Source organism: Pigmentiphaga kullae (assembly GCF_004216695.1).
GTDB lineage: Bacteria > Pseudomonadota > Gammaproteobacteria > Burkholderiales > Burkholderiaceae_B > Pigmentiphaga > Pigmentiphaga kullae.
Genome location: NZ_SGXC01000002.1, coordinates 1,457,162 through 1,513,613, shown reverse-complemented (window position 1 = coordinate 1,513,613; position 56,452 = coordinate 1,457,162). Strand labels below are relative to the sequence as shown.

Annotated in this window: 52 protein-coding genes, 1 tRNA gene and 1 riboswitch (2 of these 54 cut by a window edge); of the genes, 31 read left to right on the top strand and 22 right to left on the bottom strand. The window is 67.2% G+C overall.

Annotation, left to right across the window (positions count from 1 at the left end):
* Together treY and EV675_RS21510 are read left to right on the top strand one after the other, a co-directional pair.
* Positions 1-1,038 carry the end of a malto-oligosyltrehalose synthase gene (gene treY, locus EV675_RS21515; protein ID WP_130359614.1) on the top strand. It extends 1,641 nt beyond the left edge of the window, so the window shows 1,038 of its 2,679 coding nt (coding positions 1,642-2,679); its start codon lies beyond the left edge, outside the window; it ends in the stop codon at positions 1,036-1,038.
* Between the two features lie 99 nt (positions 1,039-1,137).
* Positions 1,138-2,436, top strand: a complete 1,299-nt coding sequence (locus EV675_RS21510) for a solute carrier family 23 protein (protein WP_130359612.1) — start codon at positions 1,138-1,140, stop codon at positions 2,434-2,436.
* A 70-nt stretch (positions 2,437-2,506) separates the two neighbouring features.
* Here the strand turns inward: EV675_RS21510 and EV675_RS21505 are convergent, their stop codons facing one another.
* On the bottom strand, positions 2,507-2,920 hold the full coding sequence (locus tag EV675_RS21505) for a hypothetical protein (protein ID WP_130359610.1): 414 nt from the start codon (positions 2,918-2,920) through the stop codon (positions 2,507-2,509).
* A 111-nt stretch (positions 2,921-3,031) separates the two neighbouring features.
* Positions 3,032-4,600, bottom strand: a complete 1,569-nt coding sequence (locus EV675_RS21500) for a gamma-glutamyltransferase family protein (protein ID WP_130360294.1) — start codon at positions 4,598-4,600, stop codon at positions 3,032-3,034.
* A 319-nt stretch (positions 4,601-4,919) separates the two neighbouring features.
* On the opposite strand from EV675_RS21500, the gene gshA reads away from it, so the two are divergent.
* Both gshA and EV675_RS21490 read left to right on the top strand, forming a co-directional pair.
* Complete coding sequence (gshA, locus tag EV675_RS21495; protein ID WP_130359608.1) at positions 4,920-6,503, top strand: glutamate--cysteine ligase; 1,584 nt, start codon at positions 4,920-4,922, stop codon at positions 6,501-6,503.
* A 73-nt stretch (positions 6,504-6,576) separates the two neighbouring features.
* Positions 6,577-8,241, top strand: a complete 1,665-nt coding sequence (locus EV675_RS21490) for a Na+/H+ antiporter (RefSeq protein WP_130359606.1) — start codon at positions 6,577-6,579, stop codon at positions 8,239-8,241.
* A gap of 13 nt (positions 8,242-8,254) precedes the next feature.
* Here the strand turns inward: EV675_RS21490 and cls are convergent, their stop codons facing one another.
* The 4 genes from cls to EV675_RS21470 all read right to left on the bottom strand — a co-directional run bounded on the left by cls (position 8,255) and on the right by EV675_RS21470 (position 12,102).
* Complete coding sequence (cls, locus tag EV675_RS21485; protein WP_130359604.1) at positions 8,255-9,694, bottom strand: cardiolipin synthase; 1,440 nt, start codon at positions 9,692-9,694, stop codon at positions 8,255-8,257.
* A gap of 10 nt (positions 9,695-9,704) precedes the next feature.
* Positions 9,705-10,292, bottom strand: a complete 588-nt coding sequence (locus tag EV675_RS21480) for a GTP cyclohydrolase II (protein WP_087839283.1) — start codon at positions 10,290-10,292, stop codon at positions 9,705-9,707.
* Positions 10,293-10,334: 42 nt separating this feature from the next.
* Positions 10,335-11,147 carry an undecaprenyl-diphosphate phosphatase gene (locus EV675_RS21475; RefSeq protein ID WP_130359602.1) on the bottom strand — a complete coding sequence of 271 codons (813 nt, stop codon included), beginning with the start codon at positions 11,145-11,147 and terminating at the stop codon, positions 10,335-10,337.
* A 139-nt stretch (positions 11,148-11,286) separates the two neighbouring features.
* A complete protein-coding gene (locus tag EV675_RS21470) occupies positions 11,287-12,102 on the bottom strand; it encodes an inositol monophosphatase family protein (protein ID WP_130359600.1) in 816 nt (271 codons plus the stop codon).
* A gap of 54 nt (positions 12,103-12,156) precedes the next feature.
* Between EV675_RS21470 and EV675_RS21465 the strand changes: the two genes are divergently transcribed.
* Positions 12,157-12,927 (top strand): RNA methyltransferase, encoded by a 771-nt coding sequence (locus EV675_RS21465; protein ID WP_130359598.1) that lies wholly within the window; start codon positions 12,157-12,159, stop codon positions 12,925-12,927.
* The gene (locus EV675_RS21460; RefSeq protein WP_130359596.1) at positions 12,914-14,062 is read left to right on the top strand and encodes a PrpF domain-containing protein; all 1,149 of its coding nucleotides are present in this window, start codon (positions 12,914-12,916) and stop codon (positions 14,060-14,062) included. Before EV675_RS21465 ends, EV675_RS21460 begins: the two co-directional genes overlap by 14 nt.
* A gap of 27 nt (positions 14,063-14,089) precedes the next feature.
* Here EV675_RS21460 and EV675_RS21455 read toward each other — a convergent pair whose 3' ends face one another.
* The 4 genes from EV675_RS21455 to EV675_RS21440 all read right to left on the bottom strand — a co-directional run bounded on the left by EV675_RS21455 (position 14,090) and on the right by EV675_RS21440 (position 16,776).
* Entirely contained in the window at positions 14,090-14,854 is a 765-nt protein-coding gene (locus tag EV675_RS21455) for a UDP-2,3-diacylglucosamine diphosphatase (protein ID WP_278044776.1), read from the bottom strand.
* Positions 14,855-14,978: 124 nt separating this feature from the next.
* On the bottom strand, positions 14,979-15,482 hold the full coding sequence (locus EV675_RS21450; RefSeq protein WP_130359594.1) for a peptidylprolyl isomerase: 504 nt from the start codon (positions 15,480-15,482) through the stop codon (positions 14,979-14,981).
* Entirely contained in the window at positions 15,479-16,045 is a 567-nt protein-coding gene (locus tag EV675_RS21445) for a peptidylprolyl isomerase (protein ID WP_130359592.1), read from the bottom strand. Before EV675_RS21445 ends, EV675_RS21450 begins: the two co-directional genes overlap by 4 nt.
* Entirely contained in the window at positions 16,042-16,776 is a 735-nt protein-coding gene (locus EV675_RS21440) for a tetratricopeptide repeat protein (RefSeq protein ID WP_165404697.1), read from the bottom strand. The genes EV675_RS21445 and EV675_RS21440 overlap by 4 nt, the downstream gene beginning before the upstream one ends.
* 196 nt (positions 16,777-16,972) lie before the next feature.
* Here EV675_RS21440 and cysS point away from each other — a divergent pair, with 196 nt between their 5' ends.
* From cysS to EV675_RS21410, 6 genes are all read left to right on the top strand, one after another.
* Positions 16,973-18,355 carry a cysteine--tRNA ligase gene (gene cysS / locus EV675_RS21435; RefSeq protein ID WP_130359588.1) on the top strand — a complete coding sequence of 461 codons (1,383 nt, stop codon included), beginning with the start codon at positions 16,973-16,975 and terminating at the stop codon, positions 18,353-18,355.
* 33 nt (positions 18,356-18,388) lie between these two features.
* Entirely contained in the window at positions 18,389-19,057 is a 669-nt protein-coding gene (locus tag EV675_RS21430) for a DNA-3-methyladenine glycosylase family protein (protein WP_130359586.1), read from the top strand.
* Between the two features lie 211 nt (positions 19,058-19,268).
* A complete protein-coding gene (locus EV675_RS21425) occupies positions 19,269-20,237 on the top strand; it encodes an acetyl-CoA carboxylase carboxyltransferase subunit alpha (protein WP_130359584.1) in 969 nt (322 codons plus the stop codon).
* Positions 20,206-21,642, top strand: coding sequence for a tRNA lysidine(34) synthetase TilS (gene tilS, locus EV675_RS21420; RefSeq protein ID WP_130359582.1), 1,437 nt, complete (start codon positions 20,206-20,208; stop codon positions 21,640-21,642). The genes EV675_RS21425 and tilS overlap by 32 nt, the downstream gene beginning before the upstream one ends.
* A 168-nt stretch (positions 21,643-21,810) precedes the next feature.
* Positions 21,811-23,070 (top strand): aspartate kinase, encoded by a 1,260-nt coding sequence (locus EV675_RS21415; protein ID WP_130359580.1) that lies wholly within the window; start codon positions 21,811-21,813, stop codon positions 23,068-23,070.
* A gap of 105 nt (positions 23,071-23,175) precedes the next feature.
* Positions 23,176-23,267 (top strand) — tRNA-Ser (locus EV675_RS21410).
* Between the two features lie 67 nt (positions 23,268-23,334).
* Here the strand turns inward: EV675_RS21410 and EV675_RS21405 are convergent.
* Complete coding sequence (locus EV675_RS21405; protein WP_130359578.1) at positions 23,335-23,958, bottom strand: isochorismatase family protein; 624 nt, start codon at positions 23,956-23,958, stop codon at positions 23,335-23,337.
* Positions 23,959-23,987: 29 nt separating this feature from the next.
* Here EV675_RS21405 and EV675_RS21400 point away from each other — a divergent pair, with 29 nt between their 5' ends.
* The gene (locus EV675_RS21400; RefSeq protein WP_130359576.1) at positions 23,988-24,884 is read left to right on the top strand and encodes a LysR substrate-binding domain-containing protein; all 897 of its coding nucleotides are present in this window, start codon (positions 23,988-23,990) and stop codon (positions 24,882-24,884) included.
* Positions 24,885-24,932: 48 nt separating this feature from the next.
* On the opposite strand, the gene EV675_RS21395 is transcribed toward EV675_RS21400, so the two are convergent.
* Complete coding sequence (locus EV675_RS21395; protein WP_130359574.1) at positions 24,933-25,685, bottom strand: maleate cis-trans isomerase family protein; 753 nt, start codon at positions 25,683-25,685, stop codon at positions 24,933-24,935.
* Between the two features lie 313 nt (positions 25,686-25,998).
* Here EV675_RS21395 and EV675_RS21390 point away from each other — a divergent pair, with 313 nt between their 5' ends.
* Positions 25,999-27,687: a tannase/feruloyl esterase family alpha/beta hydrolase gene (locus EV675_RS21390; RefSeq protein WP_165404696.1), complete on the top strand. Its 1,689-nt coding sequence runs from the start codon at positions 25,999-26,001 to the stop codon at positions 27,685-27,687.
* Between the two features lie 18 nt (positions 27,688-27,705).
* Here the strand turns inward: EV675_RS21390 and EV675_RS21385 are convergent, their stop codons facing one another.
* From EV675_RS21385 to EV675_RS21360, 6 genes are read right to left on the bottom strand one after another with little or no spacing between them, the layout of a single operon-like run.
* Positions 27,706-28,125, bottom strand: a complete 420-nt coding sequence (locus tag EV675_RS21385) for a carboxymuconolactone decarboxylase family protein (protein WP_130359570.1) — start codon at positions 28,123-28,125, stop codon at positions 27,706-27,708.
* A gap of 42 nt (positions 28,126-28,167) precedes the next feature.
* Positions 28,168-29,871, bottom strand: coding sequence for a CocE/NonD family hydrolase (locus tag EV675_RS21380; protein WP_242621531.1), 1,704 nt, complete (start codon positions 29,869-29,871; stop codon positions 28,168-28,170).
* A 16-nt stretch (positions 29,872-29,887) separates the two neighbouring features.
* A complete protein-coding gene (locus tag EV675_RS21375) occupies positions 29,888-30,868 on the bottom strand; it encodes a tripartite tricarboxylate transporter substrate binding protein (protein WP_130359568.1) in 981 nt (326 codons plus the stop codon).
* 14 nt (positions 30,869-30,882) lie between these two features.
* Positions 30,883-31,854 (bottom strand): tripartite tricarboxylate transporter substrate binding protein, encoded by a 972-nt coding sequence (locus tag EV675_RS21370; protein WP_130359566.1) that lies wholly within the window; start codon positions 31,852-31,854, stop codon positions 30,883-30,885.
* A gap of 28 nt (positions 31,855-31,882) precedes the next feature.
* On the bottom strand, positions 31,883-32,758 hold the full coding sequence (locus EV675_RS21365; protein WP_165404695.1) for a polysaccharide deacetylase family protein: 876 nt from the start codon (positions 32,756-32,758) through the stop codon (positions 31,883-31,885).
* Positions 32,755-33,630: a fumarylacetoacetate hydrolase family protein gene (locus EV675_RS21360; RefSeq protein WP_242621530.1), complete on the bottom strand. Its 876-nt coding sequence runs from the start codon at positions 33,628-33,630 to the stop codon at positions 32,755-32,757. Before EV675_RS21360 ends, EV675_RS21365 begins: the two co-directional genes overlap by 4 nt.
* Positions 33,631-33,715: 85 nt before the next feature.
* Here EV675_RS21360 and EV675_RS21355 point away from each other — a divergent pair, with 85 nt between their 5' ends.
* Positions 33,716-34,381: a GntR family transcriptional regulator gene (locus tag EV675_RS21355; RefSeq protein ID WP_242621529.1), complete on the top strand. Its 666-nt coding sequence runs from the start codon at positions 33,716-33,718 to the stop codon at positions 34,379-34,381.
* 25 nt (positions 34,382-34,406) lie between these two features.
* On the opposite strand, the gene ribB is transcribed toward EV675_RS21355, so the two are convergent.
* Positions 34,407-35,072, bottom strand: a complete 666-nt coding sequence (gene ribB / locus EV675_RS21350; RefSeq protein WP_130359562.1) for a 3,4-dihydroxy-2-butanone-4-phosphate synthase — start codon at positions 35,070-35,072, stop codon at positions 34,407-34,409.
* 112 nt (positions 35,073-35,184) lie between these two features.
* A riboswitch (FMN riboswitch) is annotated at positions 35,185-35,335 on the bottom strand.
* A 109-nt stretch (positions 35,336-35,444) separates the two neighbouring features.
* On the opposite strand from ribB, the gene EV675_RS21345 reads away from it, so the two are divergent.
* A complete protein-coding gene (locus tag EV675_RS21345; RefSeq protein ID WP_130359560.1) occupies positions 35,445-36,683 on the top strand; it encodes an MFS transporter in 1,239 nt (412 codons plus the stop codon).
* Between the two features lie 59 nt (positions 36,684-36,742).
* Here EV675_RS21345 and EV675_RS21340 read toward each other — a convergent pair whose 3' ends face one another.
* The 3 genes from EV675_RS21340 to EV675_RS21330 all read right to left on the bottom strand — a co-directional run bounded on the left by EV675_RS21340 (position 36,743) and on the right by EV675_RS21330 (position 41,378).
* Positions 36,743-37,321: a MarR family winged helix-turn-helix transcriptional regulator gene (locus EV675_RS21340; protein ID WP_242621528.1), complete on the bottom strand. Its 579-nt coding sequence runs from the start codon at positions 37,319-37,321 to the stop codon at positions 36,743-36,745.
* Positions 37,322-37,353: 32 nt separating this feature from the next.
* On the bottom strand, positions 37,354-39,528 hold the full coding sequence (locus tag EV675_RS29860; protein ID WP_242621527.1) for a collagen-like triple helix repeat-containing protein: 2,175 nt from the start codon (positions 39,526-39,528) through the stop codon (positions 37,354-37,356).
* Between the two features lie 386 nt (positions 39,529-39,914).
* A complete protein-coding gene (locus tag EV675_RS21330; RefSeq protein ID WP_165404694.1) occupies positions 39,915-41,378 on the bottom strand; it encodes a ShlB/FhaC/HecB family hemolysin secretion/activation protein in 1,464 nt (487 codons plus the stop codon).
* A gap of 595 nt (positions 41,379-41,973) precedes the next feature.
* Here EV675_RS21330 and EV675_RS21325 point away from each other — a divergent pair.
* The 15 genes from EV675_RS21325 to EV675_RS21255 all read left to right on the top strand — a co-directional run.
* Positions 41,974-42,771 (top strand): MHYT domain-containing protein, encoded by a 798-nt coding sequence (locus tag EV675_RS21325; protein ID WP_130359554.1) that lies wholly within the window; start codon positions 41,974-41,976, stop codon positions 42,769-42,771.
* A 136-nt stretch (positions 42,772-42,907) separates the two neighbouring features.
* Complete coding sequence (locus EV675_RS21320; protein ID WP_130360284.1) at positions 42,908-43,087, top strand: Flp family type IVb pilin; 180 nt, start codon at positions 42,908-42,910, stop codon at positions 43,085-43,087.
* Positions 43,088-43,144: 57 nt separating this feature from the next.
* Positions 43,145-43,690: an A24 family peptidase gene (locus EV675_RS21315; RefSeq protein ID WP_165404693.1), complete on the top strand. Its 546-nt coding sequence runs from the start codon at positions 43,145-43,147 to the stop codon at positions 43,688-43,690.
* On the top strand, positions 43,691-44,341 hold the full coding sequence (locus EV675_RS21310) for a TadE/TadG family type IV pilus assembly protein (protein WP_130359550.1): 651 nt from the start codon (positions 43,691-43,693) through the stop codon (positions 44,339-44,341).
* Positions 44,338-44,868, top strand: a complete 531-nt coding sequence (locus EV675_RS21305) for a TadE/TadG family type IV pilus assembly protein (RefSeq protein WP_130359548.1) — start codon at positions 44,338-44,340, stop codon at positions 44,866-44,868. Before EV675_RS21310 ends, EV675_RS21305 begins: the two co-directional genes overlap by 4 nt.
* A 46-nt stretch (positions 44,869-44,914) precedes the next feature.
* Positions 44,915-45,877, top strand: coding sequence for a Flp pilus assembly protein CpaB (cpaB, locus tag EV675_RS21300; RefSeq protein ID WP_130359546.1), 963 nt, complete (start codon positions 44,915-44,917; stop codon positions 45,875-45,877).
* A gap of 14 nt (positions 45,878-45,891) precedes the next feature.
* Positions 45,892-47,211: a type II and III secretion system protein family protein gene (locus EV675_RS21295; protein WP_130359544.1), complete on the top strand. Its 1,320-nt coding sequence runs from the start codon at positions 45,892-45,894 to the stop codon at positions 47,209-47,211.
* A gap of 33 nt (positions 47,212-47,244) precedes the next feature.
* Positions 47,245-48,528: a CpaE/TadZ family protein gene (locus tag EV675_RS21290; protein ID WP_130359542.1), complete on the top strand. Its 1,284-nt coding sequence runs from the start codon at positions 47,245-47,247 to the stop codon at positions 48,526-48,528.
* A 49-nt stretch (positions 48,529-48,577) separates the two neighbouring features.
* Positions 48,578-49,927 (top strand): TadA family conjugal transfer-associated ATPase, encoded by a 1,350-nt coding sequence (locus EV675_RS21285; protein WP_130359540.1) that lies wholly within the window; start codon positions 48,578-48,580, stop codon positions 49,925-49,927.
* Positions 49,924-50,865: a type II secretion system F family protein gene (locus EV675_RS21280; protein ID WP_130359538.1), complete on the top strand. Its 942-nt coding sequence runs from the start codon at positions 49,924-49,926 to the stop codon at positions 50,863-50,865. The genes EV675_RS21285 and EV675_RS21280 overlap by 4 nt, the downstream gene beginning before the upstream one ends.
* Before the next feature lie 4 nt (positions 50,866-50,869).
* The gene (locus EV675_RS21275) at positions 50,870-51,838 is read left to right on the top strand and encodes a type II secretion system F family protein (RefSeq protein ID WP_130359536.1); all 969 of its coding nucleotides are present in this window, start codon (positions 50,870-50,872) and stop codon (positions 51,836-51,838) included.
* A gap of 1 nt (position 51,839) precedes the next feature.
* Positions 51,840-52,862 carry a tetratricopeptide repeat protein gene (locus EV675_RS21270; protein ID WP_130359534.1) on the top strand — a complete coding sequence of 341 codons (1,023 nt, stop codon included), beginning with the start codon at positions 51,840-51,842 and terminating at the stop codon, positions 52,860-52,862.
* 66 nt (positions 52,863-52,928) lie between these two features.
* Positions 52,929-53,696, top strand: a complete 768-nt coding sequence (locus tag EV675_RS21265) for a DUF3613 domain-containing protein (RefSeq protein WP_165404691.1) — start codon at positions 52,929-52,931, stop codon at positions 53,694-53,696.
* A 10-nt stretch (positions 53,697-53,706) separates the two neighbouring features.
* Positions 53,707-55,854, top strand: coding sequence for a TadG family pilus assembly protein (locus EV675_RS21260; protein WP_130359530.1), 2,148 nt, complete (start codon positions 53,707-53,709; stop codon positions 55,852-55,854).
* A gap of 38 nt (positions 55,855-55,892) precedes the next feature.
* Positions 55,893-56,452, top strand: the start of a protein-coding gene (locus EV675_RS21255; protein ID WP_130359528.1) for a sigma 54-interacting transcriptional regulator. The gene runs 799 nt beyond the window's last position; the window shows 560 of its 1,359 coding nt (coding positions 1-560); it begins with the start codon at positions 55,893-55,895; its stop codon lies off the right edge, out of view.

Below are 56,452 nucleotides of genomic sequence, written 5' to 3'. Positions count from 1 at the left end.
CGGGCCGCCCGTTTCCCCGACGCGATGCTGGCCACCGCCACCCATGATCACAAGCGCGGCGAGGATGCCCGGGCGCGCCTGGCCGTACTGAGCGAGTTGGGCGACGAGTGGCTGCGGCTGGTGGACGCCTGGATGCGTCGCCACGAGGACGTCAAGGCGCGCGAAGGGCCGCGTCCCGCGCGGGCGGACGAATACATGCTGTATCAGACGTTGTTCGGCGCCTGGCCCCTGGATCTGGCCGTCGTGGACGAGGCGGGCATCGCCGCGCTGGCGGACCGGGTGGGGGAGTGGCAGACGAAGTCCCTGCGCGAGGCCAAGCTGCGTTCCAGCTGGGTGGCGCCCGCCGATGCCTACGAACAGGCCTGCGACGCCTTCCTGCGCGCCGTGCTCGATCCCCGCCGCAACGGCCGCAGCCTGCTGGAACTGTCGGCCTTCGTGGCGCGCGCCGGCGCGGCGGGCGCGCTGAACAGCCTGGCCCAGACCTTGTTGCGGCTCACCACGCCGGGCGTGCCCGATCTCTACCAGGGCACGGAGTTCTGGGATTTCAGCCTGGTCGATCCGGACAACCGCCGGCCGGTGGACTACGGCCGCCGCCGCGCCGCGCTCAAGGACGATGCCGACGCCGCCGCGGCGGTGGCGGGGTGGCGCGACGGCCATATCAAATTCCGGCTGATCCGGCGCGCCCTGGCGCTGCGCCAGCGGGATCCGGACCTGTTCCGGCGCGGCGACTACCTGCCGCTGGCGGCCCACGGCGACGCGCAGGATGCCGTGCTGGCCTTTGCCCGCCGGCACGACGGCCGCTACGCCGTGGTCGTCGTGCCGCTGCATGCCTCGGCACTGGTGCTGGCCTCCGGTCCCTCGCCGGTTCCCCACGTGCCGTCCCGGGCCTGGGGCGACACGTTCATCGACCTGTCCGGCCTTGCCCGCGACGGCTCCCTGCGCAACGCCCTGGACGGCCGTTCCTGCGCCGTGGCCGACGGAACGGTACGCGTGGCCGACGCACTGGCCGTCTTCCCCGTCGCCCTGATGCACGCCTGATCCAGCGTTGGCCGCCGACCACCCGCCAGGCCGGGGGAACCTCTACACTTGCGCTGCTCCATGTGGGCAAAAACCAAAATAAAGCGAGGGAGTGTATCTATGGCGGGTTCTTACTTTCCGGCCTGGCGCGAACAGCCAGGCAGCCTGGAGGCGGGGCGCGTCATCGCGCCCGACGAGCGTCTGCCCTGGCCGCAGATGCTGGCCATGGGCGTGCAGCACGTGGTCGCGATGTTCGGCTCCACGGTGCTCGCGCCGCTCTTGATGGGCTTCGATCCCAACCTGGCGATCTTCATGTCGGGCATCGGCACGCTGCTGTTCTTCCTGGTGGTCGGGGGCAGGGTGCCCAGCTACCTGGGATCCAGCTTCGCCTTCATCGGGTTGGTGATCGCGGTGACCGGGTACGGGGGTTCCGGGCTGAATGGCAACATCGCCGTGGCGCTGGGCGGCATCATCGCCTGCGGCGTCGTCTACGCGCTGATCGGGCTGGTGGTGATGGCCTCCGGTTCGGGCTGGATCGAGCGCTTCATGCCGCCGGTGGTCACGGGCGCGGTGGTGGCCGTCATCGGCCTGAACCTGGCGCCGATCGCGGTCAAGGGCGTCACCGCCAATACCTTCGACGCCTGGATGGCGTTGGCCACGGTGCTGTGCGTGGGCGTCGTCGCGGTCTTCACGCGCGGCATGCTGCAGCGCCTGCTGATCCTGGCCGGCCTGCTGCTCGCCTACGTGCTCTACGCGTTGCTGACCAACGGCATGGGGCTGGGCAAGCCCATCGATTTCACGCCGGTCGCGCAGGCCGCGTGGTTCGGGCTGCCCAACTTCACGGCGCCGGTGTTCAAGCTGGACGCCATGATCCTGATCGCGCCGGTGGCGGTGATCCTGGTGGCCGAGAACCTGGGCCACCTGAAGGCGGTCAGCGCCATGACGGGCTACAACATGGACCGCTACGTGGGCCGCGCCTTCGTCGGCGACGGCGTGGCGACCATGCTCTCGGGCAGCGTGGGGGGCACCGGCCTGACCACCTATGCCGAGAACATCGGCGTCATGGCGGTCACCCGCATCTACTCGACGCTGGTGTTCGTAATCGCCGCGCTGATCGCCGTCCTGCTGGGATTCTCGCCCAAGTTCGGCGCGGTCATCCAGACCATTCCCGGGCCGGTGCTGGGTGGCGTCTCCATCGTGGTGTTCGGCCTGATCGCCGTCGCCGGCGCGCGGATCTGGGTCGAGAACCGGGTCGACTTCTCCGACAACCGCAACCTCATCGTGGCCGCGGTCACGCTGGTGCTGGGCACGGGCGATTTCACCCTGCATTTCGGCGGCTTCGCGCTGGGGGGCATCGGCACCGCCACTTTCGGCGCCATCCTGCTCAACGCCTTGCTGGCGGGGACGCGCAAGCGCTGAACGCCAACGCGGCCGGCACGCGCAAGGCGTGCCGGCCGCGCCGGTTCCCATCGGGCAATGGCAGGCGCCGTCACGAGGCCGGAAGGCGTGCCTCCCAGCGGCCGCCCTGCTGGTAGAACTCGTAGCGATGGGTGCCTTCGCGGCGATTGCCCTTGACGTCGGCGCTGGTCGTGACGTCGCAGGTCACGCTCTGGGCGCTCGACGCGCTGCAATTGTCCAGGGCCTTGACCTCCAGCGAGCGCGTCATGCTGGTCGCCGAGGGGCCGTCAAAGCCCTGCTGGTTGTTCATGGACTGGATTTCCCTTTGCATGGCGTTCTGCAAGGCCTGGGTGGCCTGGTCCCGCGTCGGGGCCTGCTGGGCGTAGGCCGCGGCGCAGCAGCCGGCCAGCCCGATGGCCAGGACGAAGTGTTTCACCCCGGGGCGGCCCCGGGAAGAAATGCGGCCCCCGTGGAGGGGCTGCACCGCGTAATCGGTAGGCTTCATCGCGTGCTCCTCGTAGATCGAAAACACCACGCCTTTCAATCTAGTCGGCTTCGCGGCCACGCTGTGTAAGGTTTTACGTGGAATCTTGTCCGTTGGTAATCGGCCCCGCCTCTACCATGACGCCACGGAGCCGTCGCTGCGCGGGTCGGCGCCGCCCTCCAGCGTGCCGTCGGCATGCCGCAGGATGGCGCCGGCATGGCCCATGGTCTCGTCGTAGGGTCGCAGCATCTCGACCTCGTGCCCGCGCGCCCGCAGGGCTTCGGCGGTGGCGGCGTCGAAGCGCGATTCCAGCTTCAGCGTGTCCGACGACTGGCCCCAGGTACGGCCGAGCAGCCAGCGGGGCGCGTCCACCGCAGCCTGGGGATTCATGCCGAAGTGCACGATGCGGGTGAAGACGGCGCTTTGCGACTGCGGCTGGCCGTCGCCGCCCATGTTGCCGTAGACCAGCGTGCGGCCGTCGGCCAGGTGGGCCATGGCCGGGTTCAGCGTATGGAAGGGCTTGCGGCCGGGCATCAGCGGATTGCGCGCACGCGGGTCGAGCGAGAAGCTGCAGCCCCGGTTCTGCCAGTTGATGCCCGATCCGGACAGCACGACGCCGCTGCCGAACTCGTGGTAGATGCTCTGGATGAAGCTGACCGCGACGCCCTGGGCATCGACCGCGCCCATCCATATCGTGTCGGCCGGCCCCTTGCCCTTGCCCCAGGGGGCGGCCCGCTGCGTGGAGATCCGGGCGGCCATGGCGTCCAGCTCCCCGGGAGCCAGCAGCGACTGGGGATCGACGTCCATGTGCGCCGGATCGGTGATGTGGGCGTCGCGTACGCCGAAGGCCAGCTTGGTCGCCTCGACGCAGAGGTGGACGTAGTCCGCGCCGGCGGGGTCCAGTTCACGGGGCAGGCGGCGGTCAAGCTGGCCCAGGATCAGCAGCGACACCAGGCCCTGGGTGGGCGGCGGCACGTTGTAGACCTTGCCCAGGCTGTGTTCCAGTACCAGCGCCGTCTTCCAGACGGGCTGGTGCGCGGCCAGGTCGGCCGCGGCCAGCGGGCTGCCCACGGCGGCCAGGTCGCGGGCGATGGTCTCGGCCAGCGCGCCCCGGTAGAAATCGTCCAGGCCGCTGCGCGCCAGGTGTTCCAGGGTATCGGCCAGCCGGGGCTGGCGGAACGGCGAGCCCGTGGCCGGGGCCAGCCCGCCGGGAAGAAAGGTATCGGCGAATCCGGGTATGGACGACAGCTCCTCGCGCTTGGCGTGGGTGCAGGCGGCCTGGCTGGCGGTGACCGGCATGCCGTGGCGGGCGTAGTCGACGGCATCGGCCAGGAGGCGCGACAACGGCAGGCGGCCGCCGAGTTCGCGGCGCGACCATTCGTAGGCGGCGTTCCAGCCCGACACCGTGCCGGCCACGGTATTGGCCGCCAGCCCGCCGCGGAACGGGATCGCATCCAGGCCGCGGTCGCGGTACGAGGCGATGTCCGCGGCGGCGGCGGCCGCGCCGCAGGCTTCCAGCGCCAGCGGCGGCTGGCCCGGGCGGCTGATCAGCCAGAATCCGTCTCCGCCGATGCTGTTCATGTGCGGATACACCACCGCGATGGTGGCGGCCGCGGCGATCATGGCCTCGACGGCATTGCCGCCCTCGCGCATGACGGCCAGCGCGCTTTGCGAGGCCAGCGCGTGGGGGGCGACGGCCATGGCGCGGCTGCCGCGCACGGGATTGGGGCTGAACGAGAGCGGCATCGACGCATTCCGTAGGCTGTGGAAAGCGTGATTGTGGCCCAGACCGCGGGCGCGCGGGGCATTTTTCCCGGCCCGGCGGGCGGATTGCCGCCGGAGTATGCTTGGCTGGGACGAGTCCAGAAAAGAACGCAAGCCCGTAAGGGAATTCCAGGAGCATCCGGCCCGACACCTATAATGTGCCGCCCTGCCGCGCAGGCGCGTGGGCGGCAATTGGGATATAAACACGCCCATGCCGGCCACGGCCCCGCGAGGCCGCACGAATTCAAGGACATCCGTGAGTGATCTGCTAGACCGCCGCCTGGCGTTGCTGGACCAGCCCGCGCATCGCGCCGTGCTGGCCCGCAGGCTTCATGGCATAGAACGAGAAAGCCTGCGGGTCGATCCCCAGGGACACCTGGCGATGACCCCGCATCCGGCCGCCCTGGGCGCGGCGCTGACGCACCCCAGCATCACCACGGATTATTCGGAAGCCCTGATCGAGCTGATCACGGGCACCCATGCCAGCCACGAGTCGCTGCTGGGAGAACTGCACGACATCCACCGTTTCGTCTACGGCCAACTGGACGGCGAACTGCTGTGGAGCCAGTCCATGCCGTGCGGGCTGCCGCCCGAGAAGGACATTCCCATCGCGTGGTTCGGGACGTCCAACATCGGCATGCTCAAGCACGTGTACCGGCGCGGCCTGGCCTATCGCTACGGCAAGGCCATGCAGTGCATCGCCGGCATTCACTTCAATTTCTCGTTCTCCGAGGAGCTCTGGCCGCTGCTGGCCGAGGCCGGCGAGCCCGCCGGCATCTCGGACAAGGACCGCCAGTCGGCCCGCTACGTCGGGCTGATACGCAACTTCAACCGCTATAGCTGGCTGCTGATGTACCTGTTCGGCGCCTCGCCCGCGCTGGCGGTCGATTTCCTGCAGGGCAGGCCGCACCGGCTCGAACAGCTGGACGAGCAGACGCTGTACCTGCCCCATGCCACCAGCCTGCGCATGAGCGACCTGGGTTACCAGAACAAGGCCCAGGCCGGCCTGAAGCCCTGCTACAACGATCTGTCGACCTACGTCGCACGCCTGTACGAAGCGGTCAGCACGCCCTGGCCCGAGTACGAGAAGATCGGCACGGTGCGCGACGGCGAATGGGTGCAGCTCAACACCAACGTGCTGCAGATCGAGAACGAATACTATTCGAGCATCCGGCCCAAGCGCGTCGCGCGCAGCGGCGAGCGGCCCCTGCGCGCGCTGGCCGAACGCGGCGTGCAGTACGTCGAGGTGCGCTGCATGGATATCGATCCGTTCCTGCCCGTGGGCATGGACGAGACCACCAGCCGCTTCCTGGACGCCTTCCTGCTGTATTGCACGCTGCAGGAAAGCCCGCTGTTCGGCGACGGCGGACACTGCCGGCTCAGCGCCAACAACTTCCTGACCGTGGTCAAGCAGGGCCGCCAGCCCGGCCTGACCCTGAACCGCGAGGGCAGCGAGATCGGCCTGCGCGCATGGGCCGGCGAATTGCTCGATCGCATCGCCGCCTGTGCCGACCTGCTCGATCGGGTCCATGGCGAGACCGGCTATGCCGCCTCGGTGGCGGCGCAGCGCGCCAAGGTCGAGGCGCCCGAGCTGACGCCGTCGGCCCGCGTGCTCGAAGCGCTGCGCGACAGCGGCATGACGTTCCAGGCCTTCATGCTGGAAACCAGCCGCCGGCATGCCGAGCACTTCCGCGCCCAGCCCTGCGCCGGCGAGGAACTGGCCCGCTTCCGTGCCTTGGCCGAGCAGTCCCTGGCCGAACAGCGCGAGCTGGAACGCGTGCAGACCGGCGATTTCGGCGAATTCGTGGCGGCCTACCAGGCCGGCCTGCTGGGCAAGTAGCCGCGCAGGGGCCGGAGCCGCTCCGGTTTGGTGGTAGGCTTGACGACGGTTTTCCTCGCCAGGCCGCGTTTCCATGCAAATCGTCTTCACCGTACTGATGCTGCTGCTGGCAGTGGCGATGTCGGGAGTGGTGTCCAGGCTTTCTCCGGTACGGCTGCCGCTGCCCCTGTTCCAGATCGCCATCGGCGCGCTGTTGGCGGCGCCGGCCTTCGGCCTGAAGGTGAGGTTCGATCCCGAACTGTTCCTGTTGCTGTTCATTCCGCCGCTGCTGTTCGTCGATGGCTGGCGCATTCCCAAGCGCCAGCTGTATCAATTGCGCGGCCCCATTCTCGCCCTGGCGCTGGGCCTGGTGATCTTCACTGTGGTCGGCGTGGGTTATTTCATTCACTGGCTGATACCCGCGATCTCGCTGCCTGTCGCCTTCGCGCTGGGGGCGGTGCTGTCCCCCACCGACGCGGTGGCGGTATCGGCCATCGTCGGCAAGAACCGGCTGCCCACCAAGCTGCAGCACGTGCTGGAAGGCGAAAGCCTGATGAACGATGCGTCGGGCCTGGTGGCCTTCAAATTCGCGATCGCGGCGATCCTGACCGGCTCGTTCTCGCTGTGGCAGGCCAGCCTGAGTTTCCTCGTCATCGCCCTGGGCGGCCTGGCCGTGGGGGGCGCCCTGGCATGGCTGCTGAGCCTGGGCCGCAGGATGGTGGCGCGCTGGACCGACGACGAACCGGCCATCCAGGTCGTGCTGCTGATGCTGACTCCGTTCGCGGCCTACCTGGTGGCCGAGCATTTCGGCGTGTCGGGCATCCTGTCCGCCGTCGCGGCGGGCATTGCCATGACCTATACCGAATCCGGCCAGGGCTCGTCGGCCATGCGGCTGCAAAGCAACAGCGTCTGGTCCATGCTGGAATTCGTGTTCAACGGCATGACCTTCATCCTGTTGGGGCTGCAACTGCCCAGCGTCATCGGGCTGGCCCACGCCGACGCGAGAGAGGCGGGCAACGTGCCGGTGTGGCACCTGTTCGCCTATGTGGTGGCGATCACGGTGGCGCTGATCGCGCTGCGGTTCCTGTGGGTGTGGGTCACCTACCACTTGAAGAGTTTCCGTATGCTGTTGCAGGGCTCGCCGGTGCGGCGGGTCAACACCTGGGTGATCCTGACCACCTCGCTGTCCGGGGTGCGCGGCTCGATCACGATGGCCGGCGTGTTGACGGTGCCGCTGGAAATCTCCACCGGGGTGCCGTTCCCCGGCCGCGACCTGCTGATCTTCCTGGCGACGGGCGTGATCCTGTGTTCGCTGCTGCTGGGCAGCTCGTTGCTGCCGCTGGTGCTGCCCAGGGTCCCGACCCCGGTCGAGACCCTGAAGGAAAAGGAAGAACGCGAGGCGCGGCTGCGCCTGGCGCAGGCCGCGCAAACCGGCCTGGAACAGGCACAGGTCCGCATGGACAGGGAACTGACCGACGACGACGCCAAGGCCATGCTGGCCGACATCGCCGCCATGCTGGCCCAGATCTACCGCAACCGCATCGATGCCGAGAGCGACACGGCCGAGATCGCCCTGCGGGCCAACCAGCATCGCAATTTCGAACGCGACCTGCGCATGGCCGCGATCTACGCCCAACGCACCGAGCTGTACCGGCTGCGCGATGCGCGCCTGATCGACGACGACGTGTTTGCCGTCCTGCTGCGCGACGTGGACATGGCCGAGAACTGGCTGTCCGGGACGCTGGTCAGCAAGCACTGAGCGGCGGCGGGCCCTACAGCATCGGCGAAAACAGCCGCGCCGAGGCGTCGAACAGGCGGCGGACGAAGGGCGATTGCCTGTCCTTGGGGACGCGGGCCGCATGGCGCAGGTCGAGTTCGAACTGCCTGCCGAGCTGGCGGGCCATGTCCTCGCCGTAGACCAGGGCCGTGACCTCGAAGTTGAGCTCGAAGCTGCGGTTGTCGAAGTTGGCCGTGCCGATGAACGAATAGGTGTCGTCCACCAGCAGGGTCTTGGAATGCAGCATGCGGTCCCGGTACTCCCAGACCTTGACCCCGGCCTCCAGCAATTCGTCGAAATACGAGCGCGAAGCCGCCGTCACCACCAGCGAATCGCTGCGCCGGGGCACCAGCAGGCGCACGTCCACGCCCTTGTGCGCGGCGCTCGTCAGGCTCATCAGCGCCGCTTCGCTGGGAACGAAATAGGCCGTGGTCAGCCACACGCGCTCGGTCGCCGCGTTGATGGCCGCCACCAGGGTGCGATGGATGGACTGGCGCGGATCGTCGGGGCCGGATGTCAGTATCTGCAATTGATGCGGGCCGCCCGGCACCTCGGGCAGCAGCGCGTCCAGTTCGCAATCGTCGGTGCGCTGCCCGGTGGTATAGGCCCAGTCCTCCAGGAATACCATCTGCAGCCAGCGCACGGCACCGCCTTCCACGCGCAGGTGCACGTCGTGATAGGCGTCGGGACGCACGCGCTCGTCCTCGTCGTCGGTCACGTTCAGCCCGCCCGTGAAGCCGGTCCTGCCGTCGCAGATCAGGATCTTGCGGTGATTGCGGTAGTTCGTCACGGGCCGCCAGCGGCGGCCGATGCGCACGTTGTGGAAGAAGCCGACCTGCGCCCCGGCCTCGCGCAGCGGCGCCAGGAAGCGCCGTCCCAGGCGCTCGGACCCCAGCGCGTCGACCAGCAGGCGCACCGTGACGCCCTGACGCGCCTTCTCGATCAGCAGGTCGCGCATCGCGGTGCCGATGCGGTCGGGCTTGAAGATGTAGAACTCGAGGTGGACGTGGTGGCGCGCTTCGGTGATGGCCTCCATGAAGGCGCCGTAGGTCTGCCCGCCTCCCACCAGCAGTTGCACGTCGGTTGCCGAGGACAAGGGAATGTCGCTGGTGGAGCGGGCCAGCGCCGCCATGCGGGCCACTGGCAGCGGTGTGTCGTGGTCATGTTCGCGCAGCAGCGCGCGCTCGGTCTGGCTGGAGATCAACAGGCGGCTGCGCAACCTTTTCAGGCGCCGCCGCTTCAGGCGCTGCGGACCGAAGAAGTAGTAGACGGCGTAGCCCACGTAGGGCAGCAGAGCCAGCACCAGTATCCACAGCACGGTGGACAGCGGTGGGCGTTTTTGCAGCACGATCCACACCGTGACGCTGGCGATGTACAGGGCCCAGCCCACGGACCATGCATTGATCAGGTGATGGTGCAGGTCGGCGTGGGCCATGGCGCGAGGGCTACAGGGGGATGGTGTGCTGTTTGTGGCGCACCTTGGCTTCCAGGTAGCGGCGGTTGTTGGGGTTCAGGTAGACCCCGGTGGGAATGATGCTCTCGATGTCGATGCCGTGTTCCTCGAGCTGGCTGGCCTTGTCGGGGTTGTTGGTCAGCAGCCGGATGCGCGCCACGCCCAGCGCCTGGAGCATCTGCGCCGCGGGCTCGAAGCTGCGGGCGTCCTCGGGCAGGTTCAGGTGCCGGTTGGCCTCGAACGTGTCCAGGCCCTTCTTCTGCAGGGCATAGGCCGACAGCTTGGCATACAGCCCGATCCCGCGTCCTTCCTGCCGCAGGTACAGCAGGATTCCGCCCTCGCGCGAGAAGCACGACAGCGCCTCGTGCAACTGCGGGCCGCAATCGCACAACTGCGATCCGAACACGTCGCCAGTCAGGCATTCCGAATGCACCCGCACCAGCGGCGGCGTGCCGCCCGGCTTGAGCTGCGGGAACACGATGGCCACGTGTTCTTCCGTGAAGCCGTTGAAGGTAATGAATTCCGGCGGAATCCCCCCCTCTTCGAGGGGAACGACTACCCGGTTCTTGATGGTCACCATACCGTTACTGTATTCCATTGCGGCGCATCGCACCGATATCCCCTACGCCAGCATCCAGACGATGATCACCGCGCCGAGGGCGATTCGATACCAGCCGAACACGCGGTACGAATGATTGGCGACGAAGCGCATCAGCGCCCGCACCACCACCAGCGCGGCCACGAAGGCCGCCAGGAAGCCGATGCCGATGGCGGTGACGTCGTTGCTGCTCAGCGATTCGTGGTTCTTCCAGGCGTCGTAGACCGAGGCGGCCAGCATCGTCGGCATGGCCAGGAAGAACGAGAATTCGGTGGCGGTGGTGCGCTTGAGGCCGGCGGCCATGCCGCCGATGATGGTGGCGCCCGAACGCGAGGTGCCGGGGATCATGGCCAGGCATTGGGCCAGGCCCACCATCAGCGCCTGGAATCCGGTGATCTCGCTGATGTTCTGGGTCTTGACCTCGCCCTGGGGCTTGCGCTCGACGAACAGGATGATGAAGCCGCCGATGATCAGGGTCGTCGCCACCACCCCGGGGGTGAACAGCACCGTCTTGATCTCTTTCAGGAAAGTCACGCCGATGATGGCGGCGGGCAGGAAGGCGATGATGATGTTGCGCGCGAACTTCAGCGAGAACTTGTCGCCGGTCAGGATGCCGGCCAGGATGTGGGCGACCTTCTCGCGGAAGATCCAGATGACCGCCAGGATGGCGCCGAACTGGATGACGACTTCGAATACCTTGGCGTCTCCGGAGAAGAAATGAATCCAGTCTCCCACCAGGATCAGGTGGCCGGTGCTGGAAACCGGCAGGAACTCCGTCAGGCCCTCGATGATGCCGAGGAAGAAGGCTTTGATCAGGTACAGCGTGTTTTCGGTCATGAGTGTCGGCGTCCGCGGGCGGACGAGATGGATGGGCGCGGGTGGCGGCTGGGGAGCCCGGAGGGGCCGGCCCGGCAGGACCCCCGCGAGGCCGGTGCCATTGTAGAACCGGCGGCGGGATGGCCAGGCGGGAGGTGTTTCAGCCCCTTGCTTCCTTGAGCGGTTCCAGCAGGGACAGGAGCTGGGGGAAGACCTTGGGCGTGGCCGCGACGACTTCGCCGTTCTGCATCCAGCCCTGTTCGCCGTCGAAATCGCCGATCAGGCCGCCCGCTTCGAGGATCAGCAGGCTGCCCGCGGCCAGGTCCCAGGGCTTCAGGCCGCAGCCGTAGTAGCCGTCGAGCCGGCCGGCGGCGACGTTGGCCAGGTCCAGCACCGACGATCCCTGGCGGCGCACGCCCGAGGTGGTGGCCGAGATCTGGCCGAAGGTCTTGGTCCACAGGGCCAGCCGCTTGCCGCTGGGATCCGGGGCGAAGCTCGTGCCGATCAGGGTCTCGGGCATGCGGGTGCGGCGCGAAACGCGGATGCGGCGGTCATTCAGGAAGGCTCCGGCGCCGCGGGTGGCGGTGAACAGCTCGTTGCGCGACGGATCGAAGATGCAGGCCTGGGTGACCTGGCCGCGCTGCATCAGCGCGATCGAGACCGCGTACACCGGCATGCCGTGGATGAAGTTGGTCGTGCCGTCCAGCGGATCGATGATCCAGAGGTTTTCCTGCTGGCCGTTGGCATCCGCGGCGCCCAGGGCTTCGCCGGACTCTTCGGCTAGAATTCCGTGGTCGGGGTAGGCCGTCTTCAAAATCTCAACAATGGCCGCTTCCGCAGCTTTGTCGACTTCGGTGACGAAATCGCCCGGTCCCTTCTGAGACACCTTGACCAGATCCAGGTCCAGGCTGGCGCGATTGATGATGGCGCCGGCGCGCCTGGCCGCCTTGACGGCGGTGTTGAGCATGGGATGCATAAGAGAGCCGATAAGGGCTGGGAATTGGTGAAACCCCTCTAGTTTAAAGGACACATGCTTTCCCGAGTCAGTTTCGTCATGGTCGAACCCAGCCACCCCGGAAATGTGGGGTCCGCGGCACGGGCGATCAAGACCATGGGGTTCTCCCGCCTGGTGCTGGTCAACCCCCGGATTCCCGATACGCCGGCCCATCCGGACGCGGTCGCGCTGGCCAGCGGCGCCGTCGACGTGCTGGCGTCCGCGCGCGTCTGCGACACCCTGGAGGAGGCCCTGGCCCCCGTGACCATGGCGTTCGCGATGACCGCCCGCCACCGCGACCTCGGTCCGCCGGCCTGCGACATGCGGCAGGCCGCAGGATTGGTGCGCGAGCACCTGGCCGGCAGCCCGGACGGGCAGGGCGAAGTCCAGGCGGCCGTGGTGCTGGGCACCGAGCGTTCGGGCCTGACCAACGAGCAGGTGGGCATGTGCCACCGGATCTGCCATATTCCGGCCAATCCCGAATATTCGTCGCTCAATGTGGCGCAGGCGCTGCAGCTGGCCGCCTACGAGCTGCGCTACGCGCTGCTGGGAGCCGAGGCGCTGGCGGTGGCCGGTCCGCGCGCCGAACCGGCTTCGGGCGAGGCGGTCGAGGCCCTGCTGGTCCATTGGGAGCAAGCCCTGATCGCGGTCGGCTACCTGGATCCCAGGCATCCCAAGAAGCTGATGCCGCGTATGCGTCACCTTTTCGCCCGCTCCGGCCTGAGCCGCGAGGAAACCGACCTGTTGCGGGGGGTATGCACCGCAATGATCGCGCAATCCCGAAAGATTTCCCATGGCAGTTCTTAAGATTCCCGCCGTCTACATGCGCGGAGGGACCAGCAAGGGCGTGTTCTTCAATGCCCGGGATCTGCCCCGCGACCCCGAGCAGCGCGACCGCGTGCTGCTGCGGGTGCTGGGTAGCCCCGATCCGTATTCCCGCCAGACCGACGGCATGGGCGGAGCCAGTCCGTCCACCAGCAAGGTCGTGGTGGTGGACGCCTCCAGCCGCGACGATTGCGACGTGGAATACCGCTGCGGGCAGGTCGCCATCGACCGTCCGGTCATCGACTGGTCCACCAACGGCGGCAGCCTGGCGGTGGCCGTGGGGCCGTATGCCATCCAGCAGGGCCTGGTCCCGGCCCACGAGGGCACGACGGTGGTGCGCATCTGGCAGCCGCACCCCGGGCGGTGGCTGGCGGCCCACGTCGAGGTCCGCGGCGGGGAGGTGCTGGAGGACGGCGTCTTCACCGAAGACGGCGTGCCGTTTCCCGCCGCCGAGGTGCGGCTGGATTTCATCGACGATGGCGCGGCCAGCCTGCTCCCGACGGGGCGGGTGCAGGACGTGCTGGACGTCGAGGGCATGGCGTCCTTGCCGGTCAGCCTGGTCCGCACCGACGAGGCGACCATCTTCGCGCGCGCCTCGGACCTCGGGCTCAATGGACGCGAGAAGCCCGACACCTTCAACCGCGATGCCAAGACGCTGGCCCGGCTGGAGTCCGTGCGGATCGCGGGGGCGGTGGCCATGGGCCTGATGTCCCGGGCGCGGGCGGAAAAACCCGGCGCCGCGTTGCCCAGGCTGGTGTGGGTGGCCCCGCCCATGTCGTACAAGGCGGCGGGGGGCGGTGACGTCCCGCGCGACAGCATCGACGTGCTGGCGCGCAGCGTGGCCGAAGGGCGCATGCAGCGCGGCTTCGGGACCCGCAGCGCGATTTCGCTGGCGGTGGCGGCCGCCGTGCCCGGATCGGTGGTGTCGCAGGTGGCGCGCACGCTGCCCGGCGTGGCGACCCGGATCGGCCATGCCAGCGGCGTGCAGGCCGCCTGGGCGACCGTGGTCAGCAACGGCAACGGATGGGGACTGGAGCGGGCCACCGTGTCCCGCACGGCACGCTGCCTGATGAGCGGCTGGGTGCACGTACCCGCCGGCCCGGGCCGCCTGTTCTAAGGTCCGAGGCGCAGGCGCGCCCCGGTTTCAGTCGTCCAGCGCGATGTCGTGGTAGACCGGGCCGTCCTGGTCGATCGCCAGCCAGCCGCCGCGCGGATCGGCCGTATCGTCCAGGTCCCAGTCCTGCAGCACCCAGCGCTCGCACCGCCGGCCGTTCATCTCGAACACCTGCCGGCCGGGCCGGTGCGTGTGGCCGTGGATCATGCGGGTGACGCCGTGGGCGCGCAGCGCGGCTTCCACGGCCTGCTGGTTCACGTCCATGATGTCGGCCGCCTTGCGGCTTTTCTCGGCCATGCTGCGCTCGCGCATCTGGCGCGCGATGGCCTGGCGGGCCGCCAGCGGCTGGGCCAGGAACTGCGCCTGCCATTGCGGGTTGCGCACCATGGCGCGGAATTGCTGGTATTCGACGTCATCGGTGCAGAAGGCGTCGCCGTGGGACAGCAGGAACTCGCCGCCGTCGGTGTGCAGCACGACCGGCTCGGCCAGCAGGCGGGTGCCGGTGGCTTCGGCCAGGCGCTTGCCCATCAGGAAGTCGCGGTTGCCCAGCCCCAGGTGGACCGGGATTCGCGCGGAGGCGGCCTGCAGGCCGTCCACGACCGCCAGCAGCCACGGTGCGGCGGCGTCGAGCTCGTCATCGCCCACCCAGGCGTCGAAGATGTCGCCGGGCAGTAGCAAGGCACAGGCGCTGTCGGCCGCGGCCTGCAGGAAGGCCAGGAAGGCTTCGCGCGTGGCGGGCCCGTCGGGGCCCAGGTGCATGTCGGATGCCAGCCAGACGGGGCCGGAGAAAGTCAGGACGGAATGGGAAGCGGATGTCCCGGGAAGAGGGGAGCCGGTCACGGAAACTCTCGATGGGGCCGGGCCGGCTGCCGGCCGGTTCGGGAAGCGGGCGCTTCGCCGCCGGCCCCGGCCCGTGGCGTTATTGGACGACTTCTGCCTTGGTGACGACGACGTCCTCGACGGGCACGTCCTGGTGGCCGGCGCGGCTGCCGGTCTTCACGCCTTTGATCTTCTCGACCACGTCCGTGCCTTCCACGACCTTGCCGAACACGGCATAGCCCCAGCCTTGCGGCGTGGGCGAGCTGAAGTTCAGGAAGTCGTTGTTGGCGACGTTGATGAAGAATTGCGCCGAGGCCGAGTGCGGGGCGTTGGTGCGCGCCATCGCGACGGTATAGCGGTCGTTCTTCAGGCCGTTGGCGGCCTCGTTCTCGATCGGGGCCTGGGTGGGCTTCTGCGACATGCCGGGCTCGAAACCGCCGCCCTGGATCATGAAGCCGTTGATGACGCGATGGAAGATCGTGTTGTCGTAGTGGCCGCTGTTGACGTAGGCCACGAAGTTCTCGACGGTCTTGGGGGCTTTTTCGCCATCCAGTTCCAGGCCGATCAGGCCGTGGTTGGTGTGCAGGTTGACGCGGGTAGTCATTTGTTCAGGACCTCAGCTTTTTGGATCACGATGGGTTGGAGCGGGACGCCTTCGTTCTGGCCCCGCGTGGCGGTGGGTACGGCCTTGATCTTGTCGACCACTTCCTTGCCCTGTACCACCTTGCCGAACACCGCGTAGCCCCAGCCTCGGGTCGTGGGCTCGCGATAGTTCAGGAAGTCGTTGTCGGCGACGTTGATGAAGAACTGCGCCGAGGCCGAGTGCGGGTCGGGCGTACGGGCCATGCTCACGGTATAGGCGGCGTTTTTCAAGCCATTTGAGGCTTCGTTACGTATGCCGGGGCGCGTGGGCTTTTCCTTCATGTCTGCGGTCATCCCGCCGCCCTGGATCATGAAGCCGTTGATCACGCGGTGGAAGATCGTGCCATCGTAGTGGCCCTCGCGCACGTATTGCAGGAAGTTGGCGACGGTGCCGGGAGCGCGGGCGTCGTCCAGCTCGAGCACGATGCGGCCCATGGATGTCTGCAGCGCGACCTGGGGCGCGGCCAGCACGGCCGGCGAGGCCAGGGAGGCGGCCAGCGCCAGGCTGGAGAAAAACAGTTTCATCGGGGTGTCCGGGGTGGATGGTCGGAAGATGCGGGCGCGTCCAGCAGTCTGCGGGTCTCGGTTTCCTTCTGGCTCGCGCCGGCATCGCGCGGATTCAGCCTGGTGGCCGTGCCGTACGAGCGCGCCGCCAGCATGATATACAAATCGCCCAGGTTCTCGCGCGCGACGGCGTAGTTCGGATCGGTGCGGATGGCCATTTCCAGGGCCACCTTGGCCTGGTCCAGCCGGCCGTCGGCCACTTCCAGCGCGGCCAGGTTGTTCCAGGGCTCGGGCAGTTCGGGGAAGCGTTCGGTCATGTCGCGGTAGACCGCCTTGGCCTCGTCGCGGCGTCCCAGCTGGCTGAGCGCTCGGCCCTTCAGGAAGAGCAGCTGGGCGTTGGTGGCGTCGGGCGATTTCTGCTTGTCGGCGGCCAGGCGGTCGTCGATCTCGGCCAGGGTCTGGGCGGCCTTGCCTTCGTCCAGCTGGCGCTCCAGCCGCTGCGCCAGAGCACGGCTGGATTCGGGCAGGCTGGTGTCGACACCGGGCTTGAGCGCCTCGAGCAGGTTGCTGAGCCAGGGAATGGCCTGGTCGCCATCGGAGGAGGGCGCCAGCACCGGCGGCGTGGCCGTCGTGGTCTGGGCGGGAAGCGGGGCGGGCGCCAGCGCGGCGCCCAGCGCCAGCACGCCCGCCAGGGCCGCCGCGCGGCCCGCGCCCCCGCGCAGGCGAAGGAAAGGTACGTGGTTCGTGGTCAAACGATTCTGCCCGCAGATGAGGAGCGGCCAGGGCCGCTCCGTCCAGTTGATATAATCGCCATTCTAATAGCCCACAGCGCAACGCGCGCCCCTGTACCCCCTGCTCGACCCAGGGCACAGCGGATCCGGCTTTGCCGGTCCGCCAGTGCCGCCCCCTCGAGGGGGCGCGCGAAGCGCGTAGGGGGTGGTCCTACACATGCTCCATATCTACAATACGCTCGCCCGTGCCAAGCAACCTTTCCAGCCGGTGGAACCGGGGTGCGTGCGCATGTATGTCTGCGGCATGACGGTGTACGACTACTGCCATCTCGGCCACGCGCGGATGCTGGTCAGCTTCGACGTGGTGCAGCGCTGGCTGCGCGCCAGCGGCTACCGGGTCACCTACGTCCGCAATATTACCGACATCGACGACAAGATCATCCGCAAGGCGGTCGAGACCGGCAAGCGCATTTCCGAGGTCACCGGCTTCTTCATCGATGCCATGCACGAGGACGAGAAGGCGCTGGGCGTGCAGCCGCCGGACTTCGAGCCGCGCGCCACCGAACACGTAGGCAAGATGCTGGAGATCGTGCGCCTGCTCGAGGACAAGGGCCTGGCCTACCGGGCCGACGACGGCGACGTGAACTACGCGGTGCGCCAGTTTCCCGGCTATGGCAAGCTTTCCGGCAAGTCGCTGGACGACCTGCGGGCCGGCGAACGGGTGCAGGTCGATACCTCCAAGCGCGATCCGCTGGACTTCGTGCTGTGGAAGGCGGCCAAGCCTGCCGAGCCGCCCGAGTCCCGCTGGGAGTCCGACTACGGGCCGGGGCGTCCGGGCTGGCACATCGAATGCTCGGCCATGAGCCGCGAACTGCTGGGCATGCCGCTCGACATCCACGGCGGCGGGCCCGACCTGAAGTTTCCCCACCACGAGAACGAGATCGCGCAGAGCGAGGGCGCCTACGGCGGCACGCTGGCCAACGCCTGGATGCATTGCGGCCCGCTCATGGTCGATGCCGAGAAGATGTCCAAGTCGCTGGGCAATTTCTTTACCGTGCGCGATACGCTCAAGCATTACGACGCCGAAGTGGTCCGCTATTTCGTCGTTCGCAGCCACTACCGCAGTCCCCAGAACTATGCCGCCGACAACCTGGCCGATGCCCGGGCCGCGCTGACCCGGCTCTACACCGCGCTGGGCAATGCCGAGCCCGACACGCTGGGCGCCGACTGGGACGACCCGTCCGGACAGGCCTTCCGGGCCGCCATGGACGACGATTTCAATACCCCCGAAGCCATCGCCGTGCTGTTCGACCTGGCCGCCGAGGTCAACAAGACCGCCTCGCCCCGCGCCGCCGGCCAGCTCAAGGCCCTGGGCGGCCTGCTGGGCCTGCTGCAACAGGAGCCGCGCGCCTTCCTGCAGGGCACGACGGCCGACCAGGACGGCGGCGCCGCGGACATCGAGGCGCGCATCGCCCGGCGGGCGCAGGCCAAGAAGGACAAGGATTTCGCGGCCGCCGACCGCATCCGCGCCGAACTGCTGGCCGATGGCATCGTCCTCGAGGACAAGCCGGGCGGCGTGACCGTATGGCGTCGAGCCTGAGTGCCGCGAAGCGCTGAACACCAGATGTTGAACATGAAGCTCCATGCCACGGCCGAGCCGGGCGGGTCCGTGCCCGCCGCCTCTTTCGCCGGCACCGACAAGCCCTCGTACTGGGACGCCGCGGTCGCGCACTTGCTCAAGCGCGACCGCATCCTGAAGAAACTGATCCCCCAGCATCCCGAGGTCCACCTCGCGACCCAGGGCGAGCCTTTCCTGACGCTGGCCCGCGCCATCATCGGCCAGCAGATCTCGACCAAGGCCGCCGATGCCGCCTGGGAGCGCTGCCTGGCCGCCTGCGGCCGCCGCGTCACCCCCGGGGTGGTCGGCAAGCTGGGCCTGGCCGGCCTGCGCGAGGCCGGCCTGTCGCAGCGCAAGGCCGAATACCTGCTGGACCTGGCCGCGCATTTCCAGCAGCGCCTGGTGCATCCCGACCTGTGGACCGAGATGGACGACGAGGCGGTCATCGCCGAACTGACCGCGATTCGTGGCATCGGCCGCTGGACAGCGGATATGTTCCTGATCTTTAATCTGCGGCGGCCGGATATTCTGCCGCTGGACGACCCGGGGCTGCTGCGCGCCATTTCGCTGCACTATTTCAGCGGCGAACCCGTGTCGCGTTTCGAGGCCAGGGAAGTGGCCCAGGCCTGGAAGCCGTGGTGCACGGTGGCGACGTGGTATCTCTGGAAGAGCTTGCAGGTTTGACCCCCCCTACGCGCTGACGCGCGCCCCCCGGGGGGGCGATGCGGGTGGACCGGCGGAGCCGGATCCACCGCATCCTGGGATGACAATCGGCTAGCGATGGCTGGTTGAACGGAATTTGGGTGTTGTGCCGTGTTGCAACGCCTTGGAGTGATTGAGTTGGTGATGAACGACGTTGGACGCCTGGGCGTTCACTGCCCCTTGGGAGGGCCTGATGCGCAACGCATTTCTTGAATTCGAACAACCGCTGGCCGAGCTCGAGGGCAAGATCGAGGAACTGCGCTTCGTGCAGGCCGATTCCGCCGTCGATATCTCCGAGGAGATCAGCCGGCTGCAGCAGAAAAGCCAGGCGCTGGCCAAGGATATCTATTCCAAGCTGACGCCGTGGCAGACCGCCCTGGTGGCGCGTCATCCGCAGCGTCCGTACACGCTGGACTACGTGCGGGACATCTTCACCGATTTCCACGAGCTGCACGGCGACCGCATGTTCGCCGACGACCGTTCCATCGTGGGCGGCATGGCGCGGTTCAACGGCATGCCCTGCATGGTCATCGGCCACCAGAAGGGCCGGGACACGAAAGAGCGGGCGGCGCGCAACTTCGGCATGCCGCGGCCCGAGGGCTATCGCAAGGCCCTGCGGCTGATGCGCCTGGCCGAGAAATTCGGCCTGCCGGTGTTCACCTTCGTCGATACCCCGGGCGCCTATCCCGGCATCGATGCCGAGGCCCGCGGGCAGTCCGAGGCCATCGGCCACAACCTGTACGCGATGGCCGAGCTGCAGGTGCCCATCATCACCACCATCATCGGCGAAGGCGGCTCGGGCGGGGCGCTGGCCATCGCGGTGGCCGATTGCGTGCTGATGCTGCAATACGCCACCTACTCGGTCATCTCGCCCGAAGGCTGCGCGTCCATCCTGTGGCGCAGCCAGGAGAAGGCTTCCGAGGCCGCCGAGGTGCTGGGCATCACGGCGCACCGCCTGAAGGCCCTGGGCCTGATCGACAAGATCGTCAGCGAACCCGTCGGCGGCGCCCATCGCGACCCCAAGCACATGGCCCAGTTGCTGCGGCGCGCCCTGTCCGACGCGCTGCGCCAGTTCCAGGGCGTCAAGGCCGGCGATCTGGTCACCACGCGTCTCGAGCGGGTCATGGCCTATGGCCGCTTCAAGGAAACCGTCCAGTCCTGACGCCGGCACGGACGTAGCGGCCCTGCACGCGTCCGAGCTGCTGGACCGGGCGCTCGATGCCATGCCCCCGGTGGCGCAGCGGTTCGCCGTCGCCCTGAGCGCCGGCCCGGACTCGGCCGCGCTGGCCGTGAAGGCCGCCGAGTGGGCCGCGCGGCAAGGGCTGGAAATGCGGCTGTTTCACGTCCACCACGGCCTGCATCCCGACGCGGATGCCTGGGCCGGCCAGGCGGCCGAGCTGGCGGGCCGCCTGGGCCGGCCGCTGGACTTGCGCCGGGTACGGGTGGATCCCGCCGATCCCGCCGGCACCGAGGCCGCGGCGCGCGACGCCCGCTACCGCGCCCTGGCCGGGATGGCGGCCGAAGCCGGCATCGACACCATCCTGCTTGCCCACCACCTGGACGACCAGGCCGAAACCGTGCTGCTGCGGCTGCTGCGGGGCGCGGGCACCGACGGCATGGGCGCGATGGCGGGCGAAACGCGCAAGGACGGGATTCGTTACCTTCGTCCCTGGCTCGCGGTGCCCAGAAGTCGGATACTTGCGTTCATGCACGCCTATTCGGCGCGCACCGGTTTCGAGGCTGTCCGGGATCCCAGCAACCTCGATGCCCGCTACGCCCGGGGCATCCTGCGCGCGGAAATCCTGCCCGCCATCGAGCGCCACTGGCCGGGGTACCGCGCGACCCTGGACCGCTACGCGCGCCGGTCCGCCGAGACGGCGGCCTTGCTGCGGGAGGTGGCGCAGTCCGACCTGGACGCGATCCAGGAGGCGCGCCCCCCCTACGGCAGCGCGCTGCGCCTGTCGGGGCTGAACCGGCTGGCGCCCGCGCGCAGGGCGATGGTGCTGCGGCTCTGGCTGGCCGGCCACGACATGGCCGCGCCGCCGGAGGCCCGCTTGCGGGAAATGGCCAGACAATTGCAGGACGCGGCGCACGACAGGCAACTGTTGCTGCGCCATGGCGACAGGCAGGTGCGTCGTTATCGGGATCATGTCATCGTGGACAGCAGGGAAAGCGCGCCGCCGGCGGTACAGGCGGCCGGCGTCGAATTCAAGTGGGCCGGCGAAGCCGCCATCCGGCTCGAGGCCATGGGCGGCACGCTGGTGTTCGCCGTCGAGGAGTCGGGCATCGACCCGGACTGGCTGCGCAACACGGCCTTGATCATGCGCTGGCGCCGCGGCCGAGAGCGGCTGAAAGTGACGGCCCAGAGCCCCAGCCGCAGCCTGAAGAACCTTTACCAGGAGCGTGGCATCCCCACCTGGGAGCGCGAACGCCTGCCGCTCCTGTACCGCGGCGAGATCATGGCCTACGCCGCCGGGCTGGGTGCCGACGCGCGGCTGCCGCAGGCGTCCCCGGGCATCCGCCTGGAGTGGGTGCCCGACCACCCTGGCGCCACCGTGACGTCCTGACCGACAGGGTATCGGGGCCGGGGGCCGAAATCCCGCCATTTTGCGGAATTGCCGCAGCTGGGCTACCATTTATGGTTAGCCTTTTCCCTGGTGAAACGGCTTTGCCGGCCATCCGGCCGGCCACTCCAGGCAGTCCAGGCTCAAGCATGCGTTAAGCGACACAAGACAATGGCACTAATCGTTCACAAGTATGGCGGTACGTCGATGGGCTCGGTCGAGCGCATCAAGAACGTGGCTAGGCGCGTGGCCAAATGGCACGCCGCCGGGCACCAGATCGTGGTGGTCCCCTCGGCCATGTCGGGCGAGACCAACCGGCTCATCGGCCTGGCCAAGGAAATCCAGGAACAGCCCGATCCGCGCGAACTCGACATGATCGCCTCCACCGGCGAGCAGGTCAGCGTGGGGCTGCTGGCCATGGCGCTGAAGGCGCAGGGCGTGGACGCCCGCAGCTACGCCGGCTGGCAGGTCCCGGTGCGCACCGATTCCGCCTACACCAAGGCCCGTATCTCCTCGATCGACGATACCCGTGTCCGCGCCGATCTCGACGCCGGGCGCGTGGTCATCGTCACCGGGTTCCAGGGCGTGGACGACGCCGGCAACATCACCACCCTGGGCCGGGGCGGTTCGGACACGTCGGCCGTGGCCGTCGCGGCCGCGCTCAAGGCCGCCGAATGCCTGATCTACACCGACGTGGACGGCGTCTACACGACCGACCCGCGCGTGGTGCCCGAGGCCCGGCGCCTGAACGTCGTTTCCTTCGAGGAAATGCTGGAGATGGCCTCGCTGGGCTCCAAGGTCCTGCAGATCCGGTCGGTCGAGTTCGCCGGCAAGTACCGCGTGCCCACCCGCGTGCTGTCGTCGCTGACCGATCCGATGATTTCGCTCGACGAAGAAATGAAGTCGGGCACCCTGATTACTTTTGAGGAAGACGAGAAAATGGAAGCCGCCGTTGTATCCGGCATCGCATTCAGCCGGGACGAAGCCAAGATCACGGTCGTGGCCGTGCCGGACAAGCCCGGCATCGCCTTCTCCATCCTGGGCCCGATCGCCGATGCCAACATCGACGTCGACATGATCGTCCAGAACCAGTCCGTCGCCGGCACCACCGACTTCTCGTTCACCGTCAACCGCGGCGAATTCAAGAAGGCGCTGGACGTGCTGAACGGCAAGGTCGTGCAGGCCATCGGCGCGCGCGAAGTCGTGTCCGACGACAAGGTCTGCAAGGTTTCCATCGTCGGCATCGGCATGCGTTCGCACGCCGGCATCGCCAGCCTGATGTTCCGGACCCTGTCGGAAGAAGGCATCAACATCCAGATGATCAGCACCAGCGAGATCAAGACCTCGGTGGTCATCGAGGACAAGTACATGGAACTGGCCGTGCGTGCGCTGCACAAGGCGTTCGGCCTGGACCAGGGCGCCGCGCAGTAAAAAAAGCGGGGCCGCGGGGCACCCGGCCGCGAGGGGAAAGCGCAAATTTTTCGGCCGCCAGCGGCTGGATCCCCCCTCGGACCGTGGTACACTGCCGGCTCTTTCGGAAGCGTGCCCGAGTGGCCGAAGGGGCTCCCCTGCTAAGGGAGTATGCGGCTAAAACTGCATCGTGGGTTCGAATCCCACCGCTTCCGCCAGATTTGCCAAAAAACCCCTTGAGAAATCAAGGGGTTTTTTGTTTGGCGCCGTGGTTGGGGCAGGGGGTTATTTCAACTGTTCCAGCATCTGGCGCATCCGCGCCAGCGAGACCACTTCCGCGTATTTGCTCTGCATGTCGACCAGGTTGCTCGCGTGCTGCGCGGCGGAGCGGTCGGCCACGCACTCCTGCACCACGAAAGGCGGGAATGCGTTCTGCATGGCGTCGACCACGCTGGCGCGTACGCAACCGCTGGTGGTGGCTCCGGCAACGATGAGGGAATCGCATCGGCGGGCCGCAAGCAGCGCGGACAGCGGGGTGCCGAAGAAGGCGGAAGCCTGGGTCTTGCGCAGGACGAGATCGGTCGCGGGGTCGTAGTGCAGGCGTGGATCGATTTCGCAGGTAGGCGTACCCTGGATGAGCGTGTCGAGCGAGGTGCACTTCCTGCCCCAGGCGCCCATGTCGCTCAGGTTGCGCTGGTAGCCCAGCAGCGTGAAGATGACCGTGCCTACGCCGCGCATGGCATCGATCAGCTCGTTGGTGGCAAGCACGGCCGCGCCGCAGTCCGATGCCAGGGGGCTGAGTGCCGGCTCGGTGAAGCCGCGCTGGAAATCGACGATCAGCAGCGCGGGACGATGGCCGAACGTCAGGGTGCCGTTGAAACCGCTGCGGATGTTGTCCTGGTCTTGCATGGAATGCCTTGTTGAGGGCGATATCGTTTATGGAACTGCGCAACCTTCGCTATTTCGTGGCACTGGCCGAGGAACTCAGCTTTACCAAGGCTGCGCAGCGGCTGCATATCTCGCAGCCGCCGCTCAGCGTCCAGATCGCGCAGCTGGAAGAAGAGATCGGGGTTGCGCTCTTCACGCGTACCAGCCGCAGTGTGCAGCTCACCCCCGCCGGCGAGGTGTTCCTGAACGATACCCGGTCGATCCTGGACCGCCTGAGCGTCGCATGCGACCGCGCGCGTTCCGTGGGCAGCGGCCTGGCCGGCCGCATCGACATCGGCTTGTCCGGTTCGCAGTTCCAGGGGCCGCTGCCGAGCCTGATCGCCAGGTACATGCAGATGAATGCGGGCGTGTCGATCGTATTGCATGAGTCCCGGCCCGCCGATCAACTGGAGGAACTGCGCCGCGGCAGCATCGATCTGAGCATCTCGCGCACGCCGGTCAACGATGCGGTGCTGCGCAGCCAGCTGCTGTTCAACGATCCCATCGTCGTGGCGCTGCCCGCGGGACATCGCTTTGTCGACAGAGAGCGCCTCAAGCTGTCGGACCTGTCGGCCGAGCCGTTCATCATGCTGCGCACGGAGTCGTCGGCGTTTGCCCGGCTGCTGTTCGACAGCTGCATCCAGGCGGGCTTTGCGCCCAAGGTCGTGCAATGGGTGCTGGAAGTGCCCGCGATCACGAGCCTCGTGGCGGCTGGCATAGGCGTGGGACTCGTTCCGCGCTCGGTTGCCTGCGCGCGCGACGATTGCGTGTACCGCGCGCTCGATGGCGACGTACCGCGCTCGGGCGTGTACGTCGTGCAGCGATGCAATGAGACTAACCGCGTGGCGGAGGCGTTCGTACGCATGCTGGAAGAGAGCGACCTGAGCCGTTGGCAGGGCGGCGACTAGGAACCCGCCGCGGGCCGGCATCGGGCCGCCTGGCGTTTCGTGGACGCGTCAGTACTTGCCGGACAGCAGCGAGCCGAAGCCGGGCACCCGGGTCTTCAGGCCGAGCGACTTGAGCATCATGTAGGCCGTGGACACCGCGGCCGAGACCACGGGCATGCCCACGCGATCCTCTATGCCCTGGATGGAGGCAAGCGAAGGCATCTGCACGCAGGCCGACGCCACGACGGCATCCGCGCCGGCCGTGTTCAGGCGCTTGGTGACCTCCAGGGGCGCCAACGGATCGCGTCGGCCCACGTCCAGGTTGTCGGGAATTTCCAGCGAGATGCTGTCGACCACTTCGATGCCCTCGTGCGCCAGGTAGTCGATTACGAGCTGCGTCAGGGGCTTCATGTAGGGCGTGAGAATCGCCACGCGCTTGGCGCCGATGGCGTGCAGGCCGCTGACGAGGGCGCCCGCGCTGGTCACGATGGGGGCGGGGCCGCCGGCCTCGACCGTGCGCTCATGCAGGCGCTTTTCGGAGACGCGATGGTAGCCCAGGCCCATGCTCATGATGGCGACCAGGCAGGCATAGCCCATGACGTCGACCCGGGCGTCGGCCAACTCGAGGGCGCAGCGGTCCGAGTCCCGATCCATGGCCGCCAGTTCTTCCTTGGTCACCTTCTGCATGCGCATGCGGCTCGAGTGGAAGGTGAAACGCTCAGGCTCGTGGTTCTGGCGGGCGGTCAGGATGGCGGGGATCTCGGTCTCCATCGTGGTGTTGGAGCTGGGGACGATCTGCCCGATGCGATAAGTGGTGGTCATCTGCCTTTTACCTCGCTGGACGCCGCGTGTTCGCGGTGTGGGGTTGGTCAATGACAGCAAAAATAATCCGCAAACAGGTATTTGGACAAATATGTTTTTTGTCTCTTTCTATATTTATAAAGAATAGATAAGCGTGGTTCCCGGGTATGCCGTTTTCGTCAGGACTAACCCTATTCGCGTAAGCCTCAGTTTTATATAAGGTATTTTTATATCAAGATGGTTTATAAATATCGCCACCATTGGCGCCAATAAAGGGGACCGCACTATGCATGCATCAGGTAGATATCTGGCTGTTGGGTGGGGCGCCAGCGGTTTGGCGGCGGTTCTCGCGGTTGCCGGGTGTGGAGGGTCGGGCGCGGTGTCTGAACCTCAGGCACTGACCGGAGAGGCGGCCTGTGCGGCGGTCAAGGATTTCCGCAGCACGGAACACCAGGGCGTCATCACCAGCGCCACATGGGTGCCGGCCGATACGGAGAAGTCCGCACCGGCTGCGACGACGTTTCTGCCTGCTCACTGTGTGGTCAAAGGCTCGCTTGAACCCCGCACCGGGGTGGACGGAAAGCCCTACGCGACAAAGTTCGAACTTCGTCTGCCGCTCGATTGGAACCAGCGCTTCTTCTTTCAGGGAGGCAGCGGACTCGAGGGCACGCTGGCTCCCGCACATGGCCCGACGGGCGGAGCGAAGACGGCTCTGGAGCAGGGTTTCGCGGTGGTTTCCCAGAACGGCGGCCACGACAATGCCGACCTGCCGGCGCCCGAGGCCTTCGGCTTCGATCCCCAGGCGAGGCTGGACTTCGGCTACGGGTCCATCATCAAGACATCCAGGGCCGCCAAGAGTCTGATCGCCCACTACTATGGCGGCCCGATCGAGCGATCGTATTTCGACGGCTGCTCCACCGGGGGGCGGCAGGGCATGACTTTTGCCCAGCGTTTTCCGGACGAGTTCGATGGCATCGTCGCGGGCGCTCCGGTGTTCGACTTCGGCCGGGTCGTGGCGGCCCGGATCTGGGGCTGGCAGAAGGCCGCCGCGCTGGTGTCCCGTGAGCCGGGTGGCATGCCCCGTTTTCACGAGGCGATGCCGCAGGCCGATCGCCAGTTGTTCCAGCGTGAGCTGCTGGCTGCCTGCGATGCGCAGGATGGCGCGGTCGATGGCATGATCGGCAATGTGGCCGCCTGCACGTTCCGCCCGAAGGCGCTGCTGTGCACCGGGGAAAAGACCTCGGAATGCCTGTCGGCCGAGCAGGTGGGCATCTGGGAAGCGGTACTGGACGGGCCGGTCGACTCCGGGGGCGCCGCGTTCAAGGTGCCGGGCTATCGATCGCCCGGAGAGGTTGCGGTCCGCGGCTACCGCATCGACGCCGCGTGGATGACGTCCGCCGGCCAGGCGGCCCGCATCACGGGGCAGGGGCCGATTCTGGACATTCAATGGAAGCTGAACATCGACCCGACGCCCATCCTGTTCATGACTCCGCCCCAGCCGGGATTCCGGCCTCTCGATGACATCGATTGGGATACCTGGGGCAGCTCGATGACCGTCAATGCGCCGTGGCTGGCATCGGACCCGGACCTGGGGCGCTATCGTGACCGGGGCGGCAAGATGATCTTCTATCACGGCACCGGAGACAGCGGACCGAACGCCGTCGATACGATCGACTACTACGAATCCGTCGTGGCGCTCAATTCGAGTCGCGAGCAGACGGGCAAGTTCGCCAGGCTGTTCCTGGTGCCGGGCATGGGCCATTGCCGAGGGGGCCCCAGCACCGACACCTTCGACCGCCTGGCACCGATCATGGATTGGGTCGAACGCGGCAAGGCGCCCGATTTCATCGTGGCGCAGGCAACACCGGGCAACGCCGACCTTGCCGCGGTGACGCCCGCGATACCGGCCAACCGGACGCGTCCGCTTTGTCCGTATCCCACGTATGCCCGCTACGACGGAACCGGGTCGATGGACGATGCCGCCAGCTTCAAGTGCACGCCACCCGCTGCCGGTCCGACGTAAGCCATGCGGTGATTTTTCTCAGATCCCCATTTCCGCGAATACCTCCAGCATCACCCGCTGGCTGTCCAGCGCCGCGGGCACGCCGCAGTAGATGGCGGCCTGCAGGAAGACCTCGTTGATCTCTTCCTTGGTCAGGCCGTTGTTGATCGCGCCGCGCACGTGCAGCCGCAATTCGTGCGGACGGTTCAGCGCCGTGATCATGGCCAGGTTCAGGAAGCTGCGGGTGCGGCGGTCCAGTCCCGGTCGGTTCCAGACGTCGCCCCAGCAGTGCTGCGTGACCAGTTGCTGCAGCTCCATGCGCAGCGGGTCCCCGGCGGCCTTGGCCAGCGAGGCGTCCACGTATTCGCGGCCGAGCACCTCGCGGCGGGTGGCCAGGCCCCGTTCGAACAAGGCGTCGTTGTAGCTGCCGCCAAGCGCGGTGCGGTCGGGTTGGGTCATGCTCGTCTCCTGGGTCGGTATTGCGCGAGCATAACCCTTCCGTCAGTTGCGGGCGGGGATCAGGGGCATCAGCAGGTGGCTGTCCCGGTTGCCGCCGGTATGGACCGTGGTCTGTCCGGCGAAGGTCGGGGCCGGCCGGTCCCGCGGATGGTCGTGGCGCAGGCGGCCGGGGGCATCGACGATGAAGTCATGGCCTTGCAGCGTCAGCACGAGGCGCCATCCGCGCGGGAAGACCATGCAGGTGGGCCAGATCTCGATGTCCAGCGGGTAGGCCTGGCCGGGTTCGAGTTCCTGGATTTCATCGTGCGTGTGCCAGGGCCGGTAGGGCAGGCTGCGCGCCGGGTCGGTCTTCCTGCGCGAGGCGCGCAGCCAGCCCAGGGCCATGGGCACGCGCTCGTGCGCGCCGATGAAGCTGGCTTCCTTGCCGTCCGGATCGAACACGCGCAACACGGCGAAGATGTCCATGTCGGCGGTGGACGACGATGCCCAAAGCCGCAGGCTCGCGGGACCCGTGAATTCGACGTCCTCGTCGAACGGCGCGGTCGAGAAGTGCAGGCCCTCGCCCATCGCGGCGAAGGCCGCCTGGCCGCCTGCCTGGGGTGCGCGAGGCGCCAGCATCAGCGTGTCCGCGTCCAGATGGAAGCGCGTCCATTGCGTCCGGGCCAGCGGCCATTCGTGCTCCTGTCGCAGCTCGGCGGTGCCGTCGGGGCGGCGGATGGCCAGCTGGACGCGGGGCTCCCGTTCCCAGCCGTTGTCCGCGCCGCGCAGGTAGCGGTCGAAGAAGCGCTTCTGCAAGGCGACGTAGCGCGGCAGGTAGAAGCTTTCGTAGTGGGTGCCGATGTGGGCGAACAGCCATTTGTCGCGCGAGCCGGCGCGCAGGAAGCCTTCGAAGTTGCCGCGCAGGTGCATGCCCGGTCCGCCCCAGTTCGCGGCCGACAGGATGGGCACCTGGATCGCGGACAGGTCGGCTTCGCGCGCCTGGTTCCAGGCATCGTCCAGCGGATGTTCCAGCCGGTCGCGCGGATGGTCCGCGCGGCTGCCCTGCAGGATGGCCTCGGGCAGGTCGGGGCCCGTGGTGCGCTCGCCGGTCAGGCGATCGCGATGGGTGCTGGCGCCGCTGCCGTACTGGTTGGCCAGCACCTGGCGCGGCCACCAGGCCTCGGTGAAGCTGTTGCTCAGGATGCCGCCGTGGTAGCTGCCGTCGCGGTACAGATCGCTGGAGCCTTCCCAGGGCACGATGGCGGCGAGATGCGGCGGCCGCAGCGCAGCCACCTGCCACTGCTTGATGGCCAGGTAGGACACGCCGATCAGGCCGATCTTGCCGTTGGACCAGGGCTGCTCGCCCGCCCATTCTATCCATTCGTACAGATCGCGCGTTTCGATGGGGCCGAACGGATCCAGGTAGCCTTCGGAGCGGCCGGTTCCGCGCGAATCGACCTGGATCACGACGAAGCCGTCGGGTACCCAGCGCTCGGGATCCACGACTTCCCAGCGCAGGTGGCGGCCGGTCGTGCCGTCGGTGTCCAGGCCCGGATAGATCTTCTTCAGGACCTGCCATTGAGGCTGGTAGGCGTCCTCGAAATGGACATCCTTGCCGTAGGCCCCCATGGCCATGACCACGGGGTGGCGGCCGGGCGCCTCGGGCCGGAAGACGTTGGCGCGCAGCACGGTCCCGTCCGACATCGTCAGCGCGACGTCGCGTTCGAAGATCATGCCGTTCTCGGTGGTGATGCGGGTCGGGATCATGGTGCGGCGAGTCTCTTCATTGCATGGGTACGTGGGCGAGCTTGACGATGCGCGCGAATTTGTCCATCTCGGCCTGGAAGAAGCGGGTGAATTCCTGCGGCGAGGATTGCGCGGGCGGACTGTCCCAGGCTTCCATTTTTTCCTTCACCTCGCGCACGTGCATGGCCTTGTCGATCTCGGCATAGAGCCGCTGCACGACGGGCGGCGGCGTCTTGCCGGGCGCGAAGATGCCGACCCAGCCGCCGTTGTAGTCCATGTCGGGCACGCCGCTTTCCGCCATGCTCGGCACGTCGGGAAAGGCGGCGATGCGTTGGCGGCTGGTGACCGCCAGCGGGCGTACCTGGCCGGCCTTGACCGCGATGGTGGCGGCGGCCGTGCTCAGGAAGCACGCGCTGACGTCGCCGGCGATCACCGCGTTCAGCGCCGGGGCGCCTCCCTTGTAGGGAACGTGCAGCATGTGGGTGCCGGCCGTCGAGTTCAGCAGTTCTCCCACCAGGTGCAGCGTGTTGCCGGTGCCGGGCGAGCCGAAGGTGATGCGGCTGTCGGGCTTGCGCGCCATCTCGAGGAATTCGGCGAACGTCCTGCCGGGAAACTTGGGATGGACCACCAGCGTCAGCGCCGGTGCCACCGTCAGCAGTCCGACCGGCGTGAAGTCCCGCACGGTGTCGTAGGGAAGCTTGCTGTAGATGCTGGGATTGATCGCTTGCGAACCGGTGGTCAGCAGCAGCGTGTAGCCGTCGGGGGCGGCATGGGCCGCGGCTTCGGCGGCGATGATGCCATTGGCGCCGGCGCGGTTTTCGATGACCACGCTCTGGCCCGTCTGCTTGCCGACCTGGTTGCCGATCAGCCGGGCCAGCAGGTCGGGGCTGCCGCCCGCCGCGAAGGCTACCAGCAGCCTGATCGGGCGCGAGGGAAAGTCGTCCTGGGCCCGGGCCGGCAGCGCGGCCGCCAGCGGCAGCGCGCCCAGCAGGGCGAGGGTTTGTCTGCGATGAGGCATGAGACCGTCTCCTGTCAGTTCACCTGGGCGCCGGTTTCCTTCACGACCTTGGCCCACTTGGCCAGTTCGTCGTGCAGGTATTTCCTGGCCTCGGGCAACGTGCCGCCCAGCGGCTCGAATCCCGTGGCGGCCAGCTTCGCCTGGAAGTCGGGGTCGCGCTGGATGCGCGCGACTTCGTCGTTCAGGCGCTGGAGCACCGCGTCGGGCGTCCTGGCGGGGGCGAACACGCCTACCCATGTCACATCGGCGAAACCGGGAAAGCCCGATTCCGCCACGGTGGGCACCTCGGGCAGCGCCGCCGAGCGTTTGCTGCCGGTCACGACCAGGCCGCGCACCTTGCCGGCCTTGACCAGTTCCACCGCCGCTGGCAGGGCCACGCTGGCGAGCTGGGTCTGTCCGGCCGCGGCCGCCGTCAGGGCGGGGCCCGCGCCCTGGTACGGGATGTGGGTGACGGGCGTGCGGGCCAGCACCTTGAACAGGTATTCGGCGGTCAGGTGCGGCGTGGTACCGGCGCCGGCCGTGCCGTAGTTGTAGTCGCCGGATTTCGCCGCGGCGATGACCTCCTGCAGCGTCCTGGCCTTCAGGTTGGGCGCGGTCACGATCAGGTTGGGGCTCGAGGCCACCAGTGCCGCCAGCGTCAGGTCCTTCTCGGCATCGAAGCCGAGGTTGCGCTGCATGGCCGGATTGACGGCATACGAGCTGGTATTGATCAGCAGGGTGTAGCCATCGGGATCGGCGCGCGCCACTGCGGCGGAGGCCACCGAGCCGCCGGCGCCCGGGCGGTTCTCCACCACGATGCTCTGGCCCAGCACTTCGCCCAGGCGGTGTCCCAGCAGGCGGGCGATGATGTCGGCCGGGCCGGCGGGCGCGAACGCGACGACGAAGCGGATGGGCTTGGCGGGCCAGGCGGCCTCGGCATGCGTCAGGGCGGGCCATGCCAGCCCGCAGGCGGCCAGCGCCGCCGCGGCAGTGCGTAGGGATGTCATGTTGTCTCCTCCGTGCGCGAAGCGCTGTTCAGATCGTGTCGAGGACGTGGCGGGCCATCTCCTGCCGTGTGCCGACCCAGACGTCGCCGGCCTTGGCCACGCGGCCCATGATCTCGTCGTAGACCCAGGCGCCCGAGGGGCGGCCCATGACGTGCGTGTGGGCGGTGACGTCCAGCATCAGGGGCGCGGTCTCGCGTTCGCGGAAGGCGGCGAAGCAGTCCTCGAAGGTTTCCAGCATGTGCCGCGGCCCCTGGCCGTAGCGGATGCAGGTGGGCAGGTCGTTGACGTCCATGGTGAGCGGAATGGCGACGATGCGGTGCTGCCCGAAGTCCATGACGTAGGGCCGGTCGTCGTCGTTCATGTCGCCGTGGTGCAGGTAGCCGGCCTCGGCCAGCAGCCGCGAACTGATGGGGCTGCCCGTGCCGCGCGGGCTGATCCAGCCGGTGGGCGCGGTGCCGGAGGTACCGGCCAGCAGGTCGTGGTTGCGGCGCAGGTTCGCGCGTTCGGCGGCCTCGTCCAGGTAGACCGGGATCACGTCCATGCCCCACGAGTGGTTGACGATTTCGTGGCCGAGTTCGGCGATGCGGCGCACCGTGGCGGGGTCGCGTTCGCAGATGACGCCGTTGACCATCACGCTGGTCTTCACGCCGTGCTTCTCGGCGATGCCGATCAGGCGATGGATGCCGCGATTCACGCCGAACGCGGCCCAGGAGTGCGCGTTGGTGTCGAAGTAGCCGGGCTTGAGCACGTTGCCCATGGGGCCGATGCCCGGCGCCTGGCCGTCCGACCACGCTTCGAACGCGATGTTGAAGATCACGGCGATGCGCTTGCCGCCCGGCCAGCGGAAATCGTCGGGCAGGCGGGTGATGCGCGGGGTGTCCGCCTTGGCTGCGATGTCGGTCATGCGTCGTCCTTGATGGTATTGGCCAGGATGCCCAGGCCTTCGATTTCGATCTCGATGCGGTCGCCGGGCTGCATCCATACCGGCGGCTTGCGCGCATAGCCCACGCCGGCGGGCGTGCCCATCGCGATGACATCGCCGGGCTCCAGCGTCAGCGCCTCGGTCAGCAGGCACAGGGTCTCGGCCACCGGGAACAGCATGTTGGCGGTGTTGTCGCTTTGCATGACGCGGCCGTTCAGGCGCGATTCGATCTTCAGGCCCGCGGCGCCGGGGGGCAGGGCGTCGGCCGGGACCAGCCACGGACCGAAGGCGCCGGTGCCGTCGAAGTTCTTGCCTATGGTCCATTGCGCGGTGCGGCGCTGGTAGTCGCGCAGGGTCGCGTCGTTGAAGCACGCGTAGCCCGCGACCGCCGACAGGGCGTCGTCCGGCGTGAGATGCCGGGCACGCCTGCCGATCACCACCGCCAATTCGGCCTCGAAGTCCAGCTTGTCCGACACCCGGGGGCGCAGTAGCGGCGCGCCGTGGGCGATGAGCGAGGTGGCGCCGCGCATGAAGAAGCTCGGGTACGAGGGCTTGGCGTTGCCGCCTTCGGCGGCGTGGTCCGCATAGTTCAGGCCCAGGCAGATGATCTTGCCGGGGCGGGGCACGGGGGGCAGCAGGCGGACCTCGGCCAGCGGGACGCGTTTGGCGCCCGCCAGCGCGCGGTCGCCGGCTTCCCGCATGGCTTGCGGGCCCTGCGCGGCCAGCGCCGCCAGGGCTCCGGGCATGAACGGATGGCCGGGATCGGCGATTTCGGCGACGCTGCTGTCCGCGACCACGCCGATGCGGACGGTGTCCTGGCCTGGGAGTGTGTAGGAAACGAAAGGATGAGCCATTGTCGATAAAACTCCGTATGGAGAAAAATATCGACAAAATTCTATCGAGCTAAAATAATGTCGGTAACCTGAGGAAAACCCCCGCATGCTAGATGCCGATATCGCTCCCAGCATGACCGTGCAGATCTACGAACGCCTGCGCGCCGATCTGCTCGACGGTCTGTGGCCCCCCGGACAGAAGCTGCTGATGCATCGCCTGCGGCAGCACTACGCCATAGGCGCGAGTCCGCTGCGCGAGGCGCTCAGCCGCCTCGTCGCCGAGGGGCTGGCGGTCCACAACGACCAGCGCGGGTTCGCGGCCGCGGCGGTGTCGGCGGACGAACTGGAGGACATTCTGCGCAACCGTGTGGCGCTGGAGTCGCTGGCGCTGGAGCAGGGGCTGGCCAGGCGCAGCCCGCAATGGGAGGAAGCGCTGCTGCTCGCCTTCCATCGCCTGTCGCGCACGCCGCGTTCGGTGGACGAAGACAGCTATGAAGAGAATCCGGTGTGGGAACGGCAGCACCGCGCATTCCACTTCGCGTTGTTGTCCGCGTGCGGATCGCCGACCCTGATGGGGTTCTGCGAACAGCTCTACGACCGCGCCTACCGTTATCGGCAACTGGCGGCGCGCAAGGCCTACAAGCGGCGCAACGAATTGGACGAGCACCGGGCCATTTTCGAGGCCGTGATGGCGGGGGACCTGGAGGCGGCCAAGGGGCTGCTGGCCCGGCACTACGAACGGACGGCCGCGTTGTCGGGGCAGCAGGGGTAGGGAAGCCCGCGGCGGGCCGGCCCCCTCAGGCCGCGATGGCTTCCTCGGCCGGCTGGCCGGCACGCGAGCGCCAGGCCACGATGTCCTCGATCGTCAGCAGCGGCCAGCCATGTTCGCGGCCGTAGGCCAGCGCCGCGTCGCCGCGCATCATGCTGCCGTCCTCGTGCATAAGTTCGCACAGCAGCGCGGCGGGCGCGAGGCCGGCCAGAGCCGCCAGGTCCACAGACCCTTCGGTATGGCCGCGGCGGCCCAGCACGCCGCGCGGATCGGCGCGCAGCGGGAACACGTGGCCGGGGCTGACCAGGGCGGCGGGGTCGCCGGTCAGCGCGGCGCGCACCGTGGTGATCCGGTCCGCGGCGGACACGCCCGTGCTGACGCCGTCGCGGGCCTCGATGGTGACCGTGAAGGCGGTGCCGTTGCGGCTGCGGTTGCGCGAGGTCATCTGCGGCAGCCCGAGCGCTTCCACGCTTTCGGGCGTCAGGCACAGGCAGACGATGCCGCTGCAATCGCGGATCATGCGCGCCATGATGGGTTCGGTGATGGACTCGGCGGCGATGATGAGGTCCGCTTCGTTCTCGCGATCCTCGTCGTCCAGCAGAACGACAGGCTGGCCGAGTTTCAGCGCGGCCAGGGCCGCGAGCAGCCGTTGTTCGGCGGTGGTGGCTTCGAAGTACTGTTGCAGGGACTGCATGAAAACGCTCCGTAGGAAACAGGAAGCGTTCAGGGCATGGCGCTCGCACGAGCGCCTTAGGAGGCGCGCCGCCTCATGGCTGCGCGAACGCAGGCCGGTACGCGGCGCGTGTTCCCGTCTTCTTTCATCCGGACTATGACCGTCGGCTCCGGCATGGGACCGGATCTGCTGACCTTGCCGGGGGGCCGGCAAGCGCTCGCGGGCTCGGCGTCCGAAGACGCCCTACCGCCGGTGGGGATTTCCACCCCGCCCTGAAGACGCACCGCCCAGACAGGCGGCAGGGCTATCGTAGCAGAAGTGCCGCCCCGGCCTTGGGGAACGCCCTCACGGCGCCTCGGGTATTCTTGCCGTTCGAGGAGACCGTCTTTGCCCATGTCCAGCGATAACGATACGCGGCCGCCCCAGATCGGCGGACGGCAGTCCCTGTTGATTTTTGCCTGTTTCGCCGCCGCCTATTTCTTTTCCTACGGCCTGCGCTCGGTCAATGCCGCGCTGGCTCCCTTCATCACGCAGGACCTGTCGCTCAGCAAATCGCAGCTCGGCTGGCTGTCGTCGGCGTTCTTCGTTTCCCTGGCCGCCATGCAGGCGCCGCTGGGCGTCTGGCTGGACCGGTACGGCGCGCGGCGGGTCGAGGCCTGCCTGCTGGCGGTCGCCGCCCTGGGATCCTTCGTCATGGTCTGGGCCGGCAGCTTCGCGGTCACGTCGGCGGGGCGCATCCTCATCGGCGCCGGCGTGGCGGCCAGCCTGATGGCGCCGTTCTCGTATTTCCGGCGGTGCTATCCGGTGGAGCGGCAGGCGCAGCTGGGATTGTGGCTGCTGGTGGCCGGCACCGGCGGCGCGGTGTTCTTCACCTCGCCCGCGGCCGCGCTGGCCGGCCATTTCGGCTGGCGCAGCGTTCACCTGTTGTCCGGGCTGTCGCTGGCGGTGGTCGCGGTCCTGCTATGGCGCGTCGTGCCCGATCACGACGTGAGCGTGCTGGGAAGCGGGCGCCCGGGCGCGGCGCAGGTCTCGCTGTGGGGGCTGCTCAGGCATCCCGAGATCCTGCGCGTGATGCCGCTGTCGGCCATCGGGCAGGGCGGCATCATCGCCCTGCAGACGCTGTGGGCCGGACCCTGGATGACCGACGTCCTGGGCATGAGTCCCGCCGGCAGCGCCTCGATGCTGCTGGTCATGATGCTGGTGATGACGCTGGGCTATGTCGTCATGGGTTTCGCCAGCCCGCCGCTGCAGCGGCGCTTCGGTCTGTTGAACGTCGCGCTGGCGGGCTACCTGTGCTGCTTCGCCGTGATCTTCCTGCTGGCCTTCGCCGGCGGACCGCTGGCTGCGCTGCTGTGGCTGGCGATGGCGGCGGGCGTCGCGCCCATCATGCTGATGCAGCCTTATCTGTCCACGCAGTTTCCCCGCGAGGCGGCGGGGCGGCTCGTGACGCTCTACAACATGTTCGTGTTCGTCGGCGCCTTCGTGATCCAGTGGGGCATAGGCGTGGTCGTGGACGGATTGACGCAGGCCGGCCTGGGCCGGGGCGCGGCATTCGCGGTGACATTCGCGGGCCTGGGGGTGTTGCAGATGGCGTCGCTGGGGTGGTTCGTCCGCGGGCGCAGGGCGGACTGACCTGCCCGGCGAAAAAAAGCCCGCTTGCGCGGGCTGATGGAGATATCGGTCAGGGGGGCCTAGCTTCGCCTCTTGTCGTCTCCGGGGTGGCGGCGTCCTTCCAGGTGCGGGGCGTTGCCGCCTTCTCCCAGCATGCCCAGGGCCTCGGTCTTGAGCGCATGCACGCATTGCGCGAGAAAACCGTGGACCGCGGACAACTGGTCCCGTTCGTAGCGGGCGCCGATGTGCGCGACGTCTTCGGCCACGGCGCGCATGTGGCGTTCGATCTCCGCGCACTTCTCGCGCACCGGCCGGATGACGACGATGCGCCGGTCGAGCGGATGCTTGTCGCGGACCACGAAGCCGGTGGCTTCCAGCCTGTCGATCACCGCCGTCGTCCCGCCCGAGCTGATGCCTGCCAGGCAGGCCAGCTGGCCGGTCGTGATGGGCTCGAACTCGATGACGAGTTCGAGCGCCTTCACGTCGACCATGCCCAGCCCCAGTCGTTCGGCCAATGCTGTCTGGTATAGCGAGGTGTAGACCGTCAGGCGGCGGCCGAGCATCGTGACGATGCTGTTGAGCATCTCCTGGCTGTCGCTGTCCGTCTCTTCGGGTTCCCGGGGTATCGATCCGTGGACCGAGTGGCTCGAGGAACTCATTACGTTCTCCCAGTGAAGCATGGCCTCTCCTTTCAATGCTTGCCCAAGCCGCCCAGCAATCCGCCCAACAGTCCGGTGACCGGGTTCAGCAGGCCGCCGTTGCCTTCGCCACCTCCCGTGCCACCGCCCAGGCCGGTGCCCTGGCCGACGCCAGCGGTCAGGCTGTTGACGGCGCCGGTCAGGTTGGTCAGCACGTTGCCGACGGGGTTGGTGTTCTCGGGCGTGGCATGCACCAGGCCGCCCACGCTGGAGACGGTCTGTCCCAGGCCGTTCACCAGGCCGCCCAGGCCCGTGCCGACTGCGGGGACGTTGCCGCCCAGGTTGGTGCCGACGCCGCTCAGGCTGCCGCCCAGCGAGGTCAGGAGACCGTTGACCGGTTCGCCCAGGCCGGTGGCCGCGCCCACCGTCTGCGTCGTGCCGGACACCAGGCCCGCAACCGGAGAGACGATCGGGTCGAGCGCCGTGCCGACGTTGCCCAGGGTTTCCTTGGCGTTGAGCGGCACGAGGTTGTCGACCGCGCTACCCGTGTTGGCCAGCGAGGGGTGGAGAATGGGCTGAGCGTCGCTGCCGATGCCGCCCAGAAGACCGCTGGTGATCGGGGCGAGGAGCCCGTTGCTGCCGCCCAGCAGGCCTTCGAGGTTGCCGGACAGGATGGGCTGCAGGAGACCGCCTTCGCCGCCCGTGCCGCCGCCGGTCAGGCCACCGAGCAGACCGGTGACGGGAGCGAGTACGCCGCCTTCACCGCCGGTCGCGCCATTGAGCAGGTTGGTGACCGGGGCCAGGATGCCGCCTTCGCCACCGGTGACGCCGCCGAGCAGGCCGGTGACGGGAGCGAGTACGCCGCCTTCACCGCCGGTCGCGCCGTTCAGCAGGTTGGTGACCGGGGCCAGGATGCCGCCTTCGCCGCCCGTGACGCCACCGAGCAGACCAGTGACAGGAGCGAGCACGCCGCCTTCACCGCCGGTCGCGCCATTGAGCAGATTGGTGACCGGAGCCAGCACGCCGCCATCACCGCCCGTGACGCCACCGAGCAGGCCGGTGACGGGGGACAGCAAGCCGCCGCTGCCGCCCGCGCCGGACGGCGAGGCGGTGGCGCCGGCCTTGTCGACCAGTCCACCTTCCACGCTCAATCCAAGGCCGGCGGTCAGGCTTTCCACCGAACCGGTCAGGTTGTTCAGCACGTTGCCGACCGGATTCTTGTTGGCATCGGAGGCATGCAGCACGCCGCCTGCGCTGGCGACCGTCGCGCCCAGTCCGGACACCAGCCCGCTGACGCCGGTGCCGGCAACGGGCAGCTTGCCGCCCAGGCTGTCACCCAGGTTCGAGACGGCGCCGCCCACCGAGACCAGAAGATCGTTCACCGGCGCGCCCACGCCGGTCTTGTCGCCCACTTGCTGAGTCAGTTGCGTGGCCGTGCCGACGATGGGGCTGACCGCCGGATCCAGGCCCGCGCCCACCTGGCCCAGCGTCTGGCCGAGCTTGAGGTCGACGAGGTTGTCCACGGCGTTGCCGGTGTTGGTCAGCGCCGGCTGCAGCACGGGGTTCTGGACGGTGCCGCCTTCGCCCAGGCCGTTCAGCAGTTGCGAGACGGGGCTCAGCAGGCCGTCGTCCGAGGCCAGCGTGCCGGTCAGGGTGGACACCGTGCCGCTCAGATTGTTGAGCACGTTGCCCAGCGGATTGGGATTGCCTTCGGTAGCGTTCAAGAGGCCGCCTGCGCTGGCGACGGTGTCGCCCAGGCCCGCGACCACGCCGCCCAGGCCCAGCTTGACCGGCAGGCCGGTGTCGTCCAGCGATTGGCCGAGGTCCTTCACCGAGCCGCCGACCGAGGTCAGCAGGTTGTCCACGGGAGCGCCCAGGCCGGTCGCGGCGCCCACCTGCTGCGTGAGGCCCGTTACCGTGCTGCCCACGGGAGCGACCACGCCGTCGAGCTTGGTGCCGACGTTGTGCAGCGTGCCGCCCAGACCGGTGTCCACCACGTTGTCGACCGCTTGGCCGACGTTGCCCAGCGTGGGAGCCAGAACGCCGGTGACGGGCGTGCCGCCGGGGTTGCCGGGGTCTCCCGGGCCGCCAGGATCGCCAGGGTTGCCGGGATTGCCCGGATCTCCCGGATCTCCCGGATTGCCGGGGTTGTTCGGGTTGTTGGGGTTGTTCGGATCACCCGGATTGTTCGGGTTGTTGGGATTGGTGGGGTCGGAGCCTCCTCCCAATCCGGATGTGATCGCACCGGATCCGGAGCAACCGGCCAATGTCGAAAGTGCGAGTACCAAGGCGGCTACCAGGACGCGAGGGCCCGGCTTCGTTTGTTCTTTATGCATGGTTGTTCCCCTTATCGCTGAAGCGGCGACACTGCCTGCTGCGCCTATCGAGCAAGAGCTGTGCCAATGGGCAACGGGAAGGGGGCCGAGGCGTGGGGCGACCACCCCGGAACACCCGGAAAACCTTGCAAACAGGGGATAAATCGAAAACTCAGGGAATTCGTGCGGCTGAGACGATGCGCCCGGATTCCCTGGGAAGCGAGGCGAAAGGAGGGGGGATGAGGCGTTTCGTTACGTAGCAGGGAACCCCCTGTTACGTAACGAAGACCGCGTGCGGGTCAGTCGAACCGCAGCGAGTAGTTGGCGTTCAGGCGCAGCGGCCGGCCGCTGCTGTTGACCGGCTTGTCGCCGACGGGCTTGGCCAGGTTCAGATCGAATGCGTAGTGGCGCTGGTCGGTCACGCGCAGGCCCAGGGCCAGCGATGTCAACGTGTCCGTGGCCAGTGTGAAATTCTTGTTGTTCAGTTTGACGTGAGCGTAGTCGGCCAGCACGTAGGGCGTGACGCTTTGCAGGTAGGGCAGGCCCACCCCGAAGCGCCGGTTCAACTCGATGGATGCGCCATAGCCCTTGTCTCCGCCCAATTCGCCCGCGGGATAGCCGCGCCCGAAGCGCTGTCCGCCGAACGTGACCTGTTCGGAGGTGGGCAGGGAATCCGCGCTGTACTGGCCCAGCGCGGCCAGCGACAGTCCGAACTGATGGGGCAGCGTGAAGTTCTGGTTGGCCATCAGCGTATAGCGCGTGAAGCCCAGGTCGTAGCTGCTGTTCGCGCTCTGTTCCGCGCCCAGGCCGTCCATGCCCTTGTAGATCGCGGCGGTGATGCGCCGCGATTGCCTGTCGGTGGCCTGGGCGTAGGCCAGCTCGCCGCGCAGCACGCGCAGGTGGTTGCTGAGCGTGACCTGGTTGCCGGTGATGCGGCTGCTGTACGTGTCGTTGTTGCGCGAGGCGTAGAAGCCCGCCGTGCCCGTCAGCGATTCCCGGTTGGCCAGCAGGAAGGGATAGCTCACGCTGAGTCCGGCCCGCTGGTTGCGGACCCGGCGGTCGATGTTCTGCGCGTTCAGGCTGTCGTTCTCGGGGTTGGCGGCGTAGCTGTAGGCCTCCGCGCGCACCGTCATGCCGTCGCTGCCCACCGGCACGGCGACGTTGGCCGCGTAGTACTCCAGATGATCGCTGCCGCGCGGCACCGCCGTGGTGACCTGGATCTGTTCGGCCAGCGGCGTCAGGCTGTTGGCGGTCGCGGTCAGCATGGCATGGACGCCGGTGCCCAGGTTGCCGATGCCGGTGTCCAGGCGGAAGGCCTTGTAGCCTACGTTCACGACCAGTTCCGTGGAGCCGTCGGCGCGCTTGGGCAGCGCGAGCTCGGGCTTGATCGTGGCGCCGGCCACCGTGGTCATCAGGTTCAGGTAGCGTTCCAGCGTGGCCCGGGTCAGCGGCCGCTCGGCCTCGATGCGCGCGGCATAGTCGCGGATCTTGGCCGCGGCGTTGCCGGCATCGCCTTCGATCCGGGTGCTGCCCACATAGCCTTCGACCACGGTCACCTTGACCAGCCCGTCGCGGAAGTCCTGCGACTGGATCAGGGCGAAGGACAGCGCATAGCCGGCATCGCGATAGAGCTGGGTGATGGCATCGGTGCGCTGGATCAGTTCGGCAACGGTGATTTCCTTGCCTGCCAGCGGTTCCAGCAGGTCGATCACCTTCTGGAAGTCGATCGCCGTGACGCCGGAGACGTCGAACTGCTTCGGCACCAGTCTATGCGCCAGCAGGGCCTGGATCGCTTCGTTCTGCGCGGGCGCCGGAACAGATACGGAAGGGGCCGCGGCCGGGACCGGCACGGATACCGGAGGCAGTGATTCCGCAGGGTTTCCCCGAAGCGGACTGTCCGCCGCCGATGCCGCTAACGGAGATATGGCCCCCGCAATCAACAGGGCCAGTTTAAGCGTGCGGAATTCGGGTTTTCCCGATGAAAACGAGGTCATTGGGGAATATGGAGCAAATATGCGTAAACGATCGTCATCGCGCGCAGTGTGCCATACGAATACTGTCTTAGGGTGCGCCGATCGGGGGTGGGACGGGATTTTGAGGGGGTTTTTCGTAGTGGGACGTTTGTAGGACGTTACCGGAAGATACTAAAACTCTTTTAATCGTTCGGTTTTCCTATGGAATAAATATTCGCAAACTTGAGATTATCTGGTGATTAACAAAGATGCCGGACCAGAAAAGCGATTTCCTGGCTCTTGTCTTCATCGGATTAATAGAAATTCTTAAGAAAGCAGATATTGACAAGCTCGGATCGATGCCTGTACGGTATGCGTAACCGAGCGTTACATAAGAGAGCCTGCGATGCAGCCTGGAGACATTCTCCCTCTGAGTTTTGACGCTAGCTTGGTCGCGCTGTCCTTTGTGATTTCCGCATTGGGCGCGTATGTGGCGTTATTGGCTGCCAGTCGTATTCGAACGCTGGATGGCGGCGTGCACGTGGGGTACGTCATCGTCGCCGGTATTGCGCTCGGAGGGGTGGGTATATGGAGCATGCATTTCATCGGAATGCTCGCCCAGGTCATACCGCTGGGAGTGGCATACGGACTCTGGCTCAATCTGCTCAGCCTGGTGGTGGCGGTGATATTCGCCGGCGCCGCGCTCTGGTATGTGGGCAGCGCCCCATTTTCCCTGGACCGCTGCCTGACGGCGGGAGTGCTGGCGGGATTCGGCGTGGCCGGCATGCACTACATCGGCATGGGCTCCATGCGCATGGATGCCTTCTTCGACTGGAGCATCGCTCTGGTGCTGCTTTCCGTGGTCATCGCGGTGGCCGCGGCCACCGCGGCCATCTGGCTGGCGTTCAACCTGACCAGCGAACTGCAGCGCGTCAGTGCCGCCCTGGTCATGGCGCTGGCCGTGTGCGGCATGCATTACACGGGCGTGGCCGCCGGCACCATCATCTGTTCGACCCCGCGCACCTTTACCGGCTGGCAGCTCGACGGCAGCGTGCTGCCCTATGCGGTATTCCTGATTTCCGTCGTGACGCTGGTCGTCATGCGCATCGAACTGCACCGTAGTTCCGAGGAGGTGCGGGCCAACGCCGCAAGCCGGGTCGACCACGTCATTTACTCGCGCCAACGCCCGGAAAATCGCAAATGATTGCCCATAGCGATATTCGTTTTTCTGGCATTTTCTTTGGGGAGGTGTCATCGAAAATATAGGAATGCAGTCGTGAATGAATCGGCTGATAATGCCGAAGAAAATGTTTCCTTTTTTTTCAGAGATGGAGATTAAAATGAATCAGGTGATGAAATTCTTGAAGGAAGACGACGGCGCGACCGCCATCGAGTATGGACTGATTGCGGGCTTGATTGCCGTGGTGATCATTGGCGTTTTGACTCTGCTCGGTACCGGGCTCAAGGAGATGTTTCAAAAAGTGGTCGACAAACTGCCGACCACGCCAGCTCCGACCTGATCGTGGCAAATTGAAAAATTACCCCGGGTCGATATGGCCCGGGGGAGTCATAAATATATGGTCAACGGCAGTCAAGCTTTCGTGTTCGTCGTTTTCTGCGCCTTGGTCGTGGGCAGCGACCTGCTCTTTCGCCGTGTTTTCAATTGGCTGATCCTGGTGGGATTGCTGCTCAAACTGGGTTGGCTGGTCTTCGGTGGAACGGCTCCAGAAGGACTCACCAGCGCATGGGCGAGTGCCGGCATGGGTTTGCTGCTCGCGCTGCTCTTTCTCGTGCCGCTCTATGTGTTCAAGGCCATGGGGGCGGGGGACGTGAAGTTTTTTGCAGTATTGGGTTTCTGGATGGAGCCGACACCTCTGGTCATTGCCTGGTTATTGGGCAGCGGCATGGCCGGTATCCATGCAGTGGTTTCGATGGTTCATCGGAATCATCCGTTGGGCACCTGGGCAGACCTGCAGTTGGCGGGTGTGCAGGAAAGGATCCGCAGTCCGGATGTGGTTCAACGGATGGCGTCCTGGGTGGCTGGTATCCGGGCGGGCCGTGCCGGCATCCCCTATGCGGCGTATCTCGCCCTGGGGGCGATCTGGGCCCTGTATTCAACATAGATGGCGAAATTCGAGGCAATAGTGAAAAACGCTGACATACGCACCGTGGCGAAGGATCGATGGCATCGCGTCGTCTCGCAGCGGGGTGCCTATGCGCTCGAATTCGCCCTGATTTTCCCTATCTTCTTTCTGGTTCTCTATGGCGTGTTGAGCTTCGGCCTGATCTTCACGACGCAGCAGTCGCTGACGCTGGCGGTCGAGGAAGGCGCCCGCGCAAGCCTGCGGTATTACCTTCCTTCCGCGGCGGGCACCGGGTTCATGGCGCAGATGCTGGGACGCCTCGAACATGGCTGCGAAGTGGCGAAGCTGCGCGCGGCATGGTTGGGAGAGGTCGGGAGCGGAACCATCACGCCGACCTGCACCGCCTCGATCAAGGGGCCGTGCCTGAAGGCGGACGGCACCATGGATACGGCGGCGTCGTGCACGACGACGCTGGGCGCGGCGCCAGCGGGACCGTCGGTGGCCTGCGGGTATCGGCAGGAAGAAATGTGCTTTGCGACGCTGAACGTGAGCTACGCCTACAGCGCGAATCCGCTCGTGCCGTCGCTGCCGGGCACGTTTCTCGTCATTCCCGATGTGTTGAGCGCCACGGCCAGGGTGGCGCTGGATCCGGGGGCGCTGCAACTGGGTTCGTCCGGGGGAGGAGCATGAGCGCTGCCCTGCCCGAGGCCGCCCGTATGAGCCGAGCGCAGCGCGGTGTCGCCGCGCTCGAGTTCTCGCTGGTCTGCGTGTTGTTTCTCGTCATCCTGTTCGGAATCATCAGCTACGGCTGCATCTTCGTCGCCCAGCAATCGTTGTCGCGAGCGGCGGAGGAAGGCGCACGCGTGGCCTTGCAGTCGACGCTGGCGGGATTGAAGGAGGGCGCATCGCTGCAGGCCGAGGCATGCGGAGCGGTGGCGCAGTCGGTTGACTGGCTGAGTCAGCGTCGCGCATCGATGGGGCAGGCGCCCGTGGCCTGCGAGCTCAGGGCGGCCCAGGCGTGTACCTATGCCGCGGGCCTGCGTTGCGCCTCGCTGGTCGTGACCTATGTCGATTATCGGAAGTATCCGTTGATACCGGAACTGTTGCCGCTGGGCAATTGGCTGCAGTCCTTGTTCGGCGAAAACACTGCCTGGATTCCACGGGACCTGTCGGCCGTGGCGACCGTGCAATTGGGAAGGAATACGTCGGGTTCGTGACAGGCCGGCGCGTGGAGTTTTTTTCGAGTATCGAGGCGACAAGCTGATGAACAACGTAACCAAAATCGTCGCAGCCATGCTGGTGTTGCTGGCGGTGCTGCTGGGAGGCTATGCCTTCGTGCTGGCGACCAAACCCGCTCCGGTCGCCAAGCCGGCGGCCGCACCTACGCCATTGTCCGAAAAACGGATTCCAGTGGTCGTGGCGGACAAATTGCTTCCCGGTGGGGTACCCATCGATACGGGCGCGCTCAAGGTCGTGGAACTACCCATCGATCCGGCCGGTGCCTATCGAGCAACCACCGATCTTGCGGGCAAGATTCCCAAGTTCGATATCGGTCCTGGTACGCCGGTCACTGAAAGCATCCTGGTCAAAGGCCTCACGCTGCTGCTGAACGATGGCGAGCGGGCCGTGGCGGTGCCGGTCGATGAGGTGGTCGGAACGGGCAACCGGGTTTCTCCGGGGGATTTCGTGGACGTGTTCTTCACGCTCAAGCAAGGACAAGACGTTACCAGGACGCAGGCCAGGTTGCTGCTGTCGCGTCTGCGCGTGCTGACCTATGGCACCGCGTCGGCCGCCGGCGATGCACCGTCGGACGATGGCGCGACGGTGGTACGCAACAACAATCCGCCCCCGCCGGCCCGTACTGCGGTACTGGCCGTGCCGACCGCCGATGTGAACCGCCTGCTGTTGGCCACGCAGAACGGCAAGCTGCAATTGGTGCTGCGCAATCCCACCGACGCGACCGCTCCGGATGCCAGCCTCTTTCCCGAGCCGCCGCCGGTCCTGGCAGGAAAGAACGGTTTGACCAAGGAGCAGCGCGAAGCGCTCGAGCTGGCCGACAACCAGGCCTATGCCGGCCTGGAACTCACAGGCCTGTCGGGCGGCGCGGTGAAGCGGCCCGCGCCGGTGGTGCAGGTCCGGCCGCGGCGGCCCGCACCCGCGCCCAAGGTCGAGAGCAATACGGTGGAAGTGGTGCGTGGCACCAAGCGTGAAGTCGTCGGGTTTTAACGGGTAGAACCTCAATGAAAATCAGCAATCAGGCTTTCGTGCGGCGTTTGGCGCCCCTGGCCATGGCGTTGACGCTGTCCTTCGCCGTGCCGGCCGGCGCGGCCGACGAGGGCGGTCCGCGCCAGATATCGGTGGCGGTGCGTGATCAGTACCAGCTCAGCATTCCCGGCAACCTGGAGCGTGTGTCGGTGGTCGATCCCGAGGTGGCCGACGTCGTGATCCAGAAGGGCAGCGGCGGCCGCAAGGGCGGGGTGCTGGTGGTGGGCAAGAAGCCCGGTACCACCATGGTATCGGTCTGGCAGCGGGGCGCCGCAGCGCCCCAGGCCTACCTGGTCCGCGTGACGGGCGACCTGGCCACGCTGCTGGGCGAGGGGGACGGAGCGAAGGCTCAGGTCTATGGGGAAGCGGCCGTGTTGAGCGGACTGTCGCCGTCGATGCTGTCGCATCATCGTGCCGCGGCCGCGGCCAGCGACGCTGTGGGGGGAGAAAACGTATTTGATGCTTCCACCATCGAAACAGGCGGCGTGGTTCAGGTGGAAGTCAAGGTCGTGGAATTCAGCAAGCAGGTGATGAAGGAAGCCGGCTTCAATTTTTCCGCTTCCAATCGACGCGGCAGCTTCAGCTTCGGCCTGGCCAGCGACCTCGCGCCTACCGGCAAGGCTTTTGACCTGACCCTGGGGTTGAGCCGCGGCAATTTCCTGCTCGATACCAACCTGCGCCTGTTGGAAACCAACGGTCTGGCGCGCGTGCTGGCCGAGCCCACGCTGGTTGCCTTGTCCGGCCAGAGTGCGAAGTTCCTGGCAGGGGGCGAACTGCCCGTGCCGCAGGCCGGTGGCTTGGGCACGACCACGGTCATGTACAAGCCTTTCGGGATCGGACTGACGTTGACACCAACGGTGCTGGCCAAGGACCGCATCGCACTCAAGGTTGCGCCCGAGGCCAGCGACCTGGACTGGACCAACGGCATCACGCTCAACAATATCCAGATCCCCGCCATCATCACCCGCCGGGCCGACACCACGGTCGAACTCGGCGACGGCGAGAGCTTCGTGATCGGCGGTCTGGTGTCGCGTTCGACCACTTCGAATCTGGACAAGCTGCCGTTCCTGGGAGACCTGCCCATCATAGGTACCTTTTTCCGGAACATGAGGTACTCCCAAAAGGAAAAGGAGCTGCTGATCGTCGTGACGCCGCACCTGGTCAAGCCTTTGGCCAAGGGCGTCAAACCGCCCATGCCGGGCGCGAACGAGAAGCGTGACTCCGCGACCAATGCCTGGGGCCATTTCCTGCTGGGTGTCGCGAGCAATGATGAGTTGCCTGGTTTTTCCAAGTAGTCGGTTGTTACCGGGTATCTGTAGGAGTCGTATATGAACGCCCCGAGCAAGGAGTTGGCGAGTTTGTTGGATACTCGCCGTTTCCTGTTCTTCACCGGCGACAGCTCATCGGCGCAGCGTCTGGCCGCGGTGCTGAGGCATGATGGCGTGGTTGTTCAGGAAGACGTGGTTCCCGACCGATTGTCGGCGCGCCTGGCCGAACTCGGACCGCAGATGGTGTTGCTGGATTTCGGCTCGGACGACAACGAACCCGGCAGGCTGCTGCACGCCAGTGACCTGGCGAAGACGCTGGCGCGCGTGGCGCCCGCGCTGCCGGTCGTCGCGGTGGGCAGCATGATGCGGCCGCAGGGCGCCGTGGCTGCCCTGCGGGCTGGCGTGCGGGATTTCATCGATCCGGCCGACGAGTCCGAAGTGCGCGATGTCGTGCGGCGCGTGCTGCAGTCCCATGCCACGAGCGGCGTGCCGGGACGCGGCCAGATGGTGGTGTTGCTGGGCGTGCGCGCCGGGCTGGGTACGACCACGCTGGCGGCGCATCTGACCTCCATGGCGCAAGTCCAGGGGGAAGCGGCACCGGCGGCGGAAGGGCGGCCGGCCAGCAGCCTGCGCGGTCCCGCGGCACTGCTGGACCTGGGCCTGCCCGTGGCCGACGGCCAGCTCTATCTGAACGTATCCGGCAGCTTCCATTTCGCCGAGGCGGTACGCAACCTGCGCCGCTTCGACGAGACCCTGGTCAACACCGCGCTTACGCGCAGCGCCAGCGGCGTGGCGGTGATCTCGCTGCCGCGCGACCTGGCCGAGATGCGCACGGTATCGCATGCGGATTCGCTGGGACTGCTGGACCGCCTGCGCCAGCACTTCGGCCTGCTGGTGGCCGACGTGGGCGGATTCTCCAATCCGGACTTCGTGGCCGGCATGGTACGGGCCGCCGACCAGGCGTGGATCGTCACGGACCAGTCGGTGGGCGCCCTGGTCTCGCTGGCGGACGTCCTGCGCGACCTGGACGGCCGCGACGTGGACCGCGCCAGGATGCGGCTGGTGGTGAACCGCTACGACGAGCGCTATGGCATGACCGCCGAGCAGATCGCACAGCGGTTCGACGTGCAGTTGCTGGGAACGTTGCCCGACCGCGCGCTGGCGCTGATGAACAGCACCAACCAGGGCCGGTTGCTGCACGAGGTGGCCGACCGCGACCCCTATGTGAGGGCTGTGCACGGGTTGGTGGATTCGCTGGGCGCGTATGACCAGGCTTTGCCGCCGGGTGCGAAATGGCTGTCGCGGTGGCTGCCGAATCTGCACAAGCACCTGGTGACGCGATGAAGAAAGATTCCGGTTTGAAACGGGCAAACATGCAGCGGAGAGTCTCATCATGACGGCATCGATCGAGTTTGCCGACGATAGTCCGGCGTTTGCCAACACCCAGCGCTTCCAGGACGTCAAGGCCGCGGCGCACGAGCATCTGTTGTCGCGCATCGAGGAACTGGGCGCGGAATTCGGGCGCTGGTCCCGGACTGCGATCCAGCAGTTCGTCGACCTGGAGGTCGACAGTTTCGTGCGCCTGCGCCGAGTTCCCATCAACGAAACCGAGCTTAGGCAGGTCGCGGCCTCGTTGACCAAAGAGCTGGCCGGACTGGGGCCGCTGGAAGACCTGCTGGCCGATCCGGCGGTCGAGGACATCCTGATCAACGGCCACGACAACGTGTTCGTGTCGCGCCGCGGGGTGTTGCAGCGGGAAGTCCTGCGCTTCAGCGACAACCAGCATCTGCTGCGCATCGTGCGCCGCATCCTGGCGCCGCTGGGCCGGCGGCTGGACGAGTCGAGCCCCATGGTGGACGCGCGCCTGCCGGACGGCGGTCGCCTGAACGTGGTCATCGAACCGCTGGCGGTGGACGGCCCCATGGTGTCCATCCGGAAGTTCCGCCAGGACCCGCTCAAGCCGGCCGACCTGCTGGCGCTGGGGACCTTCAACGAAGAGATCCACCGCCTGCTGAGCCTGGCGGTGCGGGAGCGCTGCAACATCCTGGTTTCTGGCGGAACGAGTTCCGGCAAGACCTCGCTGCTCAATGCGCTGGCGTTCTTCGTTCCCGAGACCGAGCGCGTGGTCACGGTCGAGGATACTGCTGAACTGTCGCTGAACCACCCCCATGTGGTCAGGCTGGAATCCCGTCAGGGCGGCTTCGATGGCGCGGGCCACATCAGCATCCGCGATCTGATACGCAACAGCCTCCGGATGCGGCCGGACCGCGTGGTCGTCGGCGAAGTCCGCGGGCCCGAGGTCATGGACATGCTGCAGGCCATGAACACCGGCCACGAAGGTTCGATGGCGACCATACACGCCAACTCCCCGCGCGAATGCCTGTACCGGATGGAGATGCTGGCGGGCTTCGCGGGCTTCCAGGGCAGCGAAGACAGCCTGCGCAGGCAGATCGCCAGCGCGCTGGACTTCATCGTGCAGATTGCCCGTCTGTCCAATGGCCGCCGGCGCATCGTGTCGATCTCGGAAGTCACCGGCATGGGCGACAACGTGATCTCTACTCAGGAACTCTATCGCCACGAGAGTTTCGTCGGTCCCGATGGCGAAGAGAAGGATCGCTGGGTATCGCTCGGCATACATCCGCACACGCCGAAGCTGGCCAAGTACCGTGACCAGTTGCGCGTGACGATGGCGCCGGAGCCGCCTGCGGGCGGCGGGGGCGGTTTCTGGTCCAGGGGGCGATGATGTCGGCCCAGCTACTTTCGGTGTTGTGCATCGCGCTGCTGCTGGTGGCGGCGGGATTGTGGCTGTGGCAGAGCGCGAGCGAACGAGGGCGCCGGCAGGCGACCAGCGCCTTCGTCGAGGAGCAGCTCAGCCGGTCCTTCGACCCCACCCGCGCGGTCGTGGCCGCGGCCCAACAGCTCTACCCGCCAGTGCGCCCTCGGGGCGTGCGCGGGCGGTTCCAGAACATGCTGCTTCGTGCCGGCGTCGAGCCCGGCCCCGCTTTCTACGGCCCCTGGCTCGTGGCGCTTGTGGCCATGCCTGTATTGGCCCTGCTGTTCGGCGGTGGTCTGGCTGCAATGGTGATGCTCGTCCTGGTGGTGCTGGCGGTTCTGTTCCAGCTCTGGTGGCGGGCGGACAAGCGCCGGCAGAAAATGGTGCGGCAGCTGCCGGGTTTCATCGATGCCCTGGTACGGCTCATCACCATCGGCAATAGCCTGGGATCGGCTTTCCAGACCGCGGTTTCCTCGGTTGATGCGCCCTTGTTCGAGGTGCTCGAGCGGGCCAATCAATTGAACCGGGCGGGCATGGAACTGGATGCTTCTCTGGTGCATGCCGCCAGGCTCTATCGTTCCTATGAGCTGGAGCTGGTCGCCGCCGTGATCGGCGTGGCGTTGCGTTTCGGCGGCCGCAGCGATGTGGTGCTGGAACGCATGGCGTCGTTCATGCGCGACTTGCAGCAGGCGCGAGAGGAGTTGCACGCGCTCTCCGCCGAGGTCCGGTTGTCGGCCTGGATCCTGGGGCTGCTGCCGATTTTCGTCGCCGGGTTCATCGTCATCTTCAACAACGCCATGTTCGTGGGCATGTGGACCGACCCGGTTGGCCAGAAGATGCTGATGGGCGCTTTCGCTCTGCAACTGGTCGGCTCTTTCTGGCTGTACCGCATGGCCAAATCGGTTTGAAGCTATGTCTACACAATTATTGACCGTTGCTTCCCTGGTTCTGTTCGCCGCCGCCGCGTTGCTGGTGGGCGTGGCGGTCCTGATCCGTGGCTCAAGGCAGAACCGAAGCCGCCTGGTCGTGGACAGCGCCATCACCGCGCGGACCAATCCCGTGCTGGAGGATGCCCTTGCCAATGTGGCGTCGCCTGTCCGGCGAGGCCGGGTGAGCGCCATGTTCGATGGCGCGGCGCAGTTGGGCGAGAAATGGGAACGGGGACGGCTGGGCAACTATCTGCTCGAGGCCGAGGACCGGCAGTTGATCGATCGCTGCGGCTTCGGCGACCTGGGACGGGCGCGCTCGCTGTTCATCTTCGCACGTGTCGTGCTGGCCATTGTCGTGCCTGTCCTGGCTTGGGCATTCGGTGGCGGCGGCGCATTTGGCACGGTGCTTTCCCTGTTCCTGGGGTTTGCGCTCGGCTACATGGTGCCGAAGTGGACGCTTCGCCGTGTGGCCGCTTCGCGCGGCCGCAAGGCCAAGGAAGAACTGCCGTTGTTGATCGATTTGCTGCGCCTGCTGCAAGGCGTGGGCTTGTCGATCGACCAGAGCCTGCATGTGATCGTCACCGAGTTCCGCATGGTGTTGCCGGTACTGGCAGTCGAACTGGAGATCGCCGTCAACCAGCATGCCCGGGGGTTGTCCCGCGAGCAGTCGTTGCAGCGACTGGCCACCGGTTTCGGCAATGAGGATCTGGCGGCCGTGGCGCGGCTGATCGTCCAGGTCGACCGGCATGGCGGCGCGGTCCAGGAACCCCTCAAGCAGTTTTCCGAGCGTGTCCGGGAACAGCGGCGGATGGAGTTGAAGGAGCGTGTCGGCAAGCTGACGGTCAAGATGACCGGCGTCATGGTGCTGACATTGCTGCCCGCTCTGATCATCGTCACGGGCGGTGCGGGTTTCCTGGCAGTTTTCCGCGGCCTGGCGAGAATGGGAGGTTGAGATGACCGGGGCCATTCATTACCCGGTGCGCATGGCCGGGTTGCTCGGAGTCGTGCTGCTGGCGGCGGGGTGCAGTTCCACCGTGCCCTCGGGCTACGGCGTATCGGCGCCCAAGTTCAACGACGAAGCCATGATGCGCCAGCAGGTCGCAAACGACGAACCCGCGGCGGACAGCCGTGGCATGTATCTGTCGCTGATCCGGGAGATGCAGGGCAAGGGCCTCTACTTCGCGTCGCTGGCGCATATCGATGCCTTCGAGCAGCGCCATGGCGCGGCGCCCGACGTCGAGCTGCTGCGGGCCCATGCGCTGCGCGAAGCCGGGCAGTCCGAGGAAAGCGCAGCGGTCTATCGCCGCTTGCTGAAGACGGAAGTCGGCGCGGCGGCCGCGCAGGGCCTGGGTCTGCTGGCAGGGGCACGCGGCGACTACCCGGCCGCGGTGGTATCGCTGCGCGAGGCGGCGCGCCTCGATCCCACCAATGCGCTGATCGTCAGCGACCTTGGCTATGCCTTGCTGCGCAACGGCGAAACCGCCGCTGCCCGGCTGCCGCTGGCGCAGGCCGCCGAGCTGGCGCCGGAAAACTCCAGGATCCTGGCCAACCTGGCCCTGCTGCTGCTGGTGTCGGGCGATGCAGGGCGGGCCGGCACCGTCATGGACAAGGCCGGCCTGTCTCCCGATGCGCGCGTGGCGGTGCGCAAGCTGGCCGACGACATTGCGCGCCGGGCACCCCAGGCGTCCCGTCCGATCGCGGTCGTGAAGGCGGATCCCGCTCCGGCCGCGGTTCCGGTTCCTCCGCCGGCGGCCAGCCCGTTCCCGGTTTCGTCCCTGGCGCCCGAGATGTCCCGTGTGCCCATGGCCCCTGTGGCGGCGCCGAAGGCCGCGGTGGTCCGGACCGCCGTGCAGGAGACCGAACCCACGGATACCGCGCGCGAACCCGCGGTGCGGCAGGTCTCCGCACCTGTCCTTCAGCCGGTGCGTGCGCCCATGCAGTCCATGCTGGACCGGTTCAACTCGGCCATCCCCTGACGCCGGCAGGCCGATGCGACAGGACCTTCTTCAACGATGACGAATACAAGTGGAATCAAGGCGATCATGAAACCTACCAGCCATTGCCCGCACGGACAGTCCGCTTCCCGGCGCGCCAGCCGTTACCTGATGCTGGCCGCGCTGCTGGCGGCACCCTTGGCGCAGGCTCAGAGCAACGCCCCGGTGACCGGGTCCATGCTGCAAGAGACGCCCGAGCAGCGGGCGCGCATGGAACAAGCCGCGCGCCAGGCCCAGGCGGAAGAGCAGGCCCGCCGCGCGGCGGCCGCGCAGCAGCAAGCGGCACAGCAACAGGCCCAGCAGCAAGCCGCGCAGGCGCAGCGGGAGGCGCAACTGCGCGCGGCTCGGCAGCAGAGCGCGGCACCGACGCCGGCGGCTCCGGCGGCGACACGTCCCGCTTCCCCGGTCGTGCGCCAGGTGCCGGGGCCGGGCCAGGCACCGGCTGCCGCGGCCCAGACCGCGCCCGCGGCGCGCCAGCAGGTGGTGCAATCGCCCGAACAGCGCGTGACCACCGTGGTCACCCCGCAAGCGGCCACCCCCGCCCAGCCCGCACCGGCAGCCGCGGCGCCTGCCGTTGCCGCCGCGCCCAGGACGGAGCCCGCGGTGGCGGCGGCATTGGCCGCGCCGCAGGGCAGGAGCCGGCCCAATGGCGACGTGACCAGCGAGGTACTGCGCATGCAGGCCGAAGGGCGCCAGGCGGGCCAGGCGCTGCCCATGCTGGGCGCGACGGCGTCCCCCAGCTGGAAGCGCTACATCGACAGCTACTCGCATCCCATCCCCGAGTACTACGAGACGACCTCGCAGCCGAAGCAATAGGCAGGCTTTCATGACACCGCATCGCCGTATCCCCTCGTTCTCTTCCGCTTCCCGGGCGCCGCTGTCGCGCCAGCGGGGATCGGTGCTGATCGCGGCCGCGGCGGCGATGCTGGTATCGGTGACCCTGCTGGCCTCGGCGGACCTGGGTTATCTCTTCTACATGAAGCGGGAACTGCAGAAGACCGCCGACCTGGCCGCGCTGGCCGGCGCCCAGCAACTGGAGCGGGACAGCTGCGTTGCCGCGCAGGCGGCCGCGCGCGGCAACGCCAACCTGAACCTGCAGCGCTTCGCGCTGTCGATGGCATCGTCACCCGAACCGGTCTGCGGCCGGTGGGATCCGAATCCGGATTCGACCAAGAACACCGTGCAGACCATGGAACCTCCATCCGAGTCCTACAGCGGCGCTGGCGGCAAGAAGTATTTCGGCACACCCAAATCCACGGCCGGTTTCAATGCGATCAAGGTCGCCATTTCCCAACAGATCCCCCTGGTGTTGCCGTTCCTGGGTAATCGGTCCCTTTATGCCGAAGCCATCGCCGTCCAGGAAGCCCCCGTCGCGTCCTTCTGGGTCGGCTCGAAACTCGCGACCACGAATTCCCAGACCGCCCCCTTGTGCGTGCTGCTCCGGGTCGTGGGCGCGAACCTTTGCGAAGACCTCAGTATCGGAACCTATGCCGGCCTGGCCGGCGTGAAGATCACGCCCAGCGGCTTGCTCAAGCAACTGGGCATCCCGGTGGGCGCGGACCTGAGCGTAGGCGAGTTGAACAGCCTGCTGGCCGCCCGCAAGGTCGAACTCGGACAGTTGCTGAACGCCATCGTCAGCCTGGCGAACCAGAACAGCCTGCTGGGCCTGAACGCTTCGCTGTTGAACGCGTTGACCGCCAAGCTGGGCATCGATACGCTGCTGGTCCAGCTGGGTTCGAACAGCGTCACGAGCGGACTGTTCGCGCTGATCCAGGCGCCCAGCGCCGGTTCGGCGCTGAACGTGGACCTGGACGCGCTGGGGTTGTTGACCGCCGCGGTCGGCGTCGGCGTGTCCAATCATGCGGTAACCGTCAATCTGGGACTGCCGGCCGCCGTGAGTTCCGCCGTCGGACTCAAGACCAACGTGCGCGCCAGCATCATCGAACCGCCCTCGGTCGGCATAGGCGGCCTGGGTACCAAGGCCTACACGGCCCAGGTCCGCACCTTCGTCGACATCGCGACCGACGGCGGGCTGGTCGGCGGCCTGCTGGGGCTGCTCGGCACGCAGGTCAAGCTGCCCATCGTGCTGGACGTGGTCAGTTCGCAAGGCACGCTTACCGGCATGAGCTGCACGGCGCCGGCCAAGGCCACGATCAAGGTCGATTCGTCCATCGCCAAGCTGTGCATGGGCAAGATCAACGAATCCACGCTGTGGTCGACCCACGACGTCTGCGCGACCGGCCTGCAGGACGAGACCTTCGTCAAGCTGCTGGGCATCAACCTGCTGCACGGGCAGGTCAAGCCCGACATCCTGGCGCAGGATCCGGTCTACACCACCCTGGAAGTGGACCAGACCAAGACGGTGGGCCGGAACGAGCTGCCGCTGGGCGACACGGTGCAGGACCTGGTCAACCAGTTGCTGGCGCTGTTGCTGGCGCAGTCGTCCGCGGGCCAGGGCGCCCAGCTCGAAGCCTTCCCCGCCGACACGGCCACGCAGGTGGCGGACAAGTACCTGAACCAATACGGCTACACGCCCAGCGTGATCGAACAGAAGCTGCTCGGGGACGGCATCACCTGGCCCCGTCCGTGCGGCCTCCTGGGCCTGGGGACCTGCGCCATGCCGACGCTCTGGCGCCAGACCGTCACGCCGCTGCTGGGGTCCTGCAACCAGGCCTGCATGCGGACCGAACTGATCAAGGCCTTGCAGACGACCGCCAGCAACGGCTTGCTGGGCGGGCTGCTCAATGCCGTGGGCGATCTGTTGGGCAGTCTGCTGGGCGGTGGAGGCAGCGGCCAATCGCAGAACCTGCTGCAGGCCATCCTGAGTCCGCTGGTCGGCTTGCTCAAACCCTTGCTGAACGAAGTGGGCAAGCTGCTGGCCAACCTGCTCGACGGGCTGGTCGGCATCAAGATCGGACAGACCGACGTGCATCTCATGTCATTGGAATGCGACAACGTTCGACTCGTCTATTGAGCGCGAACGACAACGATGGAGGGAGCGGGCGTACCGCCATGAAGACACGACCTTCACAAGATGATCTCGACGTTTACGTCTGGGAAGGCAAATCGGATATTGCCGACCGTGTCGCACGGGCGCTGGCCAATTTCGACGCGGACGTGATCCGCGCGGACAACATCGCCGTATCGCGCGACGTGACGAGCGTGCGCATGTCGGTGGCGATCATCTCGGTCACGGTCATCGACCGCCCGAGTTTCAGCGTCAGCGACTGGCAGGCCGGGCACGGCATGCCGGTGGTCTGGGTGGCTGCCGAGGCCCGCAACAGCGACCCGCGCGTCTATCCGCCCGAGTATTCCAACGTCCTGACCGCCGATTTCACCGCGGCCGAGCTGCGCACGCTGGTCTTCAAGGTGGCGGGCGTGGTGCGGGAGCAGGGCTCGCGTGCCAAGGCGGCCGAACCGCTCATCGCCACTTCAGCCTGCATGCGGGTCTTCCTGTCGGAGGTCGAGGCCTTCGCCGATTGCGACTCGACGGTACTGATCCGGGGCGAGACTGGCGTGGGCAAGGAGCGCGTGGCGAGGCTGCTGCACGAAGGGCATCGCCGCTATGGGAA

Coding starts and splice junctions, on each gene's coding strand:
- EV675_RS21510 (WP_130359612.1), top strand. CDS start 1,138: ATGGCGGGTTCTTACTTTCCGGCCTGGCGCGAACAGCCAGGCAGCCTG.
- EV675_RS21505 (WP_130359610.1), bottom strand. CDS start 2,920: ATGAAGCCTACCGATTACGCGGTGCAGCCCCTCCACGGGGGCCGCATT.
- EV675_RS21500 (WP_130360294.1), bottom strand. CDS start 4,600: ATGGCCGTCGCCCCCCACGCGCTGGCCTCGCAAAGCGCGCTGGCCGTC.
- EV675_RS21490 (WP_130359606.1), top strand. CDS start 6,577: ATGCAAATCGTCTTCACCGTACTGATGCTGCTGCTGGCAGTGGCGATG.
- cls (WP_130359604.1), bottom strand. CDS start 9,694: ATGGCCCACGCCGACCTGCACCATCACCTGATCAATGCATGGTCCGTG.
- EV675_RS21480 (WP_087839283.1), bottom strand. CDS start 10,292: ATGGTGACCATCAAGAACCGGGTAGTCGTTCCCCTCGAAGAGGGGGGG.
- EV675_RS21475 (WP_130359602.1), bottom strand. CDS start 11,147: ATGACCGAAAACACGCTGTACCTGATCAAAGCCTTCTTCCTCGGCATC.
- EV675_RS21470 (WP_130359600.1), bottom strand. CDS start 12,102: ATGCATCCCATGCTCAACACCGCCGTCAAGGCGGCCAGGCGCGCCGGC.
- EV675_RS21465 (WP_130359598.1), top strand. CDS start 12,157: ATGCTTTCCCGAGTCAGTTTCGTCATGGTCGAACCCAGCCACCCCGGA.
- EV675_RS21460 (WP_130359596.1), top strand. CDS start 12,914: ATGGCAGTTCTTAAGATTCCCGCCGTCTACATGCGCGGAGGGACCAGC.
- EV675_RS21450 (WP_130359594.1), bottom strand. CDS start 15,482: ATGACTACCCGCGTCAACCTGCACACCAACCACGGCCTGATCGGCCTG.
- EV675_RS21445 (WP_130359592.1), bottom strand. CDS start 16,045: ATGAAACTGTTTTTCTCCAGCCTGGCGCTGGCCGCCTCCCTGGCCTCG.
- cysS (WP_130359588.1), top strand. CDS start 16,973: ATGCTCCATATCTACAATACGCTCGCCCGTGCCAAGCAACCTTTCCAG.
- EV675_RS21430 (WP_130359586.1), top strand. CDS start 18,389: ATGAAGCTCCATGCCACGGCCGAGCCGGGCGGGTCCGTGCCCGCCGCC.
- EV675_RS21425 (WP_130359584.1), top strand. CDS start 19,269: ATGCGCAACGCATTTCTTGAATTCGAACAACCGCTGGCCGAGCTCGAG.
- tilS (WP_130359582.1), top strand. CDS start 20,206: ATGGCCGCTTCAAGGAAACCGTCCAGTCCTGACGCCGGCACGGACGTA.
- EV675_RS21415 (WP_130359580.1), top strand. CDS start 21,811: ATGGCACTAATCGTTCACAAGTATGGCGGTACGTCGATGGGCTCGGTC.
- EV675_RS21405 (WP_130359578.1), bottom strand. CDS start 23,958: ATGCAAGACCAGGACAACATCCGCAGCGGTTTCAACGGCACCCTGACG.
- EV675_RS21400 (WP_130359576.1), top strand. CDS start 23,988: ATGGAACTGCGCAACCTTCGCTATTTCGTGGCACTGGCCGAGGAACTC.
- EV675_RS21395 (WP_130359574.1), bottom strand. CDS start 25,685: ATGACCACCACTTATCGCATCGGGCAGATCGTCCCCAGCTCCAACACC.
- EV675_RS21385 (WP_130359570.1), bottom strand. CDS start 28,125: ATGACCCAACCCGACCGCACCGCGCTTGGCGGCAGCTACAACGACGCC.
- EV675_RS21380 (WP_242621531.1), bottom strand. CDS start 29,871: ATGATCCCGACCCGCATCACCACCGAGAACGGCATGATCTTCGAACGC.
- EV675_RS21375 (WP_130359568.1), bottom strand. CDS start 30,868: ATGCCTCATCGCAGACAAACCCTCGCCCTGCTGGGCGCGCTGCCGCTG.
- EV675_RS21370 (WP_130359566.1), bottom strand. CDS start 31,854: ATGACATCCCTACGCACTGCCGCGGCGGCGCTGGCCGCCTGCGGGCTG.
- EV675_RS21365 (WP_165404695.1), bottom strand. CDS start 32,758: ATGACCGACATCGCAGCCAAGGCGGACACCCCGCGCATCACCCGCCTG.
- EV675_RS21360 (WP_242621530.1), bottom strand. CDS start 33,630: ATGGCTCATCCTTTCGTTTCCTACACACTCCCAGGCCAGGACACCGTC.
- EV675_RS21355 (WP_242621529.1), top strand. CDS start 33,716: ATGCTAGATGCCGATATCGCTCCCAGCATGACCGTGCAGATCTACGAA.
- ribB (WP_130359562.1), bottom strand. CDS start 35,072: ATGCAGTCCCTGCAACAGTACTTCGAAGCCACCACCGCCGAACAACGG.
- EV675_RS21345 (WP_130359560.1), top strand. CDS start 35,445: ATGTCCAGCGATAACGATACGCGGCCGCCCCAGATCGGCGGACGGCAG.
- EV675_RS21340 (WP_242621528.1), bottom strand. CDS start 37,321: ATGAGTTCCTCGAGCCACTCGGTCCACGGATCGATACCCCGGGAACCC.
- EV675_RS21325 (WP_130359554.1), top strand. CDS start 41,974: ATGCAGCCTGGAGACATTCTCCCTCTGAGTTTTGACGCTAGCTTGGTC.
- EV675_RS21320 (WP_130360284.1), top strand. CDS start 42,908: ATGAATCAGGTGATGAAATTCTTGAAGGAAGACGACGGCGCGACCGCC.
- EV675_RS21315 (WP_165404693.1), top strand. CDS start 43,145: ATGGTCAACGGCAGTCAAGCTTTCGTGTTCGTCGTTTTCTGCGCCTTG.
- EV675_RS21310 (WP_130359550.1), top strand. CDS start 43,691: ATGGCGAAATTCGAGGCAATAGTGAAAAACGCTGACATACGCACCGTG.
- EV675_RS21305 (WP_130359548.1), top strand. CDS start 44,338: ATGAGCGCTGCCCTGCCCGAGGCCGCCCGTATGAGCCGAGCGCAGCGC.
- cpaB (WP_130359546.1), top strand. CDS start 44,915: ATGAACAACGTAACCAAAATCGTCGCAGCCATGCTGGTGTTGCTGGCG.
- EV675_RS21295 (WP_130359544.1), top strand. CDS start 45,892: ATGAAAATCAGCAATCAGGCTTTCGTGCGGCGTTTGGCGCCCCTGGCC.
- EV675_RS21290 (WP_130359542.1), top strand. CDS start 47,245: ATGAACGCCCCGAGCAAGGAGTTGGCGAGTTTGTTGGATACTCGCCGT.
- EV675_RS21285 (WP_130359540.1), top strand. CDS start 48,578: ATGACGGCATCGATCGAGTTTGCCGACGATAGTCCGGCGTTTGCCAAC.
- EV675_RS21280 (WP_130359538.1), top strand. CDS start 49,924: ATGATGTCGGCCCAGCTACTTTCGGTGTTGTGCATCGCGCTGCTGCTG.
- EV675_RS21275 (WP_130359536.1), top strand. CDS start 50,870: ATGTCTACACAATTATTGACCGTTGCTTCCCTGGTTCTGTTCGCCGCC.
- EV675_RS21270 (WP_130359534.1), top strand. CDS start 51,840: ATGACCGGGGCCATTCATTACCCGGTGCGCATGGCCGGGTTGCTCGGA.
- EV675_RS21265 (WP_165404691.1), top strand. CDS start 52,929: ATGAAACCTACCAGCCATTGCCCGCACGGACAGTCCGCTTCCCGGCGC.
- EV675_RS21260 (WP_130359530.1), top strand. CDS start 53,707: ATGACACCGCATCGCCGTATCCCCTCGTTCTCTTCCGCTTCCCGGGCG.